Annotated in this window: 28 protein-coding genes; 21 read left to right on the top strand and 7 right to left on the bottom strand. The window is 68.8% G+C overall.

Going from position 1 to position 41,749, the window contains the following annotated elements; all coding sequences use genetic code 11:
• Positions 1-120: 120 nt before the first annotated feature.
• Positions 121-498: a DUF4124 domain-containing protein gene (locus ACM0PB_RS19705; RefSeq protein WP_065196267.1), complete on the bottom strand. Its 378-nt coding sequence runs from the start codon at positions 496-498 to the stop codon at positions 121-123.
• 80 nt (positions 499-578) lie between these two features.
• Here ACM0PB_RS19705 and pssA point away from each other — a divergent pair, with 80 nt between their 5' ends.
• From pssA to rimI, 3 genes are read left to right on the top strand one after another with little or no spacing between them, the layout of a single operon-like run.
• The gene (gene pssA, locus ACM0PB_RS19700) at positions 579-1,355 is read left to right on the top strand and encodes a CDP-diacylglycerol--serine O-phosphatidyltransferase (protein ID WP_005415206.1); all 777 of its coding nucleotides are present in this window, start codon (positions 579-581) and stop codon (positions 1,353-1,355) included.
• Positions 1,352-1,861 carry a hypothetical protein gene (locus ACM0PB_RS19695; protein ID WP_005415207.1) on the top strand — a complete coding sequence of 170 codons (510 nt, stop codon included), beginning with the start codon at positions 1,352-1,354 and terminating at the stop codon, positions 1,859-1,861. Before pssA ends, ACM0PB_RS19695 begins: the two co-directional genes overlap by 4 nt.
• Positions 1,858-2,355: a ribosomal protein S18-alanine N-acetyltransferase gene (gene rimI, locus ACM0PB_RS19690; protein WP_005415208.1), complete on the top strand. Its 498-nt coding sequence runs from the start codon at positions 1,858-1,860 to the stop codon at positions 2,353-2,355. The genes ACM0PB_RS19695 and rimI overlap by 4 nt, the downstream gene beginning before the upstream one ends.
• 142 nt (positions 2,356-2,497) lie before the next feature.
• On the opposite strand, the gene ACM0PB_RS19685 is transcribed toward rimI, so the two are convergent.
• From ACM0PB_RS19685 to ACM0PB_RS19670, 4 genes are all read right to left on the bottom strand, one after another.
• Positions 2,498-3,319, bottom strand: coding sequence for an EamA family transporter (locus tag ACM0PB_RS19685; RefSeq protein WP_005415209.1), 822 nt, complete (start codon positions 3,317-3,319; stop codon positions 2,498-2,500).
• A 133-nt stretch (positions 3,320-3,452) separates the two neighbouring features.
• Entirely contained in the window at positions 3,453-6,281 is a 2,829-nt protein-coding gene (locus ACM0PB_RS19680) for a valine--tRNA ligase (protein ID WP_164230470.1), read from the bottom strand.
• Positions 6,282-6,353: 72 nt separating this feature from the next.
• Positions 6,354-6,779 (bottom strand): DNA polymerase III subunit chi, encoded by a 426-nt coding sequence (locus ACM0PB_RS19675; protein ID WP_005415211.1) that lies wholly within the window; start codon positions 6,777-6,779, stop codon positions 6,354-6,356.
• 82 nt (positions 6,780-6,861) lie between these two features.
• A complete protein-coding gene (locus ACM0PB_RS19670; protein ID WP_065179143.1) occupies positions 6,862-8,340 on the bottom strand; it encodes a leucyl aminopeptidase in 1,479 nt (492 codons plus the stop codon).
• Positions 8,341-8,444: 104 nt separating this feature from the next.
• Here ACM0PB_RS19670 and lptF point away from each other — a divergent pair, with 104 nt between their 5' ends.
• Positions 8,445-9,527, top strand: a complete 1,083-nt coding sequence (lptF, locus tag ACM0PB_RS19665) for an LPS export ABC transporter permease LptF (RefSeq protein WP_069139463.1) — start codon at positions 8,445-8,447, stop codon at positions 9,525-9,527.
• The gene (lptG, locus tag ACM0PB_RS19660) at positions 9,524-10,630 is read left to right on the top strand and encodes an LPS export ABC transporter permease LptG (protein ID WP_049414332.1); all 1,107 of its coding nucleotides are present in this window, start codon (positions 9,524-9,526) and stop codon (positions 10,628-10,630) included. The genes lptF and lptG overlap by 4 nt, the downstream gene beginning before the upstream one ends.
• A gap of 90 nt (positions 10,631-10,720) precedes the next feature.
• On the opposite strand, the gene ACM0PB_RS19655 is transcribed toward lptG, so the two are convergent.
• A complete protein-coding gene (locus ACM0PB_RS19655) occupies positions 10,721-11,212 on the bottom strand; it encodes an RDD family protein (protein ID WP_065179146.1) in 492 nt (163 codons plus the stop codon).
• A 56-nt stretch (positions 11,213-11,268) separates the two neighbouring features.
• Between ACM0PB_RS19655 and xerD the strand changes: the two genes are divergently transcribed.
• A complete protein-coding gene (gene xerD, locus ACM0PB_RS19650) occupies positions 11,269-12,246 on the top strand; it encodes a site-specific tyrosine recombinase XerD (RefSeq protein ID WP_005415216.1) in 978 nt (325 codons plus the stop codon).
• Between the two features lie 100 nt (positions 12,247-12,346).
• Positions 12,347-13,132 (top strand): thioredoxin fold domain-containing protein, encoded by a 786-nt coding sequence (locus tag ACM0PB_RS19645; protein ID WP_053500398.1) that lies wholly within the window; start codon positions 12,347-12,349, stop codon positions 13,130-13,132.
• A 110-nt stretch (positions 13,133-13,242) separates the two neighbouring features.
• Here ACM0PB_RS19645 and ACM0PB_RS19640 read toward each other — a convergent pair whose 3' ends face one another.
• Entirely contained in the window at positions 13,243-15,342 is a 2,100-nt protein-coding gene (locus ACM0PB_RS19640) for a glycosyl hydrolase family 18 protein (RefSeq protein ID WP_164230468.1), read from the bottom strand.
• Positions 15,343-16,177: 835 nt separating this feature from the next.
• Between ACM0PB_RS19640 and purL the strand changes: the two genes are divergently transcribed.
• The 14 genes from purL (at position 16,178) to gspD (ending at position 41,236) form a co-directional block, all read left to right on the top strand.
• Positions 16,178-20,062, top strand: coding sequence for a phosphoribosylformylglycinamidine synthase (gene purL, locus ACM0PB_RS19635; RefSeq protein WP_138953198.1), 3,885 nt, complete (start codon positions 16,178-16,180; stop codon positions 20,060-20,062).
• 439 nt (positions 20,063-20,501) lie between these two features.
• Positions 20,502-28,409 carry an ESPR-type extended signal peptide-containing protein gene (locus tag ACM0PB_RS19630; RefSeq protein ID WP_065186248.1) on the top strand — a complete coding sequence of 2,636 codons (7,908 nt, stop codon included), beginning with the start codon at positions 20,502-20,504 and terminating at the stop codon, positions 28,407-28,409.
• 158 nt (positions 28,410-28,567) lie between these two features.
• Complete coding sequence (locus ACM0PB_RS19625) at positions 28,568-30,421, top strand: S8 family peptidase (RefSeq protein WP_414604869.1); 1,854 nt, start codon at positions 28,568-28,570, stop codon at positions 30,419-30,421.
• 136 nt (positions 30,422-30,557) lie between these two features.
• Complete coding sequence (gene gspE, locus ACM0PB_RS19620; RefSeq protein WP_235649844.1) at positions 30,558-32,279, top strand: type II secretion system ATPase GspE; 1,722 nt, start codon at positions 30,558-30,560, stop codon at positions 32,277-32,279.
• 24 nt (positions 32,280-32,303) lie between these two features.
• Entirely contained in the window at positions 32,304-33,524 is a 1,221-nt protein-coding gene (gene xpsF, locus ACM0PB_RS19615; RefSeq protein ID WP_005415224.1) for a type II secretion system protein XpsF, read from the top strand.
• 49 nt (positions 33,525-33,573) lie between these two features.
• Complete coding sequence (gene gspG / locus ACM0PB_RS19610; RefSeq protein ID WP_005415225.1) at positions 33,574-34,017, top strand: type II secretion system major pseudopilin GspG; 444 nt, start codon at positions 33,574-33,576, stop codon at positions 34,015-34,017.
• A 6-nt stretch (positions 34,018-34,023) separates the two neighbouring features.
• Positions 34,024-34,518, top strand: a complete 495-nt coding sequence (xpsH, locus tag ACM0PB_RS19605) for a type II secretion system protein XpsH (RefSeq protein ID WP_049417201.1) — start codon at positions 34,024-34,026, stop codon at positions 34,516-34,518.
• Positions 34,515-34,934 carry a type II secretion system protein XpsI gene (gene xpsI, locus ACM0PB_RS19600; RefSeq protein ID WP_005415227.1) on the top strand — a complete coding sequence of 140 codons (420 nt, stop codon included), beginning with the start codon at positions 34,515-34,517 and terminating at the stop codon, positions 34,932-34,934. Before xpsH ends, xpsI begins: the two co-directional genes overlap by 4 nt.
• The gene (locus ACM0PB_RS19595; protein ID WP_053499709.1) at positions 34,931-35,563 is read left to right on the top strand and encodes a type II secretion system protein J; all 633 of its coding nucleotides are present in this window, start codon (positions 34,931-34,933) and stop codon (positions 35,561-35,563) included. Before xpsI ends, ACM0PB_RS19595 begins: the two co-directional genes overlap by 4 nt.
• On the top strand, positions 35,560-36,423 hold the full coding sequence (locus tag ACM0PB_RS19590) for a type II secretion system minor pseudopilin (protein WP_065186247.1): 864 nt from the start codon (positions 35,560-35,562) through the stop codon (positions 36,421-36,423). Before ACM0PB_RS19595 ends, ACM0PB_RS19590 begins: the two co-directional genes overlap by 4 nt.
• On the top strand, positions 36,420-37,565 hold the full coding sequence (locus tag ACM0PB_RS19585; RefSeq protein ID WP_065186246.1) for a PilN domain-containing protein: 1,146 nt from the start codon (positions 36,420-36,422) through the stop codon (positions 37,563-37,565). Before ACM0PB_RS19590 ends, ACM0PB_RS19585 begins: the two co-directional genes overlap by 4 nt.
• Positions 37,540-38,247, top strand: coding sequence for a type II secretion system protein GspM (gene gspM / locus ACM0PB_RS19580; RefSeq protein ID WP_065186245.1), 708 nt, complete (start codon positions 37,540-37,542; stop codon positions 38,245-38,247). Before ACM0PB_RS19585 ends, gspM begins: the two co-directional genes overlap by 26 nt.
• Positions 38,237-39,025 carry a type II secretion system protein, XpsN-like gene (locus ACM0PB_RS19575; RefSeq protein WP_065186244.1) on the top strand — a complete coding sequence of 263 codons (789 nt, stop codon included), beginning with the start codon at positions 38,237-38,239 and terminating at the stop codon, positions 39,023-39,025. The genes gspM and ACM0PB_RS19575 overlap by 11 nt, the downstream gene beginning before the upstream one ends.
• Before the next feature lie 9 nt (positions 39,026-39,034).
• The gene (gene gspD / locus ACM0PB_RS19570) at positions 39,035-41,236 is read left to right on the top strand and encodes a type II secretion system secretin GspD (protein WP_065186243.1); all 2,202 of its coding nucleotides are present in this window, start codon (positions 39,035-39,037) and stop codon (positions 41,234-41,236) included.
• The last annotated feature ends 513 nt before the right edge of the window (positions 41,237-41,749 follow it).

Here is a 41,749-nt window from a genome sequence, read left to right as displayed (position 1 = left end):
GTGTCGGATTGCGGCGTCCCCGCAATCCGACACCGCCCCGCCATTCCACGGAATGCCCGCTTTTGACGTTGCCGTTGCTTGCAGCCTCGGCAGGTGCAGGGCGCAGCCCTGCCGATACCCTTAACCGGCCGGTGGGCAGTACGCCTTGATGGCGGCCTGCGCCAGCCCCTTCTGCGCGGTGTGCTGCTCCGGGGTCAACGGGGTATCGGCCTTGCCATCACCATCGGTGTCCTGCATCACCTGGCCACCGCCGTCCAGCAGGGCCAGGTTGGCCCGGGCCGTGCTGCACTGCTCGGGAACCGGCGCGGCCGGGGTCTCGGTGCTGGCCGCGGCCTGCGGGGTGCGGGCCTGCTCGCGGGTCTCGTACTTCTTGCCCGCCGGTGGGGTCTCCGAGTACTGGGTCACGCCATGGGCGTCCTTCCATTTGTAGACGGGACCGGCCACGGCGTTGGCACTGGCCAACAGCAGCAGGCATCCAAGGCAGGACAGGGCACGCATGGCAAACTCCACGGAATGGGCGTAGAACGCCGATTGCAGCATTGGCGCCGAGCACTGGCAAGTCGATTAAACTGGATTCCATGGACCCGATCACACCGCCGCCGCGCTCGCGCACGATTTACCTGCTGCCCAACCTGTTCACCACCGCCGGCCTGTTCGCCGGTTTCTACGCGATCATCGCCGCGGCCAACGGGGATTTCGTCAATGCCAGCATCGCCGTGTTCGTGGCGGCGGTGATGGATGGCCTGGACGGGCGCGTGGCGCGCCTGACCGGTACCAGCAGCGAATTCGGCGTGCAGTACGACTCGCTGGCCGACCTGGTCAGCTTCGGCATGGCCCCGGCGCTGGTGATGTACCACTGGTCGCTGTCGTGGCTGAAGTTCGATGATCCGCTGCTCGGCCGCGTCGGCTGGGCCGTGGCCTTCCTGTATGCGGCCTGCGCGGCACTGCGCCTGGCCCGCTTCAACACGCAGGTGGCGGTGGTCGACAAGCGCTGGTTCGTTGGCCTGGCCAGCCCGGCCGCAGCGGGCCTGATGATGTCCTTCGTCTGGGCGTTCGCCGACGGCAACCTGGGCTGGGATGGCAACCAGCTGCGCTACGTGGCGCTGGCAGTGACGATCATCGCTGCGCTGCTGATGGTCAGCCGTATCCGTTTCTGGAGCTTCAAGGGCGGCGCGGCCAAGGGCACCCGTTCGGATCGCGTGCCGTTCCTGGTGCTGGCGCTGGTGCCGGTCGCCATTGCCATCGCGGTGATCGACCTGCCGCGCGTGCTGTTCGCGGTCGGGATCCTGTACGCCCTGTCCGGCCCGGTGATGTGGGCCGTGCAGCGCCTGCGCAAGAAGCCCGAGGCCGCGTGAGCCAGGACCTGCCCGTGCTGTGGTCGCCGGCCCAGCAGGCCTGGCTGCAGGCCATGGGCTATACCGTCTATCACGACGGCCAGCTGGCCGCCGAGCTGGATGCCGCATTGCAGTTGAGCGTGGCCGAAGCCGAGGCCAGTGTTGCCCCGCCGGAACCGGAGCCGGTGCGGGCCGCTGTGCCGCCGCGCGACGCCCGCGCCGCGACGGCGACCGCAGTACGCGCGGAACGCCCGGCTCCGCCGCGCCGCGAAACGCCGGTCAGTGCCCCGGATACCGTGCCGGCGGCTGAGCGCCCGCTGCCCAGCGGCAACGCACGACAGCCGGTGGTACGCCTGCCCGATCGCCTGCAGATCGCGCTGCTGCGCGCGTCCGGCTGCAACCCGAACGACCCGGCGACGCAGGTGCTGATGGACAGCTGGCCGCTGGACCAGCTGCGCCGTGACCCGGCCGCCAAGCGTGCGCTGTGGCCGCAGCTGCGTGCCCTGCGCAAGCGGGGTGCGCGGTGAGCGCGGTGACCCGGCCCGGCCCGGTCAGCCTGCGTGCGCTGCGCGAGAGCGACCTCAATGCCGTGATGGCGATCGAGCTGCGGGGCTATCCTTTTCCCTGGACCCGCGGCATTTTCATCGACTGCCTGCGCGCCGGCTATCCCGGCCTGGCGATGGAGCGCGATGGCCTGCTGGTCGGCTATGGCGTGCTCAGCATCGCCGCGGATGAAGCGCACGTGCTCAACATCTGCATCGACCCGCTGGCACAGTCGCGCGGGCTGGGCCGCCAGCTGCTGCGCGCGATGGTGCAACTGGCCGCCGACCGTGGTGCCCAGCGCGTCTTCCTGGAGGTGCGTCCGTCCAACACGCCGGCGCTGGCGCTGTACCACAGCGAAGGCTTCAACGAGATCGGTCGCCGCCCGCGTTACTATCCGGCCGCACAGGGCCGCGAGGACGCGGTGGTGATGGCGATCGAGCTGGTCGACGGCGACCTGCAGGTGATGCCGCCGCTTTAACGCAGACGGGTTGCCGGCCAGCGGCCGGCACTACCGGTTGCCGCCAACCTTGGTTGGCAGCAATGCGCCGACCAAGGTCGGCTACTACCAAGGCGTGCAATGGCATATCCGGTAGGTGCCAACCTTGGTTGGCACGCTCTGCTCACGCCAGGCGCAACGCCAGCACGCCACCGACGATGAGCGACGCTGCCAGCCAGCGCGCGCGTGGTATCCGTTCGCGCAGCAGGAACACCGAGATCAGCAGCGCGAACAGGATCGAGGATTCGCGCAGCGCCGAGATCATCGCCACCGGCGCCTGGGTCATGGCCCACAACGCCATCGCATAGGAGGCGGTGGTGCCGACGCCACCGGCCAGTCCCAGCGGCCAATGCTGCCGCGCATAGTCCAGTACCGCGCCGCCGCGCGTGTACAACGCCCACAGCGGCAGCGGAATGCCCGACAGCAGGAACAACCACAGCGTGTAGCTGAGCGCGCTGCCGGACTGCCGTGCACCCTGCGCATCGACCAGCGTGTAGGTGGCGATCATCGCTGCGGTCAGCAGCGGCAGGCGCAGTTGGCCGCCACGCGCACCCACTGCCATGCACAGGATGCCGGTGCTCACCAGCACCACACCCAGCCACGCTGCAGCGGGCAATGGTTCACCGAGCAGGGTGCCCGCCAGTGCGACCAGGATCGGCGCGCTGCCACGCATCAGCGGGTAGGCCAGGCTCATGTCGACCTGCTGGTAACAGCGTGCGACCAGCCCGTAATAGGTCACCTGCAACAGCACCGATGCGCCCAGCCAGGGCCAGCTGTGCGCGGCGGGAAAAGGCAGGAAGGGCAGGGCGGCGGCCGACAGCAGCGCGGCGCTGCCGGTGACCAGCACGGTGCCGAGGAACTTGTCCGGCCCGCGCTTGACGATCGCATTCCAGCTGGCATGCAGTGCCGCAGCGGCGAGAACCAGCAGGAAGATCGAAAGAGGCATCCGGCGATGATGCCATGCGGCGGAAATGGAAACGCCGGGCATCGCCCGGCGTTTCCGATTCCGCTTGGGTGGGTGCCAACCTCTCCCGGCGTGGTAGGCGCCAACCTTGGTTGGCACGCACCAGAGCGCGGCGTTACAGCTTCGCGCGCTGTTCGCGCAGGCCGGCCAGCTGGGTGTTCCAGTCGGCCAGGCGCACGCGTTCCTGCTCGACCACGGCCGGCGGCACCTTGTCGGTGAACTTGGCCAGCTTGGTCTCGCTCTTCTCCTTTTCGGCTTCGACGCGAGCGATTTCCTTGTCCAGGCGCACGCGCTCGGCATCGAGATCGACCAGGCCTTCCAGCGGCACCAGCAGCTTCAGCTCGCCCACGATCGCGGCGGCCGCCGGCGGTGCGCTTTCGCCTTCGGCCAGCCACTGGATGCTGTCCAGCTTCAGCAGGAACGACAGCGAGGTGCTGAAGCGTTCGATGCGCACGCGGTCCTGCGCCAGGCCGGCCTGCAGGCGCAGCGGCACCTGCTTGGACGGTGCGACGTTCAGTTCGCTGCGCACGCGACGCACCGCGCTGATCACCGCCTTCAGCCATTCCACGTCGGCCTCGGCCTGGGCGAAATCACCGGCGAATTCGGCGGCGGTCGGGTACGGGCGCAGCGACAGCGTGGTTTCGGCCAGGCCCAGGCGCGGGGCCAGCTGCTGCCACAGCTGTTCGGTGATGAACGGCGTGAGCGGGTGCAGCAGGCGCAGCAGCGCTTCCAGCACGTACAGCAGGGTGTGGCGGGTGCTTTCGGCATCAGCCGCGTCGGCACCGTTCAAGGCCGGCTTGCTCAGCTCCAGGAACCAGTCGCAGAACGCGTTCCAGGCGAACTCGTACAGGCACTGCGCCAGCAGGTCGAAGCGATACGCGGCGAAATGGCCCTGAGCTTCGGCGGTGGTGGCGGCCAGGCGCGCGAGGATCCAGCGCTCGGCATCGGTGCGCGGCTTGGGCACGCCGGTGAACGCAGCGCCTTCGGTGTTCATCAGGGCGAAGCGGCTGGCGTTCCACAGCTTGTTGCAGAAGTTCTTGTAGCCCTCGGCGCGGTTCATGTCGAACTTGATGTCGCGGCCATGGGTGGCCAGCGCGGCGATGGTGAAGCGCAACGCATCGGCACCGTGGGCGGCGATGCCGTCCGGGAATTCCTTGCGGGTGGCCTTCTCGATCTTCTCGACCATCTTCGGCTGCATCAGGCCGCCGGTGCGCTTGGCGACCAGGTCGTCGATGGTGATGCCGTCAATGATGTCCAGCGGGTCGAGCACGTTGCCCTTGCTCTTGGACATCTTCTGGCCCTGGCCGTCGCGGATCAGGCCGGTGAAGTAGACGTCCTTGAACGGGATCTTCCCGACCAGGTTGTCGGTGGCCATGATCATGCGCGCCACCCAGAAGAAGATGATGTCGAAGCCGGTGATCAGCACCGACGATGGCAGGTAGCGGTCGAAGCCGCGCTCGGCCATGGCCTGCTCATTCGGCCAGCCCAGGGTGGAGAACGGCCACAGCTGCGAGGAGAACCAGGTCTCCAGCACGTCGCTTTCCTGGTTCAGCACCACGTCGCTGCCCAGGTTGTGCTTCGCGCGCACGTCCTCTTCGCTGCGACCGACGTAGCAGTTGCCGGTGGCGGCATCGAACCACGCCGGGATACGGTGGCCCCACCACAGCTGGCGGCTGATGCACCAGTCCTGGATGTTGTTCATCCAGTGGCGGTAGGTGTTGATCCAGTTCGGCGGCACGAAGGAAATGCTTCCGTCCTCGACCAGTTCCAGGCCACGCTTGGCCAGGTCGTCCATCTTCACGAACCACTGGTCGGTCAGGTACGGCTCGATCACCTGGCCGGTACGGTCGCCGCGCGGCACCTGCAGCTTGTGCGCCTTGGTCTCGACCAGGATGCCCAGGTCTTCCAGTTCGGCCAGCACGGCCTTGCGCGCTTCATAGCGGTCCAGGCCCTGGAAGCGTTCCGGCGCGTTTTCGTTCAGCGCCGCCACCGGGGTGAACAGGTTGATCATCGGCAGGCTGTGGCGCACGCCCACTTCGTAGTCGTTGAAATCATGCGCCGGGGTGACCTTGACCACGCCGGTGCCGAACGCGCGGTCCACGTAGTCGTCGGCGATCACCGGCACGCGGCGGCCAGTCAGCGGCAGCACCACGCTCTTGCCGATCAGGTGCGCATAGCGCTCGTCCTCCGGATGCACCATCACCGCGGTATCGCCCAGCAGCGTTTCCGGGCGGGTGGTGGCGACGACCAGGTAGTCGCGGGTTTCGCGCAGCGTTTCCACGCCGTCGGCATCGCGCTCGACGTGCTCGTAGCTCAGGCCTTCGTCCAGCGTGTAGGCGATCGACCACAGGAAGCCGTCTTCCTCGGCGCTCTCCACTTCCAGGTCGGAAATGGCGGTCTTCAGCACCGGGTCCCAGTTCACCAGGCGCTGGCCGCGGTAGATCAGGCCCTGCTCGTACCAGCGCACGAAGGCTTCATTGACTGCCGCCGACGGCTGCGGGTCCATGGTGAAGGTGCTGCGCGACCAGTCGGCGGAGGTGCCAAGGCGACGCATCTGGCGTTCGATGGTGTCGCCGGACTGCTGCTTCCACTCCCAGACCTTGCCGATGAAGCCCTCGCGGCCCAGCGAATCGCGGGTCTCGCCCTTGCCTTCCAGCGCCAGGTTGCGGCTGACCACCATTTCGGTGGCGATGCCGGCGTGGTCGGTACCGACCTGCCACAGCGTGTCGTAGCCGCGCATGCGGTGGTAGCGCACCAGCGCGTCCATCAGGGTCTGCTGGAAGGCGTGGCCCATGTGCAGGGTGCCGGTCACGTTCGGCGGCGGCAGCAGGATGGTGTACGGCTCGCCCGTGCCGGACGGCTTGAAGTGGCCGGCCTTCTCCCAGGCCTCGTAGAGGTCGGTCTCGAAGGACTTCGGGTCGTAGCTGGAGGCGAGTTGGGTCATGCGGGGGAACCAGGAGGTAATCGTTGAAGGATCAGGGCGCGGCGGCGGCCCATCAAGGGGGCCGGGGCGCGCTCACATGTCATGCTTGTTCAGGTCGTAACCGGCGGCCTTGTACTGGCGCCAGCGCTCGCGCAGCGGTTCGCGCGCTTCCGGATCGGCCGGCACCACTTCCAGCACGCGCTCGCACTGGCCCAGCCAGGGCTCGTCGCGCAGGTTGATCACCAGCGGACGCGCCGGTGCCTCGGTGCCGGGTACCGCGATCAGTACCAGGGCCTCTTCCTCGTCCATGTCTTCGCCGGCGATCTGGTGCGGGATGTAGGCGTCGTTGTCGAAGGCCCACAGCAGCTCGTCCAGCTCCTCGGCCTGGGCCTGGTCACGGGCCAGCACCAGGGTGAACAACCCGGCGTCGTTGGCCTTGCGCGCCAGCTCACAGACCAGGCGAAGCGGCTCGGTCAGGAAGCGGGGCTTGGCGATCAGGTAGAAGTCGGCGCGGGGCATGGCAGGGTCCGGGTCAGGCAGGGGCCCGGCAGTGCCGGGCGAGGCCCCGGCCGGCGTCTGCCGGCCAGGGGCGGGTACGGCATCAGGCGCGGGCGGCCTGGTCCAGCAGCCACTGGCTCAGCAGGCCGACCGGGCGGCCGGTGGCCATGCCACGCTTGCCTTCATCGCTGGCCACGCCGGCGATGTCCAGATGGGCCCAGCGCTGGCCTTCGGTGAAGCGCGACAGGAAGCAGCCCGCGGTGATCGCGCCGGCCCAGCGGCCGCCGATGTTGTAGACGTCGGCGAAGGTCGAATCCAGCATCGGCTGGTACTCGTCCCACAGCGGCAGGCGCCAGGCGCGGTCGAACACATGCTCGCCGGCGGCCAGCAGTTCATTGGCCAGGTCGTCGTGCTTGCTCATCAGGCCGGCGGTCTGGTGGCCGAGGGCGACCATGCAGGCACCGGTCAGGGTGGCGACGTCGACCAGCGCGGCCGGCTCGAAGCGCTGTGCGTAGGTCAGCGCGTCGCACAGGATCAGGCGGCCTTCGGCGTCGGTGTTGCCGACTTCGATGGTCTTGCCCGACATCGAGGTGATCACGTCGGACGGACGGTAGGCATTGCCATCGATGGCGTTCTCCACCGCCGGGACCACCACGACGAGGTTCAGCGGCAGCTTGGCCTTGACCGCAGCGACGAAGGTGCCGATGACGTTGGCGCCACCGCACATGTCGTACTTCATTTCCTCGATGCCGCCCTGGGTCTTCAGGTTGACGCCACCGGTATCGAAGGTGATGCCCTTGCCGACCAGCACATAGGGCTTGGCGTCGCCTGCACCGGTCCACTTCAGCACGACCAGGCGCGGGCGGTTGGCCGAGCCACGGGCCACGGCCAGCAGTGAGCCCATGCCCAGCGCTTCCATCTGGTGCTCGTCGAGGATCTCGGCTTCGGCACCCTCGTGCTCGCCGGCGAACTTCACGCCCACGTCGGCCAGATAGGCCGGGGTGCAGTAGTTCGGCGGCAAGTTGCCCAGCTCACGGGCGAACTCGACGCCGGCGGCAATGGCCTGGCCCTGAGCCAGCGCCTGCGCGTCGTCACCGGCGATGGCCAGCTGGGTCAGACCGGCGTCGTCGGCCTTCTTCTTGCCCAGGGTGGCGGTATAGCGGTAGGCGGCGTGATCGGCGGCGATCACCGCCTGACGGATCGCCCAGGCCGCGTCGCGGTCCTTCACCGCCACTTCGGACAGGGTGAACAGTGCGCTGCGGGCAGCACCGGCCTTCAGCGCGCGCACGGCGTCGCCCACGGCCTTCAGGTACTGCGGCACGCCGAAACGGGCGGCTTCACCGAGGCCGACCACCAGCACGCGCGGGGCGGTCACGCCCGGCAGGTCGTGCAGCAGGGTGGTTGCGCCGGTCTTGCCGGACAGGTCGCCACGCTCGGCCAGCGCCGCCAGGCGGCCACCGCTGGCGGCATCCAGGGCCTGCGCGGCCGGGGTCAGGGTATGGTCGGCATACGCGCCGACCACCAGGCAATCAACGGTGGCAGCGGCCGGAGCAACGTGGTTCAGGGTGAATTCGAGGGCCATTGAGCAGATTCCATTGGCGAGTCCGTACAATCGCAGGCCGTTTACGCCCAGACAGTAGACTGGGCGGCACCGCGAACGAACCCCAGAGTTTAAACCACCGCCCCATGCTGAAGCTCGACCGATACCTGCTGGGCGATTTCGTCCAGAGTTTCCTGGCTACCCTGATCGTCCTGCTGGTGGTCAGCGTGGGCGGCGTGCTGGTGGACATCCTCGGCAACATCGCCGACGGACGCCTGCCGGCCAAGCTGCTGTTCTCCCAGCTGGGCCTGCAGTTCATCGCCTACCTGCCGCTGATCCTGCCGCTGGCATTGATGCTGGGCCTGCTGCTGGCCGTGGCGCGGCTGTACCGCGACTCGGAAATGGCGGTCATCACCGCCATTGGTGTCGGCCCCAAGCGACTGCTGCGACCGCTGCTGATGCTGGTGGTGCCGGTGGTGCTGCTGGTCGGCGCCTGCTCGCTGTGGCTGGGCCCGTGGGCAGGCCGGGTGGCCGAGCAGATGATCATCGAGGCCAACCGCAGCGTGCTGATGGCCGGCCTGGAGCCGGGCCGGTTCACGCCGCTGCCCAATGGCGGCGTGGTCTACCTGTCCTCGATCTCGCCTGACGGCACCGAGCTGGGCAAGGTGTTCATGCAGCGGCAGAAGGACGATCGCCTGGAAGTGGTGTCGGCCAACAGTGGCCGCATGTACTTCGAGGGCACCCGCCAGCGTTTCCTGGAGCTGGATGATGGCCACCAGGTGGAAGGCCCGGTGGCCGCTGGGCTGGATTACCGGCTGGCGACCTTCGCCCGCAACGACGTGGCCCTGCCCGATGGCGCACAGACCCGCACCGAGGACGACCCGGAACTGATGCCGACCCTGCAGTTGGTCGGTGATGCACGGCCGCAGGCGCAGGCGCAGCTGCATCGCCGGCTGGCACCGCCGCTGATCGCGCTGGCGTTCGCCCTGCTGACCGTGCCGCTGGGCCGCAGCTCGCCGCGCCAGCAGCGCTATGGACGCATGATGCTGGCCCTGCTGGCCTACATGGTGGGCACCAACCTGATGTTCATCGGCAGCGGCTGGATTGCCAACGGCAAGATTCCGCCCGCGCTCGGCCTGTGGTGGTTGACCCTGCCGCTGCTGGCGCTGGCGATCTGGATGTATGTACGTGATGGCCGCCTGGCCCGCCCGAAGGGAGCCCGCGCATGAGGCTGCGCCCGATGCGTTTCGACCTGTACCTGGGCCGGTCGGTGTTCACCACCGTGCTGCTGACCTGGGCGGTGCTGGTGGGCCTGGACGTGGTGATGGCCTTCTCCGGCGAGTTCAAGGACATCGGCAAGAACGGCTACACCCTGGGCCATGCCGCCGCGTGGGTGCTGTACACCGTGCCGCGCCGCGCCTACACGATGTTCCCGACGGCCGCGGTGATCGGCGCACTGATGGGCCTGGGCCAGCTGGCCGCGACCTCGGAGCTGACCGCACTGCGTGCACTGGGCCTGTCGCGCAAGCGCCTGAGCGTGTCGGTGGCGATTGCGCTGTCGCTGCTGACCGCGGTGATGGTGCTCAGCGCCGAGACGCTGGGCCCCTGGGGCCAGGACCGTGCCGATGCGCTGAAATCCAGCGCCAAATGGGGGCGGGATATTGCCACTACCCGTTACTCGGGGCTGTGGGCACGCGAAGGCGACACCTTCCTCAATGCGCAGAGCGGCGAGGAGCAGCTGGTGGGCGACAAGGGCACGCGGCTGATCCTGCGTGATGTGCGCCTGTACCGGGTCGCCGAAGACGGCAAGATCGCCTCGTTGACCCATGCCGCCACCGCCGAGCACGACAAGGACGGCTGGGTGTTGACCGGCGTGCGCCGCGACACCTTTGGCGAGCGCTCGGCAACCCGTCAGGAAGTGGCACGTGAGCCCTGGAACTCGAAGTTGGACCCGGCCGCGCTGGCGACCGGTATCGCCAAGCCGCGCAACCTCAGCGTGTCCGAGCTGAGCACCAGCATTGCCTACCGCGAACGCAACGGGCTGGACGCGCGCGATTTCGAGGATGTGTACTGGAGCCGCTGGTTCTATCCGGTGAACGTGCTGGCCCTGTGCCTGGCGGCGGTGCCGTTCGCGTTCGGATCGCTGCGCAGCGGCGGCATGGGCAAGCGCTTGTTCCTGGGCATCCTGTTCGCATTGGGCTTCTGGCTGCTGCAGCTGTTCTTCGGCCGCATGGCCGGCGCGCTGAAGTTCGATTACCGCATTGCCTACGCGTTGCCGCCGATCGTGATGCTGGCGGTATCCGGACTTCTGTTCCGGCGCAAGTCGGGCTGATTCTGATTGTTGTAGAGCCGAGCCTGTGCTCGGCTGTCACGTACAGTGCGGAAAGCAGCCGAGCACGGGCTCGGCGCTACAGACAGCGCCTTACCGTTTCGGCATCCGCACCAGGCGGGTACCGCTGGCGCGGTCGTGCCAGGTCAGGCGTTGGCGGTCGACCCACGCCCACCAGAATCCCAGTCCGCCCAGCAGCAGGGACAGCGTGCCCACCGCAAAGCGCAGCCACAACTGGCCGCGCCGCAACGGCGTGCCATCGATTGATCGCACTGTCAGCCGCCACGGGCGCATGCCCAGGGTCTGTCCACCGCGGCGCCAGCTGGCCGTCGCGTACCAGCCCGTGATCGCCCAGCACACCGCCCAAAGCAGCCACTGCCAGGCACTGAACGGCGCGATGTTCTCGCGTTGCGCGTGGCCGCTGAAGGTGTAGGCGAGGGTGAACAGCGTGCCGGCCAGCATCCACAGCGCCAGCACCGGCAGTGCGTCGTAGACCATCGCCAGCACGCGCCAGGCCAACAAGGCACGTGGGCGGGGCATTTCGGTAGCGGCCGCAGGGGCCGTGTCGGTGGCAGGGCGGGACATGCGCCGAGCATACGCAAAGCTGGCCGTGCCCGCAGTGGCCCTCGTATCCTGCACGCATGGCCCTTGTCTCCACCCCCGCAGAACGCCGCCAGCTGGTCCAGCAACTGCCCGAGCTTCGCGCCGACGACGGCGTGCGCATCCAGCGCTTCCTCGATGCGATCTGGGCCGAGAACGGCCTGGCCCGTGCCACCCTCGACAGTTACCGGCGTGACCTGGAAGGGCTGGCGCGCTGGATGGATGGGCGCGACGGTGGCCTGGCCGGCATCGAGCGTCCTGGGCTGTTCGATTATCTGGCCTGGCGCACCCGGCATGGCTGGTCACCGCGCAGCAACGCGCGCCTGCTGTCGGCGTTGCGGGCGTTCTTCGCCGATGGCGTGCGCCGCGGCGAACGCAGCGAGGATCCCAGCGCGCTGCTGGACCCGCCGAAGTTGCCACGGCTGCTGCCCAAGGCGCTGGCCGAGAGCCAGATCGATGCGCTGCTGGCGGCCCCGGACGTCGACAGCCCATTGGGCCTGCGCGATCGCGCCATGCTGGAACTGATGTATGCCGCGGGCCTGCGCGTGAGTGAACTGGTGCTGCTGCCCGCGACGGCGGTCAACCTGCGCCAGGGCGTGCTGCGGGTCACCGGCAAGGGCAGCAAGGAACGGCTGGTGCCGCTGGGAGAGGAATCCCAGCACTGGCTGGAGCGTTACCTGCAGCAGTCGCGCCCGCAGCTGGTCGGCAAGGGCAAGGTGCATGCCCTGGCGGATGGGCAGGCCCCGTTGTTCATTGAACCGACGCTGCATGCGCTGACCCGGCAGGCGTTCTGGCATCTGGTCAAGCGCCACGCACAGGTGGCCGGCATCGACCCGGCGCGGATCAGCCCGCATGGGCTGCGGCACAGCTTCGCCACCCATCTGCTCAACCGCGGTGCCGACCTGCGCGCGCTGCAGATGCTGCTCGGCCACAGTTCATTGTCGACCACCCAGATCTACACCCTGGTAGCGCGCGAGCACCTGCAGAAGCTGCACGCCCGCCACCATCCGCGTGGCTGAGTGCCGGGCTGAATCGCTGCCCGGGGCGCTGCCGGGCGTCGCTGCCCGGTACCGGCGGCTGTGTCAGAATCCGGGGTCTTCTTCTGTCGCGGACCGCTCCATGCTCCGATTTGCCATCGCCGCCGTGTTCGGTGCGCTCAGCCTGACCGCCTGCGCCCAGCCGGCTCCGCCGGCCGCCAAGGCACCCGCCGCCGCTGCGGCCAAGGCCAATCCGGCCGCGAATGCGCCGGCCGACCAGGCGGTACGCGCCGCATTGACCGCGTTGAACCCCGGTTTCCAGGTGGACTACATTGGCGCCGCGCCGTTCCCCGGCTTCCGCGAGGTCGTCGTTTCAGGCCAGCTTCTGTATGTGTCCGATGACGGCCGCTACCTGTTCCAGTCTCAGCCCTACGACACCCGCGCCAAGGGCCCGGCCAACAGCGAAGGCCTGCTCGGCTATCGCCGCGGCCTGCTGGCCAAGGCCAATCACGGCGATCGCATCGTGTTCGCCGCGCCGAACGCCAAGTACACCATCAGCGTGTTCACCGACATCGAGTGTGGTTACTGCCGCAAGCTGCACCAGGACATCGCCGAGCTCAACCGCAACGGCATCACCGTCGAGTACCTGGCGTTCCCGCGCATGGGCCTGGGCAGCAAGGACTACACCGACATGATTTCGGTCTGGTGTGCAGCGGATCGTCGCCAGGCGCTGACCAACGCCAAGCGCGGCGGCAACGTTCCCGCCAGGAACTGCACCAATCCGGTGGCGATGCAGTACGCGCTGGGCCAGCAGCTGGGCGTGAATGGTACGCCGGCGATCTTCGCGCCGGACGGCACCCAGCTGGGGGGCTACCTGCCGCCGGCACAGCTGCGTGCGGCGTTGGAGAAGCTGTCGGCCAAGCGCTGACGCAGAATTGTGGAGTCGAGCCATGCTCGACTGCGGAAACATCAGCCGAGCATGGGCTCGGCTCCACAGATCAGAGGCCGGGGGCGCAAAATGCGCCCCCGGCTTTTCCCTTATTTCAGGCCATCACTGACTGCCTTGGTCAGCGTGCCCTGCGCATCGTCACCGCTGAACTCCCAGACGAACGCGCCGCCCAGGCCCTGGGTCTTCACGTAACCCATCTTGCGGGTGATGTTGGCCGGGGTGTCGAAGCTCCACAGCGTGCTGCCGTTGTAGATCCAGGTGGCACCGGCGGTGTTGTCGGTGTAGCCCGGCCACGCCAGGTTCTTCAGCACCTTCCAGTCCTCGATGCCGGCTTCATACGTGCCCGGGGCGGCACCGCTGGCGGTCTGGTACAGGCCGTTGTTGGCATTGGCCACGCCGGTCCAGCCACGCCCGTAGTAGCCGATGCCCAGGTTGAGCTTGGCGGCGGGCACGCCACGGCTGATGAAGGCCTCGATGGCGTCGTTGCTGTTGTACAGCTTCTGGTCGCCGGTGGACGGATCATTCGGCGAATCGAACAGCGCCGACTGGTGATTGGTCTTCGCATCCCACGCGCCGTGGAAGTCGTAGGTCATCACGTTGATGTAGTCCAGGTACGGGTGGTACGCCGCCGGATCTGTGACGCGGATCTTGTCGATGCCGGCACCCACCGCCACCGTCAGCAACAGGCCCGGACGCACCGCATCGAGCTGGCGGCGGAACTCGGCCATCAGCGCGGTGAAGTTGGCGTTGTCTTCCGGCTTGCCGCATTCGATGCCGCAGGCCACCGGGTATTCCCAGTCGATGTCGATGCCGTCGAACACGCCCAGCGCCGCACCGGCGCCGCCGGCACCGTCGGTCACCGGCAGGTTGCCCTTGATGTAGGCGTCGATGCACGAGGCAACGAAGGCCTGGCGGTTTTCCGGGCGCGCCGCGCTGGAGAAGCCGCGCGACCAGGTCCAGCCACCCAGCGAGATCAGTACCTTCAGGTTCGGGTACTTGGCCTTGAGCTGCTTGAGCTGGTTCCAGTTGCCGCGCAGCGGCTGGTCCCAGGTATCGGCGCTGCCGCTGACACTCTCGGCGGCACTGAAGGCCTTGGTGTAGTCGGCGAAGGCATCGCCACCGGCACCGCTGTTCGGATCCGACGGCTGGGTGATGCCGACTTCGCAGCGGTTGTTGCGCACGTTGCCGAACGCGTAGTTGATGTGGGTCAGGCGCGCCGCCGAACCGCTGCTGTCGATGTTCTTGACCCGGTAGTTGCGGCCGTAGATGCCCCACTGCGTGAAGTAACCGATGACCCGCTTGCCGGTGGTGCCACCGTCACCGGCCAGCGTGGTGGCGCTGATCTCGGTGCCCTGCGCCGACGCGTTGCCGGCGTTGTCGCGCGCCCGCACGCGGTAACGGTAGGTGGTCGATGCGGTCAGCCCCCCATCCACATAGCTGGCACTGGACGGCGAACCGACCAGGCTTCCGTTACGGTACACGTCATAGCCGGCCAGGCCACTGCCACCGGTGTTGTCGGTGGATGGGCTCCAGCTGAGCGCGATGCTGTTGGCAGTGCGCGTTCCGGCCGCCAGCCCGCCGGGCACGCTCGGCGCGGTGGTGTCGCCGCTGGCGGCGTTGACGGTGATGGTGACCGTCGCCGTGCTGGCGGTGGCATTGTTGTTGTCAGTGGCCACCGCGCGCAGGGTATGGCTGCCGGCGCTGGCGTTGGTCCAGCTGGCTGCATACGGCGCACTGGTGGCCACGCCGAGCGTGCTGCCGTCGCGGAAGAATTCGACCTTGGCGACGCTGCCGTCCGGATCGCTGGCGGTGGCGGTCACGTTGACCGTGCTGCCGGCGCTGAAGGTGGCGCCGTTGGCCGGCGAGGTCAGGCTGACCACCGGCGGCTGGTTGGTGCCGCTGCCATCGCAGGCACCGAGGTTGGTGTAGTAGGGCGCACCGGCCGGATGGTCCGGTGGCGCGTTCCAGATGTCCTGGTTCGCCCGATAGAGGACGCCTCCTTTCTGCAGGGTATCGCCGGCCCGGTAGATCTTGGCCTGGTCCCACTGGGCCACGCCGGCACAGCTGGCAGCCTGCGCCAGGCCGGGCAGGGCGGCGCTGCCGGCGGCCAGGGCAAGCAGCCAGGCCAGATGGCGGGGACGACAGCTTCGGGTCGAACGTTCGGCACTGCGCACAATCGGGTCGTACATGGGTGAGTCTCCGATCAAAGGGCGCGCGGGCCCCGATGGCGCCGCGCGTGACGCAGGTCCGGGCATCGCCCGGGAAGGCGACGGAGGGGCCGGACGGAGGCACCTGGGAGGCCGGGGAGAGAGTCCGGCACCAGGTGGGGACAACGTTGTCATCAATCGCGTGGTCAATCCGTGAGCAAGCGCATGGTTCGGCGATTTGGGCGGAAAGCGGCGCTGGCGCGCAGTCGGCGGCCATCGGCGGAGCCCCTCGTGGCTGGGGCTTGCCGCGAACAGCGGATTTCTGGGGGTTGGCCGGGCGGGTGGGCTGCGTAGGGGGCGCTGCAAGTACGTCCATGTAAGCTCGGTCGCCGCATCCATGCGGCTCACGCCCCTGCGCAGCCCACCCGCCCGGCCACGGACAGGTTCCTGCGCGGCCAGCCACGAAAGACAGAAGAAAAAAACAAAGGCAAAAGCCGGTCGCTGCGCTCTTCAATGCCTGATTTCTGACATTTCCTGGTTGCCGGCCAGCGGCCGGCACTACCGGGAAGCGTCCACGCATGGCCGCAGATCGCGGGAAACTGTCGGGGCGGGGTGGTGGGAGCCAGCAGGACCGTTGGCGCCATGGAGGGCGCCATCGAGCCCCCATGGATGGGTTTACGGCGTGTCCTGCTGGCTCCCACCGCCCCGCCAGCTCACAGAAGCCAGCTCTTGCTGTTGCTTTGGCCGTTGCTGTTGCTTTGGCCGTTGCCGTTGCTTCGGCCGTGGCCTCGGCGGGTGCCGGGCGCCGCCCGGCCAAAGCCCACCCCCCGCTTCCGGTACAATGTCGGGCCCGTTTCCCAACTACGGTTCCCCGGACATGATGGTCCTCGAGGGCGCGCCCGCCCTGTCGCCGTTCCGCCGCGAACGTCTTGAATCCCGCCTGCAGTCCATCGCTCCCTCCCTGCGCATCAGCGGCGCCTGGCACGTCTACTTCGTGCAGCCCGAAGGCAGCGCCGCCCCCGACCTGACCACGCTGTGCCGCATCCTCGAAGCGGCGCCGCAGGCCGAAGCCGTGGCCGAAGGCGCAGTCAGCCGCATCGTGGTGCCGCGCCTGGGCACGCTGTCGCCGTGGTCGAGCAAGGCCACCGAACTGGTCCGCGGTGCCGGCCAGCCGGTCAGCCGGGTCGAACGTGGCCTGCGCATCGACGTGCAGGGCTGGCCGGCCGATGCCGACGCTCAGCAGGCGCTGGTCAAGGCGCTGCACGACCCGATGACGCAGTCGGTGCTGGAGACCGTGGAGCAGGGCCAGGCGCTGTTCTCGGCGCCAGCGCGTGGCGAGCTGGAACGCGTGCCGGTGGACCAGCTGGAGGCCGCCAACCAGCGCCTCGGCCTGGCCATGGCCCAGGACGAGATCGACTACCTGCGTGAACGCTTCACCGCGCTGGGCCGCTCGCCGTCGGACGTGGAACTGATGATGTTCGCGCAGGCCAATTCCGAGCACTGCCGCCACAAGATCTTCAACGCCAGCTGGACCATCGACGGCCAGGAGCAGGACCGCTCGCTGTTCCGGATGATCAAGAACACCCACCAGCAGACCCCGCAGCACACGCTCAGCGCGTACAGCGACAACGCCGCGGTGATCGAAGGCCATCCGGCCTCGCGCTATCGCCCCGATCCGGCCAGTGGCGAATACCGCCGCGAAGCGCAGGTGCCCAGTGCCTTCCAGATCAAGGTGGAAACCCACAACCACCCAACCGCGATCGCACCGTTCCCGGGCGCCTCGACCGGCGCGGGTGGCGAGATCCGCGACGAAGGCGCGACCGGCCGCGGTGGCAAGCCGAAGGCGGGCCTGACCGGCTTCTCGGTCTCGCACCTGCGCATTCCGGAATTGCCGCAGCCGTGGGAGGCGCCGCGCGCGCTGAACCCGCGCATGGCACCGGCGCTGGAAATCATGACCGACGGCCCGCTCGGCGGCGCCGCGTTCAACAACGAGTTCGGCCGCCCGAACCTGCTCGGCTACTTCCGCAGCTTCGAGCTGCCGGAAGGCGCCGATCTGGTGCGCGCCTACGACAAGCCGATCATGCTGGCCGGTGGCCTCGGCGCGATCGACCGCGTGCAGGTCGACAAGATCCCGCTGCAGGCCGGTGATGCGGTGATCGTACTGGGTGGCCCGGCGATGCTGATCGGCCTGGGCGGCGGTGCGGCCAGTTCGGTGGCCTCCGGTGAAAGCGCCGAGGACCTGGACTTCGCCAGCGTGCAGCGCGACAACCCGGAAATGGAGCGCCGCTGCCAGGAGGTCATCGACCGCTGCGTGGCGATGGGCGCCAACAACCCGATCAAGTTCTTCCACGACGTCGGCGCCGGTGGCCTGTCCAACGCCATCCCCGAACTGCTGCACGACTCGAACGTCGGTGGTGTCATCGACCTGGGCAAGGTGCCCACCGATGATCCGTCGCTGTCGCCGATGCAGCTGTGGTGCAACGAGTCGCAGGAACGCTACGTGCTGGGCGTGGCCCAGGAACGCCTGGCCGAGTTCGCCGCGCTGTGCGCCCGCGAGCGCTGCCCGTTCGCTGCGGTCGGTGTGGCCACCGCCGAGGAACATCTGGTGGTGGCCTACGGTGCCGTGCCGGGCCACACCCCGGCCGATGCACCGATCGACCTGCCGATGGACGTGCTGTTCGGCAAGCCGCCGAAGATGCACCGCGATACCGCGCACCCGCCGGCACCGCGCTGGCCGGCGCTGAAGACCGGTGGCCTGGACCTGCAGGAAGCCGGCCTGCGCGTGCTCGCGCACCCGACCGTGGCCTCGAAGAACTTCCTGGTCACCATCGGTGATCGCAGCGTCGGCGGCCTGACCGCGCGCGAGCAGATGGTCGGCCCGTGGCAGCTGCCGGTGGCCGACGTGGCAATCACCCTGGCCGACTTCGACGGCGTAGCCGGTGAGGCGATGTCGATCGGCGAGCGCACCCCGCTGGCCCTGCTCGATGCCGCTGCTTCGGCACGCATGGCGGTGGGCGAAGCGCTGACCAACCTGTGCGCGGCCCCGGTCGATGCGCTGGATGAGATCAAGCTGTCGGCGAACTGGATGGCCGCGGCCGGTCACCCAGGCGAAGACGCGCTGCTGTACGACGCGGTGAAGGCGGTGGGCATGGAACTCTGCCCGCAGCTGGACATCAGCATCCCGGTGGGCAAGGACTCGCTGTCAATGCAGGCGCAGTGGCACGACCAGGGTGAAGCGCACAAGAGTGTGTCGCCGGTGTCGCTGGTGATCTCGGCGTTCGCGCCGGTCGCCGACGTGCGCCAGCAGTTGACCCCGCTGCTCGACCGGGAGGTGGACAGCGAGCTGTGGCTGATCGGCCTCGGTGCCGGCAAGCAGCGCCTGGGGGGGTCGATCCTGGCCCAGGTGCATGCCGACCACGGCGACCTGCCGGCCTTCGCCGGTGCCGCCCCGGACCTGGACGATCCGCAGCGCCTGCGGGGTTTCTTCGAGCTGATCCGCGATGCACGCCAGTCCGGCCTGCTGCTGGCCTATCACGACCGCAGCGACGGCGGTGCTTTCGCCGCGCTGTGCGAAATGGCCTTCACCTCGCGCCTGGGCCTGGACATCGCCCTCGATGCCTGGGGTGACGATCCGTTCCGCAGCCTCTTCAACGAAGAACTGGGCGCGGTGGTGCAGATCGCGCGCGAAGACCGTGCAGCGTTTGCCGACCTGGTTGAACGCCATGCATTGACCGAATGCGCGCAGCGCATCGCCAAGCCAACCACCGCACCGGTGGTGCGCGTGTCGCTGGGCGGCGAGAACCTGGCCGAGTGGCGCTGGGAGGCCTTGTTCGATGCCTGGTGGTCGGTCACCCACGCGATGCAGAAGCGCCGCGACAACCCGGCCAATGCCGATGCCGAGCGCGAGATCGCGCGTGCCTTCAACGCACCGGGCCTGAAGCCGAAGCTCAGCTTCGACCTCAACGAGGATGTGGCGGCACCGTTCATCAGCAGCGGTGCGCGTCCGCGCGTGGCGGTGCTGCGCGAGCAGGGCGTCAACGGCCAGATCGAAATGGCCAACGCCTTCGAGCGTGCCGGCTTCCGTGCCTTCGACGTGCACATGAGCGACCTGATTGAAGGCCGCGTGGCTCTGCAGGATTTCACCGGCCTGGTGGCCTGTGGTGGCTTCAGCTATGGCGACGTGCTCGGTGCCGGCCGTGGCTGGGCCACCTCGATCCTGGAGCGCAGCGCACTGCGTGATGCCTTCGCCGCGTTCTTCGCGCGCGAAGACAGCTTCGCGCTGGGCGTATGCAACGGCTGCCAGATGATGAGCCAGCTGAAGAACATCATTCCGGGTGCCGAGCACTGGCCGCAGTTCCGTCGCAACGCCAGCGAGCAGTTCGAAGCCCGCACCGCGCTGCTGGAAGTGGTGGAATCGCCGTCGATCCTGCTGCGTGGCATGGCCGGCTCGCGCCTGCAGGTGGCGGTGGCGCATGGTGAAGGCCAGGCCGTGTTCGACAATGCCGTCGACCAGGCTGCTGCACGTGTCTCGCTGCGCTACATCGATGGCAATGGCAAGGTGGCCAGCCAGTACCCGCTGAACCCGAACGGTTCGCCGGACGGCATCACCGGCCTGACCAGCAGCGACGGCCGCGTCACCATCATGATGCCGCACCCGGAACGTACCCCGCGCGCGCTCAACCTGAGCTGGGCACCGGCGGAATGGCAGGGTGATTCGCCGTGGATGCGCATGTTCCGCAACGCGCGGGTGTGGTGCGGCTGATCGCATCGTTCCGCGCAGGCCGCAATGCCACCGCGTATGGAAAAACCCGCCGCTTCGTCGGCGGGTTTTTCTTTGCGCGCGTGAAACCCTTGTCGTGCCCGCTAGTTACATCGGTTTTCATGCGCCAGCGGTCCGTCACGTGTACCTAACAAAATACTTTTATAAACACGTGAAATGGTGAACTGCTTCACGGCAATAGCATTTGTCGTGTCAAAGTCTTGACGATCTGCAAAGTTGCCGTTAACACTTGAACCCCGTTTCAGAACCATTCATTCCGCAGTAACCGCTCGGCGCACGCGCTCGGTTTTCTGTCGCTGCGCGCCGTTCGGCAATACCCCGCAGTAAATCACGCGAATAAACGCCCCCAGGGGACGTTGGGCCACAAGGCCCGGCGGTGGCGTTGCTTTGCCCAAAACCAGTCCAATCAGGAGCCGTACCGATGAATCGGATTTATCGCAAGGTCTGGAACAAAGCATTGGGTCAGTTGGTGGTGGCCTCGGAACTGGCCTCCTCCGACAGCAGCGGTGGTGTTGTCGACCAGCGCCGCGATACGACACAGGCCACGCCCGCGCTGTTGGCGGTGGCACTGGGCCTGGTACTGGGATTGGGCATGAGCGGTTCCGCCATTGCACAGTCAGTGCAGATCGGCGGCAGCGCTACCTGCGTCGCATTCAGCGGCAAGCTGCTGGAAAAGTGCCTGATCGAAGGCTCGGCCACGGCCAAGGGCAGCAACGCGGTGGCGATCGGCAGCAACAGCAATGCCAGCGCCGCCAACAGCGTGGCGCTGGGCGCTGGCTCCAAAGCAGCGCGGGCCAATACCGTGTCCGTCGGCGACGCCGGCAAGGAACGGCAGATCACCAACGTGGCCGCTGGTACCCAGGCCACCGATGCGGTGAACAAGTCACAGCTGGATGCGCAGGCGCGCGCCACGCAGGCCGCGCTGGCGGATGTCGCCGCAGATGGAAACCGCTATTTCAAGGCCGATGGCGCAGGTGATGACAGCGACGCGGCGAAGATCGACGGGCAGGGCGCGGTTGCAGCGGGCGCCGGTGCGCAGTCGTTGGCCAATGCCACCACCGCCATCGGTACCCAGGCGATTGCCGCCGGCCTGGGCGCCAGCGCGTTCGGCCAGGGCGCATTGGCAATCGGTGACGCCAGCGTGGTGGTCGGGCAGAGTGCTGCCGCGTTCGGTCTTGGTGACACCGCCGTCGGCGCCAGTGCCTACGCTGCAAGCGAGAATGGCGCGGCCACCGCCCTGGGTGCGCTGTCCGAAGCCACCGCCGATGGCGCCACTGCCGTGGGTGGCGGTGCCGTGGCGATGGGCCCGGGCAGTACCGCACTGGGCCGCGGCGCCACTGCCGCCAATGAAGCATCAATCGCGGTGGGTGCGTTCAGCACCGCCGTCGGTGAGTACAGCACCGCGCTGGGGTCCAACTCGGCGGCGGTTGCCACCGGCAGCGTGGCGCTGGGCGCCGGCTCGCTGGCCGACCGCGTCGATACCGTCTCTGTCGGCGCCGCCGAATATGGCCTGACCCGGCAGATCACCAGCGTCGCTGCGGGTACTGAAGATACCGACGCGGTCAATGTCGGCCAGTTGAAGAACGTGGCCGCCGTGGCCGATGCCACGGCCAAGCGTTTCCAGGCCACTGGCAGCAGCAACAGCGACGCCGGCGCGCTGGCCGAAGGTGACGAGGCGCTGGCGGCCGGCGAGGCGGCCAACGCCATCGGCAACGGCACCACCGCCGTGGGTGCCGGCGCCACGGCCGTTGCGCAGAACGCCACCGCCGTCGGCAACAACGCGCTGGCGTCGGGCCAGAACAGCGCCGCGTTCGGCAACAACGCACAGGCCAACGGCCCGGGCAGTGTCGCCGTCGGTGGTGCTGCGGTGGATGCCGACGGCAACCCGCTGATCACCAGTGGCGGCGTGCCGGTGGAAACCGGCGCCACCAGCGCAGGTGTCGGTGGCACCGCAGTCGGCGCCAGTGCCGAAGCCAGTGGATTTGCGGCGTCGTCCTACGGCGTTGGCGCGTATGCCGCCGGTGCGCAGTCGTCGGCATTCGGTGCGGTCGCCAATGCCATCGGTGACTACTCCACCGCACTGGGTACGCAGAGTACCGCCACCGGTACCAGCAGCGTCGCCATCGGCGGCCCGGCCGACCTGATTCCGGGCCTGGGCTTCTTCGTGCAGACCCAGGCCAGCGGCGAAGCCGCCACCGCGGTCGGCGCCGGCGCTATCGCCAGCGGTGATCGTGCGGTGGCCAACGGCAGCCTGACCGAAGCATCCGGTGTGGAATCCACCGCCGTGGGCTACTTCGCCTATGCCCCGGGTGAGAATGCCAGCGCGCTCGGTGCGCAGACCTGGGCCAGCGGTGCGCAGAGCACCGCCGTCGGTTATTACGCCACCGCTCGCGGTGCCAACAGCGTTGCACTGGGCGCGAACTCCGAAGCTGTCCGCGCCAACAGCGTAGCGGTCGGCAGCGCAGGCAACGAACGGCAGATCACCAGCGTTGCCGCGGGCAGTGAAGCCACCGATGCGGTCAATCTGGCCCAGTTGAAGGGCGTCGCTGCCGTGGCTGATGCCACCGCCAAGCACTTCCAGGCCACCGGCAGCAGCAACAGCGATGCCGGTGCGCTGGCCGAAGGCGAAGATGCGCTGGCCGCCGGCGAGGCGGCCAACGCGATCGGCAATGGCACCAGTGCACTGGGTGCGGGCGCCGTCGCCATCGCGCAGAGCGCCACTGCCGTCGGCAGCAATGCGCTGGCTTCGGGGCAGGGCAGCGCGGCCTTCGGCGCGGCGGCCACCGCCAGTGGCAGCAACGCCACCGCCCTGGGAACGCAGAGCAGCGCCACCGGCGCCGGCAGCGTCGCCATCGGTGGCCCGGCCGACATCGTGCCGGGCATGGGCCTGTATGTGCAGACGCGGGCCAGCGGTGTGTCCTCCACCGCGGTAGGCGGCGGTGCGGTCGCCAGTGGTGACCGTTCGTTGGCCAACGGCAGCTTCACCGAAGCAGTGGGCGCGGAATCCACCGCGCTGGGTTACTTCGCTTATGCCGCAGGCGACAACGCCAGTGCACTGGGCGCGCAGACCTGGGCCATCGGCAAGGACAGCACGGCCATCGGCTACTACGCCACCGCTGGCGCCGAAAACAGTGTCGCGCTGGGCGCCTATTCGGGCTCCAATCGGGCCAATACGGTGGCCGTGGGCACCAATGGCAATGAACGCCAGATCGTCAGCGTGGCCGCGGGTACGCAGGCGACGGATGCAGTGAACAAGGCGCAGCTGGACGCTGTGGCCAGCACCGCCGACGGCACCGCGCGCTTCTTCCAGGCACAGCCCGAAGCGGGCAGTGATGCCGGTGCGTTCGCCGAGGGCGAAGGTGCGGTTGCGGCCGGCTCCTCGAGCAACGCGGTCGGTGCTGGTGCAGTTGCACATGGCGCTGCCGCGTCAGCGATCGGTGATGACAGCGTGGCGGTGGGTCGCAACAGCAGCGCCACCGGCAACGGCGGTGTTGCCATCGGTGGCCTCGGACAGGCCTACGACGAGTACAACCAGCCGATCATCGGCGCCGACGGAAAGGCGCAACAGGTGGGCACCACGGCGGTTGCCGATGCCACGGCGGTCGGCAGCGGTGCGCAGGCCACCGGTGCCGTGAGCAGCGCGTTCGGCAATGCCGCCAAGGCCAGCGGCGACAACAGCTTCGCGGCCGGCGGCAAGTCGCGTGCGACCGGCAGCTATGCCGTTGCGGTCGGTGACAGCGCCTTCGCCAGCCGCGATGACAGCACCGCTGTCGGTGGCTACAGCTGGGCCACGGCCAGTGGTGCGAGCGCCTTCGGTTCCGGTGCATGGGCCACCGCCACCAACGCCTCGGCGTTCGGCAACGCGGCATGGGCCAGCGGCAGTGGCGCAACCTCCATCGGATACAACAGCTGGGCCAATGGTGCCAGCTCAACCGCAGTCGGCCGTGGTGCCTTCGGCTATGGCGACAACAGCGTGGCGCTGGGCTTCCAGGCGCTGGGTAACAGCCTCAACAGCATTGCCATCGGCACCAACACGGTGGCCGGTGGTGAAAGCGCGATCGCGCTCGGGGCCGGTAGCAACGCCAGCGCCAGCAACGCTGTCGCGCTCGGCGCCGGCTCGGTTGCCAACCGCGCCCGCAGCGTGTCGGTCGGCAGCACCGGCAACGAGCGGCAGATCACCAACGTCGCCGCTGGCACCCAGGCCACCGATGCGGTGAACAAGGCACAGCTGGATGCGGTCGCGAGTACCGCCACCACCACCAGCCGCTTCTTCCAGGCCAGTGGCAGCGGTGACGACGTAGCCGGTGCGCTGGTGGAGGGTGACAACGCGCTGGCCGCCGGTGATGCGGCCAACGCCATCGGCAACGGTGCCACCGCACTCGGCAGTGGTGCCAATGCGCTGGCCAACAACGCGCAGGCGATCGGTCTCAACGCGCTGGCCAGCGCCGCCAACGCCAGCGCCGTCGGTGCCAACGCACAGGCGACCGGTGAGTACGCCACCGCGCAGGGTGCGGAAAGCGAAGCCAGCGGCGAGCAGAGCGCGGCGTTCGGTGCCGCCAGCATCGCCAGTGGTGCCGGCAGTACCGCCAACGGTGTGTTGTCCGAAGCCTCCGGCGAGGAAGCCGTGGCGGTGGGCTACTTCAGCAATGCCAGCGGCAGCGGCGCCACCGCGGTCGGCAGCGAAAGCGTCGCCAGCGGCACGGCGTCGGCAGCGTTCGGCATCGGCGCCGAAGCGACCGGTGGCTACAGCACCGCCATCGGTGGCTATTCCCAGGCATCGGCGTTCAACGCCACCGCTTTCGGCAACTTCGCCAGTGCCACCGGTTCCAACAGCGTGGCGCTGGGCGGCGACTCCGAGGCGTCGGGTGCCTACAGCACCGCCACCGGCCAGGGTAGCCTGGCCACCGGCACCAACAGCGTCGCCGTCGGTGGTTCGCTGTTTGGCGTGCTGGCCACCGAAGCATCGGGCAATTACTCCACCGCCGTCGGTGGCGGCGCCTGGTCCGGCGGCATCAACAGCACCGCACTGGGCAACGCCGCCGAATCGCGCGCTGCCAACAGCGTGGCGCTGGGTGCCGATTCGATCGCGGACCGTGACAACACCGTGTCGGTAGGCGGTGCTGGCAACACCCGCCAGATCACCAACGTGGCCGATGGCACGCAGGGCAATGATGCGGTCAACAAGAACCAGCTTGACGCCGTAGCCGCAGCAGCGGAGAAGACCAGCAGGCAGTTCCAGGCCAGTGGCAACGCCGAGGGTGAAACCGGCGCCCTGGTCGAGGGTGACAACGCGCTGGCGGCCGGTGATGCGGCCAACGCCATCGGCAACGGTGCCACCGCACTCGGCAGCGGCGCCAATGCACTGGCCGCCAACGCCACGGCGGTCGGCATCGATGCGCTGGCCACCGGCAACAACGCCGCAGCACTGGGCAGTACCGCACAGGCCACCGGCGAAGACAGCCTTGCGCTCGGTACCGGCGCCAGCGCCAGCGAGCTCGGCGCCAGCGCGGTAGGGGCGCGTGCGCAGGCCAGTGGTGCGTACAGCACCGCGACCGGCACCGAATCCAACGCCAGTGGCACGCAGGCACTGGCCAGTGGCTTCCGCAGTGCCGCCTCTGCCGATGGCACCACCGCCGTCGGTGGCTATGCCGAAGCGAGCGGACGCCTCGGCACCGCGTTGGGCTACGGCTCGGCCGCCAGCGGGGCCAACACCACCGCGGTCGGCTTCGGTGCCGCCGCAGCCGGTACCGGTGCCGTGGCCGTGGGCCAGTCCAGCGAGGCCAGTGGCGAGGAGAGCGTGGCCATTGGTGGCAGCACCTTCTTCGGCTTGATCCCGTCGCGTGCCAGCGGCACCGGCGCGGCGGCCTTCGGTGCCGGCGCCTGGGCGACCGAAGATTACGCCACCGCGATCGGCTGGAATTCGTGGGCGGATGCCGCAGATGGCACGGCACTGGGCGCCAGTGCCACCGCCAGTGGGTTGAACAGCGTGGCGCTGGGCGCCGGCTCCAAGGCCGAGCGCGACAATACCGTGGCCGTGGGCACCGCGGGCGGTGAGCGCCAGGTGACGCATGTGGCAGCCGGCACCGAGGCCACCGACGCGGTGAACAAGGGCCAGCTGGACGCGGTTGCCAGCGTTGCCGACAGGACTGCCCGGCAGTTCCAGGCCAGCGGCAACGCCGACGGCGAAGCCGGTGCCCTGGTCGACGGCGACAACGCACTGGCCGCCGGTAACGCGGCCAACGCCGTCGGCAACGGCGCCACCGCGCTGGGCAGCGGAGCCAATGCCATGGCCGTCAACGCCACCGCCGTCGGCGTCGATGCCCTGGCCACCGGCAACAACGCCGCGGCTCTGGGCAACAACGCACAGGCCAGTGGTGTCGACAGCGTGGCGGTGGGCAGCGGCGCCAGCGCCAGCGAACTCGGTGCCAGCGCCAGCGGCACCGGTGCCCAGGCCAAGGGTGCCTACAGCACCGCCAGTGGTGCGCAGGCCACGGCCAGCGGCACGCAGTCGCAGGCCAGCGGCTTCCGCGCCAACGCCTCGGCTGACGGTGCCTCCGCGCTGGGCAGCTATGCCGAAGCCAGTGGCCGGCTTGGTACGGCGGTCGGCTACGGCAGCAAGGCCACCGGCGCGAATGCCACCGCAGTGGGTGTCAGCGCCAATGCGTCGGCAGCCGGCAGCATCGCACTGGGTGCCGGCTCGGTGGCTGATCGTGCCAACACCGTGTCAGTGGGCAGCAGCACCAGTGATCGTCAGATCACCCGTGTCGCCGCCGGTACCGAGCGCACCGATGCAGTCAATCGTGGCCAGCTCGATGCGGTCGCGGCGACCGCCGATGGCACCGCACGCTACGTCAAGGCCACTGGTGCGGGTACCGCCAGTGCCAGCGGCAGCGATGCCGCTGCGGTCGGTTCGGCCGCCACTGCCAGTGGTGCACGCAGCAATGCGCTGGGTGCCAACGCGATGGCCATTGGCAATGGTGCGCTTGCACTGGGCAACAGCGCCGGCGCGTCCGGTGCGAACTCGGTGGCTCTGGGGGCGGGTTCGCGTGCGCTCGATGCCAACGTGGTCTCGGTCGGCGGCGGCAATGGCACCGATGGCCCGGCCACGCGGCGCATCGTCAATGTGGCCGACGGCCGCATCGCTGCCGGCAGCACCGATGCGGTCACCGGTTCGCAGCTCAACGTCACCAACCAGCGCGTGGGCGCAGTGGAAACCCGCGTCGGTGATTTCGATTCGCGCATCGCGACGGTCGAGACCACGGCGGCCAGTGCAGTCGGCTATGACGACGCCAGCCGTGATCGCCTGACCCTCTCCGGCTTCCAGGGCACCACCATCGACAACGTCGGTGCCGGCAGCATCGCCGCCGGCAGCCGCCAGGCGATCAATGGCGGGCAGTTGTTCCAGTCGCTCAGTGATGCCGCCAGCTTCCTCGGCGGTGGCGCCAGCGTCGGCATGCAGGGCGTGTTCGTGGCGCCGAACTACGTGATCCAGGGCGCCACCTACAGCAACGTCGGCGATGCGCTCGGTGCGCTGGACCGCAAGGTCAGCGAGATCGATCGCCGCACCGCCGGAGGCACGCGTTCGGGAACGGCAAGCCTGCGTTCGATGAGTGCCTCGCTGGATGAAAGCGCACTGGCCAGCGTCGCCGACGCACCGGCCACCGCCGACGCGGCACCGGCCAGCACCGCACGCGTGCAGGGCACGCCGACGGCCGCCGCCGCCGGTGCCGGGATTCCGGTTGGCACCCCGGCCACGGGCTTCAATGCCGTCGCCATGGGGGAGGGCGCAGTGGCCAGTGGCGCCTCGTCCACCGCCATCGGCCAGGGTGCCAGTGCCACGGCTGCCAACGCGGTGGCTTTGGGCCAGGGCTCGGTTGCCGATCGTGCCAACACCGTGTCGGTCGGTAGCGAAGGCAACGAACGCCAGGTCACCAACGTCGCCGCCGGCACCACTGCCACCGACGCCGTCAACAAGGGCCAGCTGGACCGTGGCATGGCCACTGCCAACAGCTACACCGACAGCCGCGTGCAGGCCGTCGCCGACAGCTTCGATGTGTTCAAGGGCGAGATCGACGGGCGCCTGCGCCACATGGATCGCCGCATCGACCGCCAGGGCGCCATGAGCGCGGCGATGCTCAACATGGCCACCAGTGCCGCCGGTATCCGCACCCAGAACCGGGTCGGCGTCGGCATCGGTTTCCAGGGCGGCGAGTCGGCGTTGTCGCTGGGCTACCAGCGTGCGATCAGCGATCGCGCCACGGTCACCTTCGGCGGTGCCTTCAGCAGTGACGACAGCTCGGTCGGCGTTGGTGCCGGCTTCGGCTGGTAAGCCAAACCACTGCGCCGGCGGCCACCCACGCCGGCGCCAAACCTGCAATCAGGGCCTGGGGGGAGGTCACGGCAATCCCGGCTGGGCCGGCCGGGAGTCGTCAAGGAATGATGGCCGCAGTGTTGGTTCGATCCATGACCCAGAAGAGGAATTTCGACGTGATCAAGAAGCAGAACCTTCGCATCAATGTGCTTGCCGCCGCCGTGCTGTCGATGACCGCGGTGGGTGCCGTCCACGCCGCCGGGTTGCCGACCCGTGAACCGGTGCGCCAGGCCAGCACCGCCGAGCCGGGCGCCGAGCGCATCATCGTCAAGTATCGTGCTGGCACCGCTGCGGCGGACGACCGTTCGGCCAAGCTGTCCGCCGTGCAGTCCGCGCTGACCCGCGCCAGCCTGTCCGGTGGCGCCGCCCGCGCCAGCACGCTTGGCCCGCAGGTCGTGCGCAAGCTCGGCGTCGGTGCCGACCTGATCCGCCTGCAGGGCCGCCTGGCGCCTGCGGAACTGCAGCGCGTGCTGAAGGAGCTGAAGGCCGACCCGGCCGTGCAGTACGCCGAAGCCGACGTGAAGCTGCGCCGCACCGAGCTGCGCGCCGGTGACGTGCAGCCGGCGCTGGCGCCGAACGATCCGTACTACCAGCAGTACCAGTGGCACCTGCACAACGCCACCGGTGGCATCAACGCACCGTCGGCGTGGGATGTATCGCAGGGCGAGGGCGTGGTGGTGGCCGTGCTCGACACCGGCATCCTGCCGCAGCACCCGGACCTGGTCGGCAACCTGCTGGAAGGCTACGACTTCATCAGCGACGCCGAGACGTCGCGCCGTGCCACCAACGATCGCGTGCCGGGCGCGCAGGACTATGGCGACTGGGTCGAGAACGACAATGAGTGCTACACCGGCTCCGTCGCGGAGGACAGCTCCTGGCACGGTACCCATGTGGCCGGCACCGTGGCCGAGCAGACCAACAACGGCGTCGGCATGGCCGGTGTCGCGCACAAGGCCAAGGTGCTGCCGGTCCGCGTGCTCGGCAAGTGCGGTGGCTACCTTTCCGATATCGCCGACGCCATCACCTGGGCCTCCGGCGGCACCGTGGCGGGCGTGCCCGCCAATGCCAACCCGGCCGAGATCATCAACATGAGCCTGGGTGGAAGTGGCAGCTGTGACGGAACCTACCAGGATGCGATCAATGGCGCGATCTCGCGTGGCACCACCGTGGTCGTGGCGGCCGGCAACGAGACCGACAACGCATCCAAGTACCGTCCGGCCAGTTGCGACGGCGTAGTGACCGTCGGCGCCACCCGCATCACCGGCGGCATCACCTACTACTCCAACTACGGCACCCGCGTGGACCTGTCCGGTCCGGGTGGTGGCGGCAGCGTCGATGGCAATCCGGGCGGCTACGTCTGGCAGTCCGGTTCCGATGCGGCCACCACGCCGGAGTCAGGCAGCTACAGCTACATGGGCATGGGTGGCACGTCGATGGCCTCGCCGCACGTGGCTGCCGTCGCTGCACTGGTGCAGAGCGCGCTGATCGCCAAGGGCAAGGATCCGCTGGCCCCCGCCGCGATGCGCGCGCTGCTGAAGGAAACCGCGCGCCCGTTCCCGGTCAGTATCCCGGCCGCCACTCCGATCGGCACCGGCATCGTCGATGCCAAGGCGGCGCTGGCCAAGGCACTGGAAGAGCCGTGCACCGAGAACTGCGGGCCGGTGGCGACGCCGCTGACCAACAAGGCCGCCGTGGGGGGCCTGAACGGTACGGCCGGCAGCAGCCGCCTGTACAGCTTCGAGGCAGCCGCCGGAAAGCAGCTCAGCGTGATCACCTACGGTGGCACCGGCAACGTGTCGGTCTACATCGCCCAGGGACGCGAGCCGAGCGCCAGCGACAACGATGGCAAGTCGACCCGTCCCGGCACGTCCGAAACGGTACGGGTGAACAAGCCGGTGGCAGGCACCTACTACATCAAGGTGGTGGGCGAAGCGGCCTACAACGGCGTGAGCATCCTCGCCACGCAGTAAGCCTGACGTGTCGTAGTTGAACGGCCGAGGCCCGTCATCCTGTGTGACGGGCTTCGTCTTTTTACGAAAGCTGGCCGCAGGGCGGCGGAAATCATGGCTTAACTGCTAAAGTCGGTCCGATTGACAGGAGAGTCACGTGAACGCGCTCGCTGCAACCGTTACCGACGATGCCGAAGGCCGCATCCTGGATGCGCTGCTGGCACGCGGCCGGCTCAAGGAAGGAGACCTGGCGCGCGCGCGGCCGCTGCACGCCGAGGCCGGCGGCAGCCTGCTGGGCCTGCTGGTGCGCCTGGGCCTGGTGTCTGAACGCGACCAGGCACAGGCCAGCGCCGAGGTGCTGGGCCTGCCGCTGCTGGAGGGCAAACAGGTGCCGGAGGCCCCGCCGCAGGCGCTGGCCGAGGGACTGCCGCTGTCGCTGCGTTTCCTGAAGCAGTTCCATGTGTGCCCGCTGGAGTTGAATGAACACGGGGTGCGTCTGTGGCTGGCCGATGCCCACGATGCCTATCCGCAGCAGGCCGTGCAGTTGGCGCTGGGGGTTCCGGTGACACCGGTGCTGGGCATGCGCGCGGAGATCGATGACCTGGTCGAGCGCTGGTTCGGCCAGGGCCGCAGCGCGATGGGCGCGATCGTGGAAACCGCCGATGGCGAGGGCGGCGCGGTCGACGATATCGAGCACCTGCGCGACCTCGCTTCGGAAGCGCCGGTGATCCGTCTGGTCAACCTGGTTATCCAGCGTGCGGTGGAACTGCGCGCTTCGGATATCCATGTCGAACCGTTCGAGAGCCGGTTGAAGGTCCGCTACCGGGTCGATGGCGTGCTGATGGAGGGCGAGAGCCCGCCGGCCAATCTCACCGCCGCGGTGATCAGCCGCATCAAGATCATGGCCCGGCTCAACATCGCCGAGCGCCGCCTGCCGCAGGACGGCCGCATCATGCTGCGCGTGCAGGGCAAGGAGCTGGACCTGCGCGTGAGTACCGTGCCTACCGCGCATGGCGAAAGCGTGGTGATGCGCCTGCTGGACCGCGAAACGGTGGTCTTCGATTTCCACCGGCTCGGCTTCACCGACGCCTTCCTGCCGCAGTTCCGCAAGGTGCTGGAACAGCCGCACGGCATCCTGCTGGTGACCGGCCCGACCGGCTCGGGCAAGACCACCACGCTGTACACCGCGCTGAGCCAGCTCAACACCGCCGACGTCAAGATCATCACGGTGGAAGATCCGGTCGAATACCAGATCGAGGGCATCAACCAGATCCAGGCCAAGCCGCAGATCGGCCTGGATTTCGCCAACGCGCTGCGCAGCATCGTCCGCCAGGATCCGGACATCATCATGATCGGTGAAATGCGCGACCTGGAAACCGCGCGCATCGCCATCCAGTCGGCACTGACCGGCCACCTGGTGCTGTCCACCCTGCACACCAACAATGCGGCCGGTGGCATCACCCGCCTGCTCGACATGGGCGTGGAGGATTACCTGCTCACCTCGACCATCAACGGCATCCTGGCCCAGCGCCTGGTGCGCCGGCTGGAGCCCACCCATGCCGAACGCTACGCAGCCTCGCCAGAGGAGATCGAACGCTTCGAGCTGCGCCGCCTGCAGCCGGAGGGACCGATCCACCTTTACCGTCCGAAGCCCTCGGCGCTGGCGCCGACCGGCTACCTGGGGCGTACCACCATCATGGAATTCCTGGTGATGAACGATGCGCTGCGGCGTGCGGTGATGCGTCGCGATGGCATGGGCGAGATCGAGCGCATCGCCCGCGAAGCCGGCATGCGCACCATGTACGAGGATGGCCTGTCCAAGGCGCTGAGCGGACAGACCACCATCGAGGAAGTGCTGCGCGTGACCGAGGAAAGCTGATGCGCGCAGGACGCCGGGGCTGACATGCCGAACTACCGCTACAAGGCGCTCAATCCGCACGGTGAGGTCTTCGACGGGCAGATGGAAGCGGCCAGCGAGGCCGAGCTGATCGCGCGCCTGCAGGACCAGGGCCACCTGCCGATGGAGACGCAGCTGGCCGACGCCGGCGCGATCGGCGGCCGCAGCTGGCGCAACCTGCTGCAGCAGCGCCCCCTGCAGGGCGCCGCCCTGCTGCAGTTCACCCAGCAGCTGGCGACCCTGCTCGGTGCCGGCCAGCCGCTGGACCGCGCGCTGTCGATCCTGCTGGGGTTGCCCGAGGACGAACGATCGCGCCGCGCGATCACCGACATCCGCGACGTGGTGCGCGGCGGTGCACCGCTGTCCACCGCGCTGGAACGCCAGCATGGGCTGTTCTCGCGCCTTTACGTGAACATGGTGCGCGCCGGCGAAGCCGGCGGCAGCCTGCATGAAACCCTGCAACGCCTGGCCGACTACCTGGAGCGCAGCCGCGCGCTGCAGGGCAAGGTCATCAACGCGCTGGTCTACCCGGCGATCCTGCTGGTGGTGGTGGGCGGTGCGCTGCTGTTCCTGCTTGGCTACGTGGTGCCGCAGTTCGCGCAGATGTACGAGAGCCTGGACGTGGCGCTGCCGTGGTTCACCAATGCGGTGCTGCAGCTGGGCCTGTTCGTGCGCGACTGGTGGGTGCTGCTGCTGGTGGTGCCGGCGCTGCTGGCGCTGTTCTTCGAGCGCAAGGCGCGGCAACCGGCGTTCCGGCTGGCGCTGGATGGCTGGCTGCTGCAGCGCCGTGGCATCGGCCGTCTCGTCGGTGAACTGGAGACCGCGCGCCTGGCGCGCACGCTGGGCACCCTGCTGCGCAACGGCGTACCCCTGCTGGGCGCACTGGGCATCGCGCGCAACGTACTGGGCAACCGCGCGCTGGCCGCCGATGTGGAAGCGGCCGCCGATGAAGTGAAAAATGGTGCCGGCCTGTCGCTGGCACTGTCGCGCGGCAAGCGCTTCCCGCGCCTGGCCCTGCAGATGATCCAGGTCGGCGAGGAATCCGGCGCCCTCGATACCATGCTGCTGAAGGCCGCCGACACCTTCGAACAGGATAGTGCCCGGCGCATCGACCGCCTGCTGGCGGCGATGGTGCCGGCGATCACCCTGGTGCTGGCCTCGGTGGTGGGCGCGGTGATCGTGGCCGTGCTGGTGCCGCTGTACGACCTGACCAATGCCATCGGTTGACGATGGCACTCCCTGCAACCCCGACACTCCGCAACTGAAAGGACCGTCCATGATTGCCCGTCGCCGACCGATCCGCCTTTCCTTCACCGCCGCGCGCAACCAGTCGGGCATGAGCCTGCTGGAAATCATCATCGTCATCGTGCTGATCGGCGCGGTGCTGACCCTGGTCGCCAGCCGCGTACTGGGCGGTGCCGACCGTGGCAAGGCCAACATCGCCAAGGCGCAGGTGCAGACCGTGGCGTCCAAGATCGACAACTACCAGATCGACACCGGCAAGCTGCCCGGCTCGCTCAATGACCTGGTGACCGCACCGGCCGGTGTTGGCGGCTGGCTCGGTCCGTACGCCAAGCCGGCCGACCTGAACGACCCGTGGGGCCACGCCCTGGAATACCGCGCACCGGGCGAAGGCCAGCCGTATGAGCTGGTCAGCCTGGGCAAGGATGGCAAGGCCGGCGGTAGCAGCGTCGACGCTGACATCCGCTACCAGCCGTAACCGCGCATGACGTATTTCCTGCCGCGCCGGTTGCCCCACCCGCGCCTGCACGGCAGGCGCGCGGCGGGACTGTCGCTGCTGGAAATGCTGCTGGTGATCGCACTGATCGCGGCGATCGGCCTGATCACCGCCGCTGGCCTGTCGCGTGGTTTCGCCGGCATGCAGCTGCGCAGCGCCGGCAAGGACATCGCCAGCCAGCTGCGCATGGTGCGCGCGCAGGCAATCGCCCGCGGCGAACCGCAGCGCTTCGTCATCGAGCCGGCGCGGCGGCGCTGGGAGGGCGCCAACCAGCGCCACGGTGAGGTGCCCGCACAGCTGCAGGTGCAGTTCGAAGGCGCCGCGCAGCTGGCCACCGCGCCAGGGCAGGGCGTGATCGAATTCCATCCCGATGGTGGCTCCAGCGGTGGCCGCATCCGGTTGCAGCGCGACGGCGCCGAATGGCGCGTCGACGTCGGCTGGCTCACCGGCGAGGTCCGCTCCGGCCCCTGGCGGGCGCAATGAAGCGGCGCGCGCGTGGCTTCACCCTGCTGGAAGTGATCATCGCCTTCGCCCTGCTGGGCCTGGCGTTGACCCTGCTGCTGGGCAGCCTGTCCGGCGGCGCAAAACAGGTGCGCGATGCCGAGCTGCGCACGCGCGCGGTGCTGCATGCACAGTCGTTGCTGGCCGAGGCCGGCGTTGACGCACCGCTGCAGGTGGGCAGCCAGCAGGGTGACTGGGAACAGGGGCGCTATCACTGGGAACTGCAGGTTCAGCCGTGGGTGGAACCACGCGCTGGCAATGTCGTGCAGGCCACGTCACCGGGGACCCCATGGCTGGCAGAGCTGCAATTGCAGGTGCGTTGGGGTGACAGCGAGCGCGAGCAGCTGCGCTGGCGCAGCCTGCGCCTGTTGCCGCCCGACCTGGAGAATGCGCGGTGAGGCGCCGCGCCGCAGGTTTCACCCTGGTCGAAGTGATGCTGGCCACCGTGCTGCTGGCCGGCGGCCTGGCGTTGGCCTTTGCCAGCGTGCGCTCGGCGATGGCGGTCAGCCAGCGTGGCGAGCAGATCGCCGCCGAGAGCGAACGCATGCGCGCGGTCGAGTCCTTGCTTCGCAGGCAGCTGGCGGGCGCGTTGCGCACCCCGCTTGAGGTTCCGGACCCCACCCGCGAACCGATCTTCTTCCAGGGGGAGGAGCAACGCATGTTGTTCGCCGCCGACCTGCCCGGATACCTCGGCCGTGGCGGCCCCTACCTGCACGCGCTGCAGGTCGACGGACGCGATGGCCAACAGCGCCTGCTGCTGGACCTGGTGCTGCTGCAGGAAGGCGAGCGCATCGCCGAGAATCCACCGCGCCCGCCCGAGGTGCTGGTGGAGAACCTGAAGTCGGTGCAGCTGCGCTATCGGGGTATCGATGCCAGCACTGGGCAGGTGACCGACTGGATGCCGCGCTGGGACGACACCCGCCGCCTGCCGATGCTGGTGGAGATCCAGATCGTGCCGGCCCGGGGAGCGCCGTGGCCACCGCTGGTGGTGGCGCTGCGCGCCGGTGGCAGCGGAGGCGCGCGATGAGGCGTCAGGCTGGGGCGGCATTGGTGCTGGTGCTGTGGCTGATCGCGTTGATGACCGCGCTGGTCGGCGCATTCGCGCTGAGCGCACGGGTCGAACACCTGCAGCAGCGCGTGCTGGATGACGATGCACGCGGGCAGGAACGTGCGCGTGCCGGCCTCGAATATGCCCTGCTGCGCCTGTCGGCCGATCCGCAGCGCGCGCCCTGGCGTGCCGATGGCCGGACCTATCGCTGGCAGTTCGACGACGCCAGCATCGAGATCAAGGTGCTGGACGAGAACGGCAAGATCAACCTGAACCTGGCCGATGCCGCGCTGCTGACCGCCTTCCTCAAGGCGCTGGGTGAAGACGATGCCCAGGCCCGGCAGCTGGCCGCGGCCATCATCGACTGGCGTGACGAGGACAGCCTGCTGCAGCCGGGCGGTGGTGCTGAAGCGCAGGACTACGCCGCAGCCGGGTTGCCCTATGGCCCACGCAACAAGCGCTTCGAGACCCTGGGCGAGCTGCAGCGCGTGCTGGGCATGCGCGGCACGCTGTACCGGGCGATGTTGCCGCACCTGACCCTGTACAGCCGCCAGGCCCGGCCGGATCCGCAGTTCGCCAGTGCGCCGGTGCTGAGCGCGCTGGGGCTGGATGCGGACAGGGTGATGGCGCAGCGCGCACAGCAGGAGCGTGATGCAGATTCCGCTGGTGGTACGACAACGCTTGCCAGCAGCAGCGGCACCTATAGTATCGAGTCCGCTGCCATCGACAGCAGTGGACGCAGGTCGGTGTTGCAGGCAGTGGTACGCAGTGGCTCGGGCGGGGTTCCCGGGCGGACCTACACAGTGCTTCGCTGGGAGCAGGGAATGACAGCAAGATGACGGCGTGGCAGGACAGTCTGCGGCAAGTGCAGGGCCGGATCGGCCCGGGTGCTGGCCGCTTCCTGCGCTGGTGGCGGCAGTCGCTGCTGGCCTGGGTACCGGTGCGCTGGCAATGGGCGTTGGGCTGGGGCCAGGCCCGCCTGTTGCTGCAGCCTGAGAGCGACCAGCTGCAGGTCTGGCGTGAGGCCGGTGAACGCCGCGAAGTGGTGGCGCGCCTGCCGTGGCCGCTGTCGCCGGTGGAACTGGACCGGGTACTCGAGCCGCGCCTGCGCAGCCTGCCCCGGGTGTGGCTGCTGCCCGCGGCGGATGTGCTGCGGCGCACGCTGCGCCTGCCCGCCGCGGCGGCTGACCGCCTGCGTGCCGTGGTCGGTTTCGAAATCGACCGGCAGACCCCGTTCGAAGCGTCCCAGGTCAGCTATGACGTGCGTGAACTCGGCGCGGGCGGCGAAGGGCAGTTGCAGGTCGAACTGGTGGCGTGGCCACTGCGGCAGCTGGAAGCATGGCGCACGCGGGTGGGCCAATGGGCCGATGCGCTGGCCGGCGTCGATGCCATCGATGCGCAGGGCAACGTGTTGCAGGTGAACCTGCTGCCGCCCGCGCAGCGCCAATTGCGGCCAGACCCGATGCGGCGCTGGAACCTGCTGCTGGCAGCGGCATCCGTCGTGATGCTGGTACTGGCCGCGGTGCAGTTGCTGGACAACCGCCAGGCCGCCGCCGACGAACTGCGTGCGCAGGTCGAGCGCAGCGCGCGCAGCGCGCGTGGCGTGGCCAGCGAACGCGCGCAGCTGCAGGCGCTGATCGATGGTGCTGCGTTCCTTGAGAAGCAGCGCAACCAGCGCGCCGGTACGGTGGAGATCTGGAACGAACTGACCCGGCGCCTGCCGGAAGGCACCTACCTGGAAAAGCTGGCGATCGAGAACAACAACCTGCAGCTGATCGGCCTGAGCCGCGAAGCATCGCAGCTGGTGCAGCTGCTGCAGGATGCACCGCAGTGGCGCAAGGTCAACCTGACCGGGGTGCTGCAGGCCGATGGCGCGGCCAGTGGCCGCGACCGCTTCACCATGACCGCCGAACTGCAGCCGTTGCCGGCCGCAGCACCGACCCCGGAGGCGGCCGATGCCGATGCCAAGCGCACGCCGTGATCGCTGGTTGGCGCTGGCACTGCTGCTGGCAGTGCTGGGCCTGGCTTATCTGCTGCTGGTGCACCCCTGGTTCACCCAGCCGCTGCGTGCGATCGATGCCGATGTCGCCGCCCTGCGCGAACGCGAGTCGCGCGTGCAGGCGCAGCTGCAGCAGCAGCCGCAGATCGAACAGCGCCTTCGCGCTACCCGCGAGGCACTGCAGCAGCGGCCAGGCTTCCTGCGCGAAGCCACTGCCGAAGCTGCCGCCGCTGCATTGGGCGCCCGGCTGCAGGATGCGGTGGCGATGGCCAGCCCGGGCAACCGCAGCTGCACCATCAGCAACCGCACGCCGCTGACCGACAACCGGCGCGATGCCGAGTTCGTGCGCGTCGCCATGCAGGTGCGCCTGCGCTGCGGCGTGGCCGAACTGGCCACCGTGCTGCACAGCCTCGAAACCGGCAGCCCCCGCCTGTTCGTCGACAACCTCAACCTGATCGCGCAGCGCTTCCAGCAATCGCCGAACGAATCGGGGCTGGGCCTGGATGTGTCCTTCGAGCTGGCCGGCTATCTGCTGCCAGGCGCCGCCGCCGACGGCACGGTACCGGCACCCGCTGCGGCACCGTCCACGTCGCCGGCCGAGGCCACGCCTGCGCCCCAGCCGGCGCCCCCGTCCGAAGGGCCGGAGGTGGCCGATGAAGCTTGAGCAGATCAGCCTGCGTACCGGCTTCCTGCTGGCACTGGCCGGCTGGGCGGCGGCGGTCTGGCTGTCAACCGTGTTCGGGCTGGGCAGCCAGCTGCCGGGCGCCGACGGTGATGCCGACGCCGCGCCATCGCTGCCATCGCTGCCGCCGCTGGCGGCCGAGCGCATGGCCAGCGCCGACAGCTACAGCGCGATCGGTGAGCGCCCGCTATTCGCCGAAGACCGCAGGCCGCGGCCCTATCTGCTGGGGGGCAGCGAACCGGCGGCCAGTGCCGCGTTGCGCCTGACCGGCGTGCTGCTGACCGGCGATTTCGGCATGGCCACCTTCACCACCGAACAGAACCGCTCGCTGCGCCTGCGTCTCAACGGCGAAGCCGTGGATGGCTGGCAGCTGGTGGCGCTGCAGCCGCGCCAGGCCACGGTGATCGGCCCCGGTGGCAACCAGGTCCTGGAACTGGCCGTGTTCAACGGCCAGGGCGGTGAGCCGCCGACGGTGCTGCGCGGTGCCAACGGTGTACCGCCTGCAGGTGCGATCGTTGTGCCGCCTTCGGCGGGTGCTCCGCCGGCGCCGTCCCCGGTCGCGGCCACCCCACCGACGCCGCCCGCCGGCAATGCCCCCACACCTGCGGCGTCAGCTGCAAAAACACCACCGGCCAACAACAACGGTCCCAGCGAAGCGCAGATGCAGGCCATCCGCGAACGCATCCAGGCCCGTCGCCGCCAGCTGCAACAACAGCAGCAACAACCGTCGCCGCCCCCGGGCGATGGCACCAACCGATAGAGTGAATGCATGAACCTGCGTTTTCTTCCCTGGTCCTTTGCCCTCGCGCTGCTGGTCGGCTGCAGTACGGTGTCCGCGCCGCACGTGCAGCGCAACGGCAACCTGTCGCCCAGTGCCGATGCCGGCCAGGCAGCCGACGTCGCCGCCGATGCCGCCCGCGAGAGCCAGGGCGCACCGCAGGCGGTGATCCGCCGCGGCACCGGCACCATGATCAACCGTGAGGCCGCGCGCGCACCGGCACCGGCGCTGCATGGCGCCAGCACCGGCGAGGCCACCTTCAACTTCGAAGGCGAATCGCTGCATGCGGTGGTCAAGGCCATCCTTGGTGACATGCTTGGCCAGAACTACGTGATCGCACCGGGCGTGCAGGGCACGGTCACCCTGGCCACGCCCAAGCCGGTCTCGCCGGCGCAGGCGCTGAACCTGCTGGAGATGGTGCTGGGCTGGAACAACGCACGCATGGTCTACAGCGGTGGGCGCTACAACATCGTCGCCGCCGACCAGGCGCTGGCCGGCACGGTCGCGCCGAGCACCGCGCCGGCGGCCAGCGCACGCGGCTTCGAGGTCCGCGTGGTCCCCCTGCAGTTCATCTCGGCCACCGAGATGAAGAAGGTGCTGGAGCCGTATGCGCGCCCCAACGCCATCGTCAACGTGGACAGCGGCCGCAACGTGATCACCCTCGGTGGTACGCGCGCAGAACTGGAAAACTACCTGCGCACCGTCGAGATCTTCGACGTCGACTGGTTGTCGGGCATGTCGGTGGGCGTGTTCCCGATCCAGTCGGGCAAGGCTGAGCAGGTCGCGGCCGACCTGGAAAAGGTGTTCGGCGAAGAGAGCAAGACGCCCAGTGCTGGCATGTTCCGTTTCCTGCCGCTGGAGAACGCCAACGCCGTGCTGGTGATCACGCCGCAGGTACGCTACCTGGACCAGATCCAGCAGTGGCTGGATCGCATCGACACCGCAGGTGGCAGCGCCCGCCTGTTCTCCTACGAGCTGCGCTACATCAAGGCACGCGACCTGGCCGAGCGCCTCAGCGAGGCCTTCGCCAGCAGTGGCAACCGCGGCGGCTCCGGCCCGGCCTCGCTGGCACCGGGCGCCATCCCGTCGCAGCTGGGCGGTGACGGCGATCGTGGCATGGACAACAACAGCAGCACCCTCGGCTCGACGCTGGGCGGGAGCAGTGGCAGTAGCAGCAGCAACGGCAGCCTGAACCTGCCGCAGCGCCAGCCCGGCAACGTCAGTGTCAGCCTGGAAGTGGAGGGCGACCGCGTCGGCGTGTCGGCGGTGGAGGAGACCAACACCCTGCTGGTTCGCTCGACGCCGCAGGCCTGGCGCTCGATCCGCGAGGTGATCGAGAAGCTGGACGTGATGCCGCTGCAGGTGCACATCGAGGCACAGGTGGCCGAAGTCGCGCTGACCGGTGACCTGAAGTATGGCGTGAACTGGTTCTTCGACAACGCCGTGGCTGGTCGCGCGCTGACCGGCGCACTGGCAGGCCTGACCCTGCCGCCGGCAGCGGGCGGTTCGTGGAATACCTTCGCCGGCGGTGTCACCGGCAACGACGGCGTGGGCTGGGCGTTCACCGGCCACAACGCGGCCGCCGTGGTCAGCGCGCTGGACAAGGTCACCGACCTGCGCCTGCTGCAGACACCGTCGGTGTTCGTGCGCAACAACGCCGAGGCCACGCTCAACGTTGGCGACAAGGTGCCGATCAACACCACCACGGTGAACACCGGCGTGGGCACCAGCACCTACAGCTCGGTGCAGTACATCGACACGGGCGTGATCCTCAAGGTACGCCCGCGCGTGACCCGCGATGGCACTGTGTTCCTGGATATCGTGCAGGAGGTCAGCAGCGCCTCCGACGTGCCGGACGCCTGCAACCCGAACGAGCGCAACTGCAACCCGCGCATCTCGACCAAGAAGCTGTCCACCGAAGCGGCGGTACAGAGCGGCGACACCATCATGCTGGCGGGCCTGATCACCGACTCGGCCACCGATGGCAGCAGCGGCATTCCGGGCCTGAGCAGGATTCCGGTGGTCGGTGCGTTGTTCGGGCAGAAGACCCGCACCAGCCGTCGTTCGGAAGTGATCGTGCTGCTGACCCCGACCATCGTCCGCAACAGCCAGGAATCGCGCAACCTGACCGATGAGTACAGCAAGCGCTTCCGCGCGATGGAGCCGCTGAACCAGCCGCGCGCGAAGAAGTAAGGGGTTTACGGCCGGGCGGCGCCCGGCACCCGCGGTAGTGCCGGCCGCTGGCCGGCAACAGCAGCGGCAACAGCCAAAGCCACAGCAACAGCGGGCATTCCGTGGGATGGCGGGGCGGTGTGGGTGGGCAGGACACGCCGTAAACCCCCAGACCGGCCCAGCCGCTGGCGGCTGGGCGTTCGGGCGCTTGCGAAGCAGTGCTTCGCAAGCAAAGCGCCCTCACCCCTGGGGGCTCGATGGCGCCATCCATGGCGCCAACGGTCCTGCCCACCCACCCCGCCCCACCTCTGACAGATTCCCGCGGCTGTTGGCAGGTGTCGACCTTGGTCGACACGGTAGATCCACGCCATGCGTGGATGACTGTCTGTCAGATTTCGAAATCAGGAAATGGGGTCAGATCCGTTTTCCGCTGGAAAACGGATCTGACCCCCATCAGCACGTCCAACAGATCGCAGAAATCTGTCGAAGGCGGGGTGGGTCCGGTCGCGGGGGGGGCCGCGGCATGGATGCCGC

The organism is Stenotrophomonas sp. AR029 (genome assembly GCF_047520695.2).
Lineage (GTDB): Bacteria > Pseudomonadota > Gammaproteobacteria > Xanthomonadales > Xanthomonadaceae > Stenotrophomonas > Stenotrophomonas sepilia.
The sequence above is the reverse complement of the archived record's forward strand: the minus strand, read 5'-3'. Positions and strand labels throughout refer to the sequence as shown.

Bases quoted from the DNA above. Each gene is read 5' to 3' on its own strand.
- ACM0PB_RS19705 (WP_065196267.1), bottom strand. From the start codon at position 498: ATGCGTGCCCTGTCCTGCCTTGGATGCCTGCTGCTGTTGGCCAGTGCC.
- pssA (WP_005415206.1), top strand. From the start codon at position 579: ATGGACCCGATCACACCGCCGCCGCGCTCGCGCACGATTTACCTGCTG.
- ACM0PB_RS19685 (WP_005415209.1), bottom strand. From the start codon at position 3,319: ATGCCTCTTTCGATCTTCCTGCTGGTTCTCGCCGCTGCGGCACTGCAT.
- ACM0PB_RS19680 (WP_164230470.1), bottom strand. From the start codon at position 6,281: ATGACCCAACTCGCCTCCAGCTACGACCCGAAGTCCTTCGAGACCGAC.
- ACM0PB_RS19675 (WP_005415211.1), bottom strand. From the start codon at position 6,779: ATGCCCCGCGCCGACTTCTACCTGATCGCCAAGCCCCGCTTCCTGACC.
- ACM0PB_RS19670 (WP_065179143.1), bottom strand. From the start codon at position 8,340: ATGGCCCTCGAATTCACCCTGAACCACGTTGCTCCGGCCGCTGCCACC.
- lptF (WP_069139463.1), top strand. From the start codon at position 8,445: ATGCTGAAGCTCGACCGATACCTGCTGGGCGATTTCGTCCAGAGTTTC.
- lptG (WP_049414332.1), top strand. From the start codon at position 9,524: ATGAGGCTGCGCCCGATGCGTTTCGACCTGTACCTGGGCCGGTCGGTG.
- ACM0PB_RS19655 (WP_065179146.1), bottom strand. From the start codon at position 11,212: ATGTCCCGCCCTGCCACCGACACGGCCCCTGCGGCCGCTACCGAAATG.
- xerD (WP_005415216.1), top strand. From the start codon at position 11,269: ATGGCCCTTGTCTCCACCCCCGCAGAACGCCGCCAGCTGGTCCAGCAA.
- ACM0PB_RS19645 (WP_053500398.1), top strand. From the start codon at position 12,347: ATGCTCCGATTTGCCATCGCCGCCGTGTTCGGTGCGCTCAGCCTGACC.
- ACM0PB_RS19640 (WP_164230468.1), bottom strand. From the start codon at position 15,342: ATGTACGACCCGATTGTGCGCAGTGCCGAACGTTCGACCCGAAGCTGT.
- purL (WP_138953198.1), top strand. From the start codon at position 16,178: ATGATGGTCCTCGAGGGCGCGCCCGCCCTGTCGCCGTTCCGCCGCGAA.
- ACM0PB_RS19630 (WP_065186248.1), top strand. From the start codon at position 20,502: ATGAATCGGATTTATCGCAAGGTCTGGAACAAAGCATTGGGTCAGTTG.
- xpsF (WP_005415224.1), top strand. From the start codon at position 32,304: ATGCCGAACTACCGCTACAAGGCGCTCAATCCGCACGGTGAGGTCTTC.
- gspG (WP_005415225.1), top strand. From the start codon at position 33,574: ATGATTGCCCGTCGCCGACCGATCCGCCTTTCCTTCACCGCCGCGCGC.
- xpsH (WP_049417201.1), top strand. From the start codon at position 34,024: ATGACGTATTTCCTGCCGCGCCGGTTGCCCCACCCGCGCCTGCACGGC.
- xpsI (WP_005415227.1), top strand. From the start codon at position 34,515: ATGAAGCGGCGCGCGCGTGGCTTCACCCTGCTGGAAGTGATCATCGCC.
- ACM0PB_RS19590 (WP_065186247.1), top strand. From the start codon at position 35,560: ATGAGGCGTCAGGCTGGGGCGGCATTGGTGCTGGTGCTGTGGCTGATC.
- ACM0PB_RS19585 (WP_065186246.1), top strand. From the start codon at position 36,420: ATGACGGCGTGGCAGGACAGTCTGCGGCAAGTGCAGGGCCGGATCGGC.
- gspM (WP_065186245.1), top strand. From the start codon at position 37,540: ATGCCGATGCCAAGCGCACGCCGTGATCGCTGGTTGGCGCTGGCACTG.
- ACM0PB_RS19575 (WP_065186244.1), top strand. From the start codon at position 38,237: ATGAAGCTTGAGCAGATCAGCCTGCGTACCGGCTTCCTGCTGGCACTG.
- gspD (WP_065186243.1), top strand. From the start codon at position 39,035: ATGAACCTGCGTTTTCTTCCCTGGTCCTTTGCCCTCGCGCTGCTGGTC.